At 62.6% G+C, this 51,732-nt stretch carries 29 protein-coding genes; 9 read left to right on the top strand and 20 right to left on the bottom strand.

Annotation, left to right across the window (positions count from 1 at the left end):
- On the top strand, window positions 1-1,105 hold a 1,105-nt coding region (locus tag LLH00_03220; GenBank protein ID MCE5270273.1), incomplete at its 5' end, for a hypothetical protein.
- A gap of 216 nt (window positions 1,106-1,321) precedes the next feature.
- On the opposite strand, the gene LLH00_03215 is transcribed toward LLH00_03220, so the two are convergent.
- Entirely contained in the window at window positions 1,322-1,654 is a 333-nt protein-coding gene (locus LLH00_03215; GenBank protein ID MCE5270272.1) for a penicillin-insensitive murein endopeptidase, read from the bottom strand.
- 214 nt (window positions 1,655-1,868) lie between these two features.
- Between LLH00_03215 and LLH00_03210 the strand changes: the two genes are divergently transcribed.
- A complete protein-coding gene (locus LLH00_03210; GenBank protein ID MCE5270271.1) occupies window positions 1,869-2,978 on the top strand; it encodes a DUF5009 domain-containing protein in 1,110 nt (369 codons plus the stop codon).
- Between the two features lie 149 nt (window positions 2,979-3,127).
- On the opposite strand, the gene LLH00_03205 is transcribed toward LLH00_03210, so the two are convergent.
- The 7 genes from LLH00_03205 to LLH00_03175 all read right to left on the bottom strand — a co-directional run bounded on the left by LLH00_03205 (window position 3,128) and on the right by LLH00_03175 (window position 13,271).
- The gene (locus LLH00_03205) at window positions 3,128-5,188 is read right to left on the bottom strand and encodes a hypothetical protein (GenBank protein MCE5270270.1); all 2,061 of its coding nucleotides are present in this window, start codon (window positions 5,186-5,188) and stop codon (window positions 3,128-3,130) included.
- A 750-nt stretch (window positions 5,189-5,938) separates the two neighbouring features.
- On the bottom strand, window positions 5,939-8,056 hold the full coding sequence (locus LLH00_03200; GenBank protein ID MCE5270269.1) for a hypothetical protein: 2,118 nt from the start codon (window positions 8,054-8,056) through the stop codon (window positions 5,939-5,941).
- A gap of 53 nt (window positions 8,057-8,109) precedes the next feature.
- The gene (locus LLH00_03195; GenBank protein ID MCE5270268.1) at window positions 8,110-9,516 is read right to left on the bottom strand and encodes a DUF6298 domain-containing protein; all 1,407 of its coding nucleotides are present in this window, start codon (window positions 9,514-9,516) and stop codon (window positions 8,110-8,112) included.
- A 22-nt stretch (window positions 9,517-9,538) separates the two neighbouring features.
- Entirely contained in the window at window positions 9,539-10,003 is a 465-nt protein-coding gene (locus tag LLH00_03190; GenBank protein MCE5270267.1) for a DsrE family protein, read from the bottom strand.
- A gap of 130 nt (window positions 10,004-10,133) precedes the next feature.
- A complete protein-coding gene (locus LLH00_03185) occupies window positions 10,134-11,609 on the bottom strand; it encodes an EamA family transporter (protein MCE5270266.1) in 1,476 nt (491 codons plus the stop codon).
- Between the two features lie 266 nt (window positions 11,610-11,875).
- Window positions 11,876-12,955, bottom strand: coding sequence for a hypothetical protein (locus LLH00_03180; GenBank protein ID MCE5270265.1), 1,080 nt, complete (start codon window positions 12,953-12,955; stop codon window positions 11,876-11,878).
- A 97-nt stretch (window positions 12,956-13,052) separates the two neighbouring features.
- Entirely contained in the window at window positions 13,053-13,271 is a 219-nt protein-coding gene (locus LLH00_03175) for a zinc ribbon domain-containing protein (GenBank protein ID MCE5270264.1), read from the bottom strand.
- A 417-nt stretch (window positions 13,272-13,688) separates the two neighbouring features.
- Between LLH00_03175 and LLH00_03170 the strand changes: the two genes are divergently transcribed.
- Window positions 13,689-17,420 carry a PAS domain S-box protein gene (locus LLH00_03170; protein ID MCE5270263.1) on the top strand — a complete coding sequence of 1,244 codons (3,732 nt, stop codon included), beginning with the start codon at window positions 13,689-13,691 and terminating at the stop codon, window positions 17,418-17,420.
- Between the two features lie 69 nt (window positions 17,421-17,489).
- Here the strand turns inward: LLH00_03170 and LLH00_03165 are convergent, their stop codons facing one another.
- Both LLH00_03165 and LLH00_03160 read right to left on the bottom strand, forming a co-directional pair.
- The gene (locus tag LLH00_03165; GenBank protein ID MCE5270262.1) at window positions 17,490-19,451 is read right to left on the bottom strand and encodes a tetratricopeptide repeat protein; all 1,962 of its coding nucleotides are present in this window, start codon (window positions 19,449-19,451) and stop codon (window positions 17,490-17,492) included.
- Between the two features lie 41 nt (window positions 19,452-19,492).
- Complete coding sequence (locus LLH00_03160; GenBank protein MCE5270261.1) at window positions 19,493-22,741, bottom strand: fused MFS/spermidine synthase; 3,249 nt, start codon at window positions 22,739-22,741, stop codon at window positions 19,493-19,495.
- A gap of 930 nt (window positions 22,742-23,671) precedes the next feature.
- Here LLH00_03160 and LLH00_03155 point away from each other — a divergent pair.
- From LLH00_03155 to LLH00_03145, 3 genes are all read left to right on the top strand, one after another.
- Window positions 23,672-26,812 (top strand): TonB-dependent receptor, encoded by a 3,141-nt coding sequence (locus LLH00_03155; GenBank protein ID MCE5270260.1) that lies wholly within the window; start codon window positions 23,672-23,674, stop codon window positions 26,810-26,812.
- A gap of 60 nt (window positions 26,813-26,872) precedes the next feature.
- Window positions 26,873-30,199 carry a hypothetical protein gene (locus tag LLH00_03150; protein MCE5270259.1) on the top strand — a complete coding sequence of 1,109 codons (3,327 nt, stop codon included), beginning with the start codon at window positions 26,873-26,875 and terminating at the stop codon, window positions 30,197-30,199.
- A 67-nt stretch (window positions 30,200-30,266) separates the two neighbouring features.
- Window positions 30,267-31,475 carry a PorV/PorQ family protein gene (locus LLH00_03145; protein MCE5270258.1) on the top strand — a complete coding sequence of 403 codons (1,209 nt, stop codon included), beginning with the start codon at window positions 30,267-30,269 and terminating at the stop codon, window positions 31,473-31,475.
- Window positions 31,476-31,915: 440 nt separating this feature from the next.
- On the opposite strand, the gene LLH00_03140 is transcribed toward LLH00_03145, so the two are convergent.
- From LLH00_03140 to LLH00_03130, 3 genes are all read right to left on the bottom strand, one after another.
- Window positions 31,916-35,299: a T9SS type A sorting domain-containing protein gene (locus LLH00_03140; GenBank protein MCE5270257.1), complete on the bottom strand. Its 3,384-nt coding sequence runs from the start codon at window positions 35,297-35,299 to the stop codon at window positions 31,916-31,918.
- 186 nt (window positions 35,300-35,485) lie between these two features.
- Window positions 35,486-38,314: a TonB-dependent receptor gene (locus LLH00_03135; GenBank protein MCE5270256.1), complete on the bottom strand. Its 2,829-nt coding sequence runs from the start codon at window positions 38,312-38,314 to the stop codon at window positions 35,486-35,488.
- Window positions 38,315-38,620: 306 nt separating this feature from the next.
- Window positions 38,621-39,307 carry a response regulator transcription factor gene (locus tag LLH00_03130; GenBank protein ID MCE5270255.1) on the bottom strand — a complete coding sequence of 229 codons (687 nt, stop codon included), beginning with the start codon at window positions 39,305-39,307 and terminating at the stop codon, window positions 38,621-38,623.
- A 312-nt stretch (window positions 39,308-39,619) separates the two neighbouring features.
- On the opposite strand from LLH00_03130, the gene LLH00_03125 reads away from it, so the two are divergent.
- Together LLH00_03125 and LLH00_03120 are read left to right on the top strand one after the other, a co-directional pair.
- Complete coding sequence (locus LLH00_03125; protein ID MCE5270254.1) at window positions 39,620-41,029, top strand: polysaccharide biosynthesis C-terminal domain-containing protein; 1,410 nt, start codon at window positions 39,620-39,622, stop codon at window positions 41,027-41,029.
- On the top strand, window positions 41,026-41,808 hold the full coding sequence (locus tag LLH00_03120; GenBank protein MCE5270253.1) for a class I SAM-dependent methyltransferase: 783 nt from the start codon (window positions 41,026-41,028) through the stop codon (window positions 41,806-41,808). The genes LLH00_03125 and LLH00_03120 overlap by 4 nt, the downstream gene beginning before the upstream one ends.
- Before the next feature lie 3 nt (window positions 41,809-41,811).
- Here LLH00_03120 and LLH00_03115 read toward each other — a convergent pair whose 3' ends face one another.
- From LLH00_03115 to LLH00_03085, 7 genes are all read right to left on the bottom strand, one after another.
- Window positions 41,812-42,018, bottom strand: a complete 207-nt coding sequence (locus tag LLH00_03115) for a hypothetical protein (GenBank protein ID MCE5270252.1) — start codon at window positions 42,016-42,018, stop codon at window positions 41,812-41,814.
- Window positions 42,019-42,027: 9 nt separating this feature from the next.
- Complete coding sequence (locus tag LLH00_03110; GenBank protein ID MCE5270251.1) at window positions 42,028-42,405, bottom strand: hypothetical protein; 378 nt, start codon at window positions 42,403-42,405, stop codon at window positions 42,028-42,030.
- A 256-nt stretch (window positions 42,406-42,661) separates the two neighbouring features.
- On the bottom strand, window positions 42,662-46,261 hold the full coding sequence (locus LLH00_03105) for a carboxypeptidase regulatory-like domain-containing protein (GenBank protein ID MCE5270250.1): 3,600 nt from the start codon (window positions 46,259-46,261) through the stop codon (window positions 42,662-42,664).
- A 179-nt stretch (window positions 46,262-46,440) separates the two neighbouring features.
- Window positions 46,441-46,992 carry a hypothetical protein gene (locus LLH00_03100; protein ID MCE5270249.1) on the bottom strand — a complete coding sequence of 184 codons (552 nt, stop codon included), beginning with the start codon at window positions 46,990-46,992 and terminating at the stop codon, window positions 46,441-46,443.
- Window positions 46,993-47,199: 207 nt separating this feature from the next.
- Window positions 47,200-48,321, bottom strand: a complete 1,122-nt coding sequence (locus tag LLH00_03095) for a hypothetical protein (protein ID MCE5270248.1) — start codon at window positions 48,319-48,321, stop codon at window positions 47,200-47,202.
- Complete coding sequence (locus LLH00_03090) at window positions 48,318-49,436, bottom strand: hypothetical protein (GenBank protein MCE5270247.1); 1,119 nt, start codon at window positions 49,434-49,436, stop codon at window positions 48,318-48,320. Before LLH00_03090 ends, LLH00_03095 begins: the two co-directional genes overlap by 4 nt.
- Before the next feature lie 346 nt (window positions 49,437-49,782).
- On the bottom strand, window positions 49,783-50,058 hold the full coding sequence (locus LLH00_03085; protein ID MCE5270246.1) for an Lrp/AsnC ligand binding domain-containing protein: 276 nt from the start codon (window positions 50,056-50,058) through the stop codon (window positions 49,783-49,785).
- Between the two features lie 255 nt (window positions 50,059-50,313).
- Between LLH00_03085 and LLH00_03080 the strand changes: the two genes are divergently transcribed.
- Window positions 50,314-51,732 (top strand): hypothetical protein (locus tag LLH00_03080; GenBank protein MCE5270245.1); only part of this gene is annotated, 1,419 nt, incomplete at its 3' end.

Raw genomic sequence — 51,732 nt, 5'->3', positions numbered from 1 at the left:
CAAGCTGCCGCCATCGTTCTTCCCCACGCTGCCGTCGAATATAAAATCCTATCTGACACAGCGCGGGATAATGATCCCGCAGTGCTGGACCCGCAAGCGTGCCCACAACGTGATCCGCGGGCAGTTCACCGCTCCGGGCTGCCGCGACTGGGCCGCGCTCTGCCTGATGAACGACTCGATTTTTACCTTGGTGTTCCCGCAGGGTGATACGGTTAAGCCTTTTAAATTGGCGAAGGAGAAAGTTAATAAGTGGGAAAGTGGTTTTCTCTCTGGAAACTTATCTTATAATTGCGTGATAACTGTCCTTGAAAAAGAATCAATTAGAAAAAGATACGAATTCACAAAGAACAATATTTATGGCTATGATGATTTAATTGTACGTGACGATTACGACCTTGAAGACATTTCGGAAATAGACCACCAGGGGATTTACGACGAATATATAGGCTTGGCAGCAAGTGTTCATTTTATAAGAAACACACGTAATTACATATGGCAAATTGATTGCTCCAAATTGGGTTATGATGAAACGTCTTTGAAAAAACTAGTATCGACGATTGACAAGGTTTTTGGCCCCGGACATAATAAGACGTTGGAGCTATTCGTCCCGAGGATGGATAGCTTGCTGCTTCCTCCGAAATTTTTCAGGCACTTGCCTCCCCAAATAGCTTCTGTTCTTGATCGATGGAAAATCCTTATTCCGCAGGATTCAGAAGGAGGTTGTGCAAGAAACTATATATGTGGAGAACTAAAACAAAAAGGACAAAAAGACTGGGCAGTATTATGCTATAAGGACGGCCTTATTTATATCACAATCTTCTGGAACGGCTCCAGTTCAGATACATCCTTAATCAATATTAAACCCGCAGAGAGTTCTGCTTATTTTCCGTCCACAAACAAAGAAGCAACCTTTGACAGATCCATTGAAATAACATCCGAGAATGAAATCAGAGAACTAATTCCCCAATTCAATCAAAACAAAAACAGCATCGGACTTAGTCCAATCCACCAAGGCATAACCGATTGGGATTCTGATGACGCCGGATACGTTTTTTATTACTTTAAAGGCATATGGCTTGTTCCCGCAGTACTTGGAAACGACTGATATTTATCAATCAATAAATCCCTCAACACTATATCGTCTATGCTTGTTCTGGTGTACAAGACTGCAATGCCAGTGTTTTTTTCCATCAAGACCGTGAAAATCTACATTTCCATCTCCAAATACACGGATAATCAACCTCTCGATCGTGAGCCTTTCCTCTCGTAGTGCAGGCTCTTGCAACTCATTCTTTATTTGAAAATTTTCTCTCAGATGTTTTCAGCTTATATCTACATCCTCTCCCCACATGTGAGTCTTATGATCTCCATCCAACTTGTTAAAAGTCTTGAACATCCCTCCGGTCGGAAGGCTCATGTCGTTAACCCATATTTTATGGTCGGGATAGATTTTCTGGAACTCCTCCGCCAGTTGGAGAAGTTTCGCATTAAGCTCCGGTTTGCCGTAATGGCTCTTGTCAGAAGGATGATACGGCTCTTCCCCCGAGCCCTGGTAGGGTTCCAGGGCCGCGTGGTCAGTCAGCTTTACCAAGCCGCCGAACCGGACATCGATGAAGAAAGTCCGCTTTTCGGTCTTGTTCAGGGTGCAGTCCACCCGCATGGTTCCGCAGAAATTGGTGGGCTTGTATGTCCCTGGCGGCCCGACCCGGACAGGACAGCTCCGTCCTATTTTGAGTGTAAGGTGGTTCTTTTCCGCAACCCATGTTTTACCTTGCCGCGCGCGGCCGGACAGATTATTCTTTCCGTTTCGGCCGCAGGCTGGCCTTGGGCGGGAGTTCTTTCAACAATCGTGCAGAGGGAGGATCGGCATGAGCGAGAAAGCGGTTGCGGCGGGCTCGGGACGGGTGGTCTCGATCGATGCGCTCAGAGGGTTCGACATGTTCTGGATCACCGGCGGCGGCGGGATTGTGGTGGCCCTGCTCAGCCTGTTCCACGGCCCGCTGGCCGAAACCCTCCTCCGCCAGACCGAGCACTCGGTCTGGAACGGGTTCACCTACTGGGACCTGATCTTCCCCATGTTCATGTTCATCGTGGGGGTGAGCCTGCCCTTTGCGATCAGCCGCCGCCTGGAGCGCGGCGAGGACCGCGCCGGGCTGTACAAGCACATAGTCCGCCGCTTTCTCACCCTGATGATTCTTGGATTTGTCTACAACGGCCTGCTGGATTTCAACATGGCGCAGATGCGCTGGGCCGGCGTGCTGCAGCGTATCTCCCTGGGCTACCTGTTCGCCGCGCTGATCCTGATGAACACCCGCGTGCGCGGCCAGGTGATCTGGGCCGCCGCGATCCTTCTGGTCTACTGGGTGCTGATGACTCTTGTTCCGGTGCCAGGCCACGGCGCGGGCGTGCTGACTCCGGAGGGAAACCTCGCCGCCTGGTTGGACAACCTGTTCCTGCCCGGACAGTTCTGTAACGGCATCTTCGACAATGAGGGGATTCTCAGCACCCTGCCCTCGATCTCCACCGTACTGATGGGAGTGCTGGCCGGACATTGGCTGCGCGGCACGGCCACGCCGGGGGTGAAAGCCGTGCGCCTGGCCCTGGCCGGGGTGGCGAGCCTGGTGCTGGCCCTGATCTGGAACCCGTTCTTCCCGATCAATAAGCTGATCTGGACGAGCAGCTACGTGCTGTTCGCCGGCGGGTGGAGCCTTCTGCTCCTGGCGCTGTTCTACTGGGTGATCGACGTGAAGGGCTGGAAGAGGTGGGCTTTCCCGTTCGTGGTGATCGGACTCAACCCGATAACGATCTACGTGGCCGGGGCCCTGTTCGATTTCGGCAGCATAGTCAATATCTTCGTGCACGGGTTCATCGACTCGCTCGGAGCAATCAAGCCCTTGTTCTGGGCACTGTGCGTATTCGGGGTCAAGTGGCTGTTCCTGTATTTCCTGTACACGCGCAAGATATTCCTCAAGGCCTGAGGCGGGATGGTTGTTCCAGCGGTAACGAGTATCCGGCGGGTTGAACGCATTCCCGGGATAAAAAAAGCAGGGGCACGGCGCGCGCCGTGCCCCTGCATCGTTTCCATCCTCTACCTCACCGACCGATCCGGACTGGACCAAAACTATCCTCAAGTTTCCTGGTTGACCTCTATAGCCTCCTCGATCTTCCCCAGCCGCTCCTCGAACTCCACGGTCAGGCGGCCGAGCGCATCGCGCAGGGCGCCCTCCTGCTCGCGCAGGCCGGCCTCGGAGTCCAGGTTTTCCCGGATACGCTCGCGCTCGGCTTTCAGGTCGGCGGCCTGGCCGATCATGCCGACGGCCTTGCGGAGCTGCTCCAGGAAGGCCTTGACCTGATCGAACTGGCCCTTGATCCGCTCCTGGCTGGCGATCACCCGCACGCGTAGCTCGCTGATCTGGCGCGACAGGCCCTCCGCGTCGCCCTCGAAAGAGCGCCCCTCTGCGGCGCCGAACGCCTCGGCCAGGTGACGGAAACGCTCGGGCAGGTCACCGTTGCCGCCGGCCTTGGTGCGGTTGACCAGGTCGAGGGCCTGGACCAGCCATTCGCTCAGGGTTTTCTTGCGCTCGACCTGGGCCTCGAAACTGGCCCGCAGCTTTTCGAGCATGCCCCGCAGCTCGGCGGCTTTCTCCTCCAGCCGCGGCTTGATCCGCTCCAGCACATCCAGCTTTTCGGCGCAGCCCTCGGCTTTGAGCTCCTTTTTCAGCAACTCGGCCACCAGGCTGAAAGCCTCGCCAATGACCAGTGAGCAGTCGGAGTCGATCTGCCGAATGCGCTCCTGCTGCTCGATCTGGCGGGCGATCGGGTTGCCGTGGAGTTCGGTGAACTGACGCAGTTCCCATTCCTGCTTGGCGATTTTCTCCTCGTAGGGGGCGGCGGCCCGCTTGCGCAGGGCCTCGAGCTGATGGCCGAGGCAGTCGGTCAGCAGCTTGGTCATACGGGTGGGGAACATGCTCAGGCGTATCTTGCGCTCCTGGATGTCGCTGAAAACCCGCCGCAGGGCCAGGGCCCGGGTGGTGGTGTTGCTCCAGAGTTCCGGCTCCACCGGGTCCTCCACCGCGGCGGGTGGGTAGAGGAAGCGGCAGAAACCCTTGCAGCCGAGGTCGTTCTCCTCGCGCATCAGGTCCTGGACGAACAGCTCGGCCGTGTCGGCCCGGCTGGCGGTGGAGGGCAGGTTTTTCAGGGTGTAGGAGAAGAAAAAGCCGAACACGTTCTCCTTGATCGACTGGATGTTGATCTCATCCTCGAGCGTGAAGCCCTCGCTCAGGGAATAGGGGTTCTTGCGGTAGAGCTCGGCGATCTTGTCCTTACCGGCCTGAAGGCTGCTCAACATGATATGGCGCGCGGCGGCGGTGTCCTTGACCTTGTCGAAACGCGAGTGGTCCAGGTGGAAACGGTTCTCCCCGGCCACGATCAGCACGGCGTTCTTGATCCGGAAATCCAGCTTGAGCGGCGGGCTGGCATTGTCGCTGCGGAAAGGTTTCTTGGGGTCTTTCAGCAATAACTGGGCGGGCGAGGAATAGCGGTTGAAAAAGATCTGCGGGACATCACAGTCCTCGGCCATGGCGAACGCTGTGTTGGGCAGGTTCCAGCCGGCGCGCTCGCGCAGCTTGGAGTAGACGCGACGGGCCTCGCTCAGCGGATCGCGGATCATCCGCCCCAGGCGGTTTATGTAGTTGAGCAGGTCGGTCTCGGCCCGGTGCAGGTCGGCGCGCACATAGGAGCCGGAGTTGGACTGGTAGATCATGTTGATCTTGTCCAGCATGCCGCAAACCTTGCGTGCCAGCACGAACTTGACACTGTCGCTGCCGGTCTCGCTGTTGGCCAGGATACGCTTGCCCTCGCTGTACTGGCCCACCGCATCCCGGCTCGGGCAATAGGCCTGGGCGATGTCGCGGCAGAGCATTATCTCGCGCAGCTTGACTTTGTGCTGCTGGCGCGAGACTTTCTGGCTCTTGGATTCGTATAGGCAGACCTGATCGATGAACTCGCGCTCATCCGGCTCCATGGAGTCGAGTTTCTCGCGGTCGGAGCTCGACAGGACACTTCGCCGCGCCTCCTCGCGAATCTCCTCGAAGGTTTTCTTGAGCGCTTTCCCGTCCTGCCCGGCCAGTTCAGCCTGGGAGGAGTCCTCTCCGCTTTCGCCGGGAGTTGTCACCGCTGTATCGACCATCGCGCATACTCCGCGTCTTTGACGAATATATTTCATTTAAATATGATTATTTCGAGGCGAAGCCTAAGGGGATTGTATCATAAAGCGGGTCTTAAATCAATAACTCCGGCAGGCGCAGCCGTATTCGAAGGTATAAGAAAGGCCCGAGGCAGGTATGCCTGAGGCCTTTTCAGAGAACAACAGCCCTTTTACGACACTCGTATCAAGGGCGTCAGATCAAGGGAAGAATCAATTTTTACGATTCTATTTTTTCAGCCGGATTTTGAGCTTGCAGCGCGGACAGACAGTCACATCGGTATCCTTGAACAGGACCACCGAGCCGCAATTCGGGCAGCGCTCAAAACGGACATCTTTGGTGACAGTACGCATCGTAAAGCTCCCGTGAAAATAAATTCGCTTCAAATAATGCAACGAAAATTCTACCATACAATGGAGTCTTTTGTCAATAAAATAATTATATTGATTATACCGGACAGAAAAGGCAGAAAATGAGATAAAAACCTCATTTTCCCCAACACCCGAACAGTAATGTTTACAACCTGAATGGGGACGGCGACCTGAACCTGGTAGGAATCTTCCGGGACAGCTACCGGGAACTGCACCAGTGGCGCAATGACGGGATAAATAGCGTGAGGCCCGGGCCACGGGGCGGCCGCGCCGGGCGCCAAAGGCGCCGCGTGCGCGCGCGCCCGCCGTTTCACGGCGGCGGCGCGGCCGCCCCGCACCGGGATTCATCCTCTCCTTACAGCCTCAGCCCTCGTACTTGAAACGCAGGCCCGCCTCCAGCACCAGGGCCACGATCCAGCTCGGGTTCCAGTAGTGGTAGCCGCCGCGCCAGTACTCGGGCGTGATCCCGTAATTGGTCTGGTAAAACTGCTCACCCTGCTCGCCGGGTGTCTGGTGCTCCCAGTCGCCGGGGTAGCGGCAGATACCGTGGCTCCAGGCGTCGAACACCATCCGCCCCAGCTCGGCGTACATCCGGTTGCCGGTGGCCAGGCCGAACTCATGCAGCTCCCAGGCCGGGAAATAGACATCCAGGTGGTGATTCTGCACGCTCACACCCGGCCAGCCGGTGCTAACGAAGCCTTTTTTCCCGCAGTAGCTTTCCGGCCTGAACCCGGTGTTCCAGAAGAAGACATAGGTCAGGATCCAGTCCGCCGAGGCCTCGGCCCAGGCGCGGTAGCGGCTGTCGCCGGTCTGGGCGAACATCTCGCTGGCGGCCAGGAAAAAGTACAGCCCGGCTTCCTTGTCCTCACAACGGGCATCCAGGGTCGAGCGGGCGAACGGGCGATCGAAACGGTCGCCGTTGAGACTCCAGTAGCGCTCCAGGTCGCGCTGGGCAGCCTTAAGGTACAGGCTGTCGCCGCAGACCCGCCAGGCCTCCAATAGAGCGCGCACACAGGGGATGCCGGCCGCGGACTCAAAATCCGACTCCGGCGTGCCATCCTCGTTCCAGAACACCGGGTAGATGCCGCCCGGCAGACGGGAACTGTCGCGCAGAAGGAAATCCGCCCCCTGGCGCAGGAAATCGGTCCACTGCTGCGGCACCGGCTGGCCCGCCTCCCGGTACAAACGGATAATGTGCCCCAGGTTGGTCAGGTATTCACCCGTGGCGCGGCTGGAGACTATCTTGCGGCCCTCATCCTCATCCCCCTCCCAGGCCCCGGTGTCGAGCATGTAATAGTTCCAGTGCAGGCCGGGGGTTTTCGTGGCGCTTTTGCGGATGAAAAAGTCCACCGCGCGGTTGCAGCGGCCGACCAGCTCCGGGGCACCGGTCTCCAGGCCCAGCTTGGCGCTGCACCAGGCCAGGCGAAGGTTCTGGCCGCTCCAGCCGCAGAGGAAATAGGGCGGACGCTTGAAATAGTTGCCCGGCAGCACGGCCAGGAACCCGGCCGAGCGGCTGTCCTCGTGCCAGCGGTGGGCCAGGGCGTTGGCCTTGAGCGCCACCACGCTGTCCAGGCCCAGGCAGGGGCTGGAGTGGGGCTGGAAAATGCTCCAGGCCGCCGGGACAATCGCGCGGAAACCCTGCCCCTCGCAAAGCGGCTGCCCCAACTGGATGAAAGCGGTCTTGGCCAGGCTCATCCCCGGTGCGAAACTCGCGTAGCCCACCTCGAGCGGCAGGCTGCGGCACTGCCCCCCGTAGGTGGCGTCTTTCACCCCGTTCAGGGCCAGCACGCCCGAGGCGCACAGGATGCGCAGCCCGGCCCGCGAGCGGTCGACCCCCAGGCTCCAGCCAGCGGCGCTGTCCGGGAGCGAGAACAGGCTCAGTTCGCGGGCGTGGGACGGTGTTTGCCATTCGAGGTTCACACAGGGGATCGGGAAACGGGTTTCCTCGCAGACCAGGCAGGCGGTGCTCTCCGGCCCGAACCGCGGCACCAGGCGCTCCGGCGCGGAGGAGGGGTTGCCGTTGTACAGGATATGCGGCAGGGTGAGACGCTCCCCGGCGGGCGGCTGGTCGAAACTCAGTGCCAGGGCCACGGCCAGGTCGGTCAGAGTGTCCGGGGACTGGTTGCGCCAGACCGCCTTGACCCGCACCAGGCTGTCGGCCAGGCTGAAACGCAGGCTGGTTTCGAGCTTATCACCCGTGCCGCTGACCAGGAGCGTGTCTCCCAGCATGCGGCAGCTCACGCGGCTGAACCGTTGCGGTCGCAGGTCCCAGGGGTGCACTGTCGAGACCGGGGCCAGCTCGCTGAGGCGGAAAGCCAGCGTGTCCTCTCCCCCACGCGATACCAGCTCCAGGGCCACATCCTGGCCTGCCGGCGTCGCGCTGAGGCGCAGCCCGCAGGAGCTGTTGTCCAGCACATAGCGCCCGCCGCCGCAGCCGGACAGCGAGACCACAAGCACTGCCACCAGTAGAACTCTTTTCATCCAGTAACCCCGAATCGGAATGCCCTGTACCTTTATAACTGCTCTCGTCTCGATTATTCAGCTTTTATCCCCAGCGCAATGTCGGTCCCGTAGGCGGGCGAGCCGAGCACCGCCGTGCCGCCGTGGTGCTCCACGTGCCCGCTGGCCGTGACAAGTCCGGTCTTCGTATCCAGCCACTCGAAAGAATACTTGCCCGCCGGAAGGTTCAACTGGAGGCTGGGGGCCGAGTTGCCGCCGTGGATGTACAGGGCGTACTGCTTGCCCGGCTCGGACAGCACCCGCACCGTGGCGCCCTCGGGCAGGCCGCCCGCCACTACCGTGCTGTCCGGGGCCATGTGCACGAAATCGAACGAGCGCATGAACCGCGCCAGGATGCCCAGTTGCTTTCTCAGCTCCGGGCTGCCGCCGCCCGGCGAGATATAGCCGCTCAAGGTTCCATCCGGGTGGCTCGCGCTGAACGAGTAGTCCAGGTTGTTGTACAGAGCGCCGCCGGCCAGGATGAAATCCCAGCCCTCGACACGGTAGGTCGAGTCGGCGCTGCCGAGAAAACCTGTTTCGTTGTCACCGATCACCCGGCCCAGGTCCCAGTTCAGGCGCACCGCGTCCGGCGGACGGCAGTAGTGGAAATTGAAGATCGAGACCGCCGGGTGCGGATCGGCGACCCGCTCGCTGCCGTTGGCGATGTTCATCGAGATCAGGTGGCGCTGCGGGAAATCCTTCTCGGCGTCGGCGATGATGTCCGCTATCCGGTGCTGCCATTCAAGGGTAACCCCGCCCCAGTAGGGCTCGTTGCAGACCTCGTAGAACAGGTTGTCGCAGTCTTTCAGCTCGGCCACTATCTTGCGCACCACCGCCTCCTGCACGGCCAGAAGGTCGGGGTGCTTGAGTGTGTAGGGCTCGGTGGCCGGGCAGTCGCCCACGGAGTTGACATTGTTGGCCTTGTTCATCGGGTTGGCCAGCCAGAGGCTGTCGTTGTAGTTGGGGCAGAACAGGTTCAGCTCCACCACCACGCCGCGCGCCGAGGCCTGGGCCATGAAATCTTTCAGCCGAGTGAAATAAGCCTCGTCCCAGCGGTTCAGGTCGAACCGGTTCCCCCCGTCGAAATTGCCCGGCTCCCCGCTGCGCGCCCAGGGGCAGATGAACCGTCCGCTTACCGGGGCCAGGGTGTTCTCGGTGATCCCGAACGAGGTGGGTATCTCGCGGTAGGCGCCGGCCCAGGTGCGGGTGAGGTTCAGGCTGTCGGCGGCCAGGGCGTCCAGGTAGCGGTTGTAGTCGAAATCCAGGTTGAGCACAGCGCCGTAGTGCTCGCCCGAGGTGACGAGCAGGGTTGGCTTCCCGCGGAACAGAAAACAGTGCGGGTTGCCAGGGTGCAGCGCCAGGGGCGGGTACGGCTTGACTTCGCTCTGCCGCGGCGCGCAGGCGACCAGCAGCAGGATCAGGGTGGCCAGGATCGTTCTCATGTGCACCGTGCCTCTCCGCGGATCAATAGTCCAGGGTCAGGATACGTCCCTCGGTGAAATCGAAGAAAGCCTCTTTCTCGGCGATCTTCACCCCGGCCATCACGTCCGCCTCGCCCTTGCCCGCGGCCTTCAGGCAGCCCGGGCAGACATACAGCTCCACGCCCTTTTCCAGCAAAGCCTTTAGCTGGGCCTGACAGGCGGGGAAATCGCCGAAAGTGATGTCCGGGGTTTCATTCAGCACCACCTGCACTCCGGTGATGTCGAAATAGACCAGCACATCCTTGTCCTCGCACATCTTCCCGGCCATGCTCAGGGCCATGAGCACCCGCTGCGGGGCCTCAGCCCCGTGCGAGACATGGATGAACACACCGTCGCGGTGCTTTTCCTGGGCGGTCTGTCTGGAATTGTCCACCACGCAGCACAACGCGGTGATCAGGCCGAGGATCAAAAGGCCCGGAACGGTTCTGGAAAATCGGGCTTTGGACATGTGGCGCCTCCCGTGATAGACAGGACTTCATGAGAAGCAACAGGGATGAGACAGGCTTGCAGGTGGGACGGGGTGATTATACACGATCAGGCCGGAGACTGCAAGAAAGAGTTGGCTTAGCGGCCTGGTTTCACTGGTTCGAACGGGAGGCCCCCCAGGCGCGGGCGCGGCCGCGCAACTCGTCCACGAGAGCCCGCTTGCGTTCGCCGTATTCGACCAGACGGTCCACGCCGGAGCGGATGATTTCGAGTTTCAGCGCGCCGTAACGCGCCGCCTCCTCCGGGTGGGCGCGCAGGTAGTCACGCAGAAGAACGTTGCGCAGCCAGTTGTCGCTGCCCGGCAGCACGAAATGCGCGTTGAACGCCGTATCCGCTCCAGCACGCCGGCGGAAATAGACCCGCCCCGGCACCCCGGCCGCGCCCAGGCACTCGTAGCCCAGGCTGCGCATGGCCGCAAGCGCGGGCTGCGGAAGGTCGAGGCTCGCCACCCCCACCAGCAGGTCCACGAACGGCTTGGCAGCCAGCCCCGGAACAGCGGTGCTGCCCACGTGCTCCAGGCCCAGGACCAGGCTCCCCAGGGCGCCGGTCAGGCGCTCCCTCTCGGCGCGGAACCGTTCGGGCCAGCACGGGTCGTAATCGACCACCCGGATCGGCTCGTCGATGCCGGGAAAGCTTTGCCCCGTCCCGTCCAGGGAGGGCTTCACCACCCGGCTGTGACGGGCCAGGCGGTTTACCACCACCACCCCGGACAGGGCCAGCGCCCCACCCAGCAGTGAGACCAGGTGCGGAATCTCACCCAGCCAGATCCAGGCGATGGCCAGCGCCGCCACTGGGGTGAAAAACAGGAAACTACTCGCCCGGCTGGCATTCATCTTACTGAAAATCCAGCCATAGCAGAAATAGGCCAGCGCCGCGGGCACCACTCCCAGATAAACCACGGTCAGTGTGTGGCCGAGCGGCGCGGTGGCGATCCGCGCGGGCAGGCCCCAGACGAACGGCAGCAGCACCGCGGTGCCGGTCCAGATCGCCCAGCTCACGCACTCCAGGCTGGTGTAGCGTTCGAGCAGCGGTTTCTGCAGCACCAGGTAGATCGCCGAGCAGAACGCGGCCACGAGGATCACCAGGGCGCGCGGCTCCAGGCTGAGCCGTCCCCCCTCGCCCAGGGCGATCAGGGTCACTCCGGCGAAACTGATCAGCATGCCCAGCCAGCCCACCCGGTCGATCCGCTCGCCCAGGAAAATGATGGACAGCACGGTGGTCAGGATGGGCAGGGTGTTGACCAGCAGGCTGGCCGAGCCGGCCGAGACCACCTGCTCGCCCCAGTTGAGCAGACAGTTGTAGATGCCGATGCCGAACAGTCCGGTCAGGAAAAGACGGGGGAAATCGGCGGCGCTGGGGATGCGCACGCCGCGGAACAGGGCCAGCACAGCCATCACGACCGAGGCCACGCCGTAGCGCAGCAGGGCCAGGTGCCAGGGCGAGTAGCTCTGGATAGCGTCCCGGATGCCCACGAACGCCGAGCCCCAGGTGAGCACGACAAACGCCACCGCCGTGCCCACGGCCAGACGGGAGGCGCCGACGAGGCTGTGTGAGGATGGATTTTCCATCCATAAAATTTAGCCTCGACAGGGGGTTCTGTAAATAGACAGGGCGAGGTGAGCGGCCCGGCGGGAAGATACGGTGGATCTGTCCAAGCTGTACCCAGCCTATTCCCATCTCGTAGTGGCGAACCTTGTGTTCGCCCGGCAGTTTATCTCTGCTTTCGTTTCGGCGTAAGCAGAAAAGCCAGCGGACAGGCAGGGTAAAGCCGATTGAGTTTGAAATCATTTCGGAGGGGCACGGCGCGCCGTGCCCCCACACTATATCAGCCGGCCTACTTGAGCGGCTGCAGCGCGTACCTGACCCAGCCCTGCCGGCTGCCGCCCGGCGGGACCACGAGCAGGCCGCTCTCGGCCTCGAACCCGCGGGCGTACAGGTTATGCGCATCGGGTGAGCTGGTGAGGTTCTCCACGCAGAAAAAGGGGTTCTCTGGCTGGTCGTAGACAATCAGGTGTCCGAACTCGGGCGAGGTTTCGAGAGTCAAGGCCAGTCCGGCCCGGCTGAACTGTATCCGCGCCGGGAACTCGGGCCGCATCCCGGTGAACACGTCATCCATGCGCAGGCCAGCCACCTCCACCGGCTGACGGATGTCCCAGGCGGCGCCCTCCACCGGCATTATTTTGCCAGTGGGCACCAGGTTTTCAAGCTCCATGCGCCCAGCCACCGGAGCGCTCAGCCGGATACCCTCCCGCCCGCCCGCGTAGTTCCAGTAGGGGTGCAGGCCGAAACCGAACGGCAGCGGGCGGTTGTCGTGGTTGTCCACGCTGAACGCCAGCTTGAGCCCGGAGGGGTCGAGGCTGTAGGTGAGGTCCAGACGGTGCTCGAAGGGGAACTTGCGGTAGAGCTCCGAGCCGGGCTTGAACTCGATCCAAGTGTGGAGCACCGCGGCGCCGTCCTCCACCCGCGGCGGCTCATACTCCCAGACTGCGTCCCGCACCAGCCCGTGGATATGGGTGTCATCGCGGTTGAGACCGAAATCGAACCGCTCGCCCCGGAAAGTGAACTTTCCGCCCGGGATACGGCAGGGCGTGGGATAGAGCACCGGGATGCCCCAGGTGGAGCCGTCGAACCTGTGCAGCGTGTCCGGGCGGTAGAGCAGCTCCACCCCGTCCCAGCTCAGGCTGAACATGTTCGCCCCAGCCGCGGGCGCAATCCGCGCCTCGATCACCCGCGGGGTGTCGACCCGCAGGACAACCACGTCGAGGCCCAGTTTCTGGTTGCTCTCCACCCAGGCCCGCACCCGCTCGCTCCGCCCGGCGCCGCCCGCCGCGCCGCAGGCGCACTGCACGACCAGCCCGGCGGCGCAGAACACCGCAGCCAGGCGTCCGCCCCAAGTTCCCTGCCTTCGAGTCATACCGCTCCTCCCGTTGAGAGAAGTATCCTGTCAAGAATCGACCGGATGAATTCTAACACGTTCGGGAGCGGGTGAGTCAAGAAAATAATCCGGGCTGTCAGCTGAACGGGCAGGAGCCGCCCGAGCAGCCGCCGCCGGCGCAGGAGGAGGGCCCGGACGGCGTGCCGTGGCCCACCTCCACGCCGAAAGCCGAAAAGATGCGCTCCATGGGCTGCGAGCCGCAACCCGGGCAGGCGTGCGGCTGCGCCTCGGCCCGGGTCTCCAGAAACTCCGACACATTACCGCAGCCGGTGCATCTGTACTCGTAGAGAGGCATGCTGTCCAACTCCTTTCCAGAGGGTTGTACCGTTCCGGATAAACATCTCTGCGCATGACAAGCTTAGCCAAAGCAATCTTCGGGCCGGGCAGCGGACACAAAGCCCCCTTTCAGCAATACAATTAATTACAACAACTTACAGCCCAGTCCAAGTTCCAGACACAACCGGCTTGTACTGTCAACGCGTTAACCATTAACATCAGGGGTTAAAAATTAACATGCGTTAACCGCCCCATCCCCTGACATTTCGGCCCCCTGTCAGCTCCGGACGGACAGGGTGGCATGCTTGATGCTTCTATGAGTGGTATCAGAGTATTGAAAAGGAGGCGGCAGTGCTGCGCCGCCCATCAGGGTCGCGTGGATCAGGCTTGCGAGGAGAAATGTCCGGTTCAGGTCGATGGAGTGGAGGCAGGCGCGATGATTAAAAACAAGCACCACTTGTCGAAAACAGACAATTCCCCCAACAGTGGTGGAGAATTGCCGTCCGGGAAAGGACAGAAAACCCACGCCGCAAAAGGTCACTCCGGCCGGCAAAAACCAGCGCCGGGCGAAACTGGAGTTCAGGCCGGCGGCAATGAACGGGTCCCGGAAGCGGAATGCCTGTCGATCATTCAGACCATCCCCGATATCGTCTACCGCCTGGATGCGGACGGCCGCTTCACCTTTATCTCGCGGGCGGTGAACCGCTACGGCTGGAACCCCCAGGAACTGCTCGGACATCATTTTCTGGAGCTGGTCCATCCGGAAGACCGGCAGAAAGCCTCCCACCGCCTGGATGAGCGCCGCACCGGAGAGCGCAGCACCCGCGCTTTCGAGATCCGTCTGCTCAACCGCAACGCCTCGGGCGGGCAGCCCCTGCCCGCCTTCCTTCTGGACGCCGAGGGACTGTACCTGAACGAGATACCGGCCGCGGACGCGTTTATCGGCTCGCAGGGAGTGGTCCGGGAAATCGACGTCTCCAGAAGCGGCGGTCCGCCTTCTTTGCGCCAGCGGGACTACACCTTTTCACTGGTGCGCTCCTCGCCGGCCCTGTACGTGGCCCTGGACTCGCAACTGCGCGTCCTGAACATGAACCCGGCCATGCTCGCCGCCCTGGGTTACACCCTGGAGGAGGTGCTGGAAGCCTACTACCCGGCGATGTTCGTCCCGCCTGAGGAACGCGACATGCTGATCGCCGCCCTGGAGAAAACAGTCCGCAACGAGACCGGGACCTGTATCCGCAGCACCGTTCTGACCCGGGAAGGCCGGAGGCGGCTGGTTGACTGGTTCGGCCGGACCCTGTTCGCCGAGGACGGTTCCCTGGATTACATTTTCAGCTTCGGTATCGATGTCACCGAACTGGAACGCGCCGAGGCGCTGCTGAAACGGCGCAGCGAGTTCGAATCGCTGGTGGCCTCGATCGCCACCGGCTTCATCAACATCCTGCCCGAAAAGACCGACTGGGAGATCAGCCGCTCGCTCGAAAAGATCGGTCTGCTCCTGGACCTTGATTGCTGCCTGCTCTACCGTCTCAACGAAAACAATACGGGCCTGGACCTGACCCATTCTTGGCATGCCAGCCAGTACTGCAACCAGGAGAAATTCCCCTCTCACCGGAACTTCCCCCCTTCGTCCTGGCTCCTGCAGCAACTCGAAAAATTCGAGACCATCGCTGCCCTGAAACTGGAGGAGCTTCCGGCGGAAGCCGCCGGGATAAAGGAACTGCTCGACGCGGCCGGGGTCCGCTCCGCAGTGATAGTCCCGCTGCTCTTCGCCGGGCGCCTGACCGGACTGATAGGCTTTTTCTGCACGCGCGAAATCACGGTCATGGACAAAGAGGATGTCGCCCTGCTCGAGACCACCAGCCACATCATCTCCAACGCCTTACAACACATGCAGGAGCATCATGTCATGGGAGAATACCGGGCCGCCGTTGAAAGCGCCGAGGACATGATCGCTGTGGTGGATGAAAACTACACCTACCGCCTGGCCAACTGGAGCTACCTGGAATTCGTGGGCCGCGGCCGCGAGCAGGTGGTGGGGCGCCACATGGAGGAAGTGCTGGGCAAAGAGATGTTCCGTTTCGAGATCAAGCCGCTGGTCGACCGGGCCCTGGCCGGAGAGGGCTTGGGGTTCGAGTCGGTGCGCCAGCACAACTCGATGGGAGAAAGGATCCTGCGCGTACATTACAGCCCGATGGAGGAACGTGACGGCACGCGGGCGCTGGTGGCGGTGATGAAGGATATCACGATCAAGAAACACGCCCTGGAGGCCCTGAAACGCTCGGAATCGAAATACCGCCACCTGGTGGAAAACGTGAACGACGTGTTCGTGGCCGTGGACCGGGAGGGACGGTTCAGCTATGTCAGTCCGACAGTCAAGCCCCTGACCGGTTATTCGCCGGATGACATGCTCGGGCGGAAATTTATGGATTTCATCTATCTGGAGGACAGGGACATCGTGCAGCAGCATTTCCAGAATGTGCTGACCGGTAAATTCGACCCCTTCGAGTACCGTCTTGTCACCCGCGACAGAGGGGTGCGCTGGGTCCATTCCTCCAGCCGCCAGATGATCGAGAACGGCAAGCCGGCCGGAATCCAGGGGGTTTTCTCCGATGTCACCGAGCGCAAGCTGGCCGAACATCTGCTGCGTGAAAGCGAGGAAAAGTACCGTCTCCTGATCGAAAATTCCGGAGTGGTCGTGGCCTTGATCGACCGCGAAGGTGTTTTCCACCTGGTAAACAGCACGGCCAAGAAATACCTGGGAGAAGAATCCCTGGCCAAAGACCAGAAAACAATGTGGGACTTTTTCCCGGAGGACGTGGCGGCGCAGCGGATGAAGGAAGTCCGCGGGGTGATCGACAGCGGCAAGGAGCTGAGCGTGGAAATCGAGGTGCCCCTGAAAAACGGCGCCCGGCGCTGTTTCCGCGCCAACCTTCAGCCCTGCTTCATCCCCATGCTCGACATTCCGGTCGTGCAACTGATCGCACACGACGTCACCGAGCTGAAAAAACTGGAGCAGGAGCGTATCAAAGCCGGCAAGCTCGAATCGATCGGCCTGCTGGCCGGCGGGATCGCCCACGATTTCAACAACGTCCTCACCACGATCCTGGGTAATATCACCCTGGCGCGGCTCTCGCCGGATGTGGGGGAGGAACTGGGCCGGACCCTGGCCGCGGCCGAGCAGGCCAGCATGCGCGCCAGGGACCTGACCCGCCAGTTGCTGACTTTCAGTCGCGGCGGAGCCCCGGTGCGCCGGCTCGTAAACCCGGCCGAACTGCTGCGCGAGGCGGTCGCCACCAGCCTGCGCGGCACGCCGGTCAAGGGCAGCTACGACATCGCGCCCGACCTTCTGCCAGCCAGTCTGGATGAAAGCCAGATCCGCCAGGTGATCGCCAATCTGGCGCAGAACGCGGTGCAGGCCATGTCCGAAGGCGGCACGCTGACCCTGAGCGCTGCCAATATCTGCCTGGAGAAAGAGAACGAATGCTCCCTGCCCTGGGGGACCTATCTCCAGATAACGCTCCGGGACACGGGCGAGGGCATTCCGCCCGAAAACATGCCCAAGATTTTCGACCCCTATTTCTCCACCCGTCCCGGCGGAGTCGGGCTGGGACTTGCCACCTGCTATTCGATCGTGAAGCGCCACGGCGGCTGCCTCCGGGTGGAATCCGAACCCGGCCGGGGCTCCTCGTTCCACGTCATCCTGCCGGCGATGGCGGAGCCGGAGCCGCCCGCCCCCCGGAAAGCGGAGCCGCCAGTCAAGGACGAGCGATGGCAACCCGCGGCCCGCATCCTGCTGCTGGATGACGAGCCGCAGGTGCGGCAGGTCATCTCGGCCATGCTCGGCCGTCTGGGGCACAAGGTCACGGGCACCGGGGACGGGAAGGACACGCTGAGGGAATACGAGCGGGCCCTGCGCGAGGGCAGGCCCTACGACCTGGTGATCATGGACCTGACCATTCCCTCGGGCATGGGAGGCAAGGAGACGATAGCCGAGTTGCGCAAACTCGACCCGAAGGTTAAAGCGGTGGTGGCAAGCGGGTACTCGCAGGACCCGATCCTGAGCGACCACTCCAGTTTCGGTTTCTGCGGCGTGGTGAACAAGCCTTTCCGCATGGACGACCTCATCCGGACCATCGCCCAGGCGCTACGCCAGCCGTCGGACTGACCCGCCCGAAACGGGAGCGGTCGTCCGACGGCTCTTTTTTTCTCTCTCTCTCGGCGTTAAAACCCTTTCTCAGTTGCCCTTGGGCGCGGCCTGGGCCTCAGCCTGGGCCTGGGCCTGGGCCGCCTGACGGTAGGCCTCCTGGGCCTCATCGGCGTGCCCCATGGATTCCAGTATCGCCGCTTTCATCGTAAACGCCTCGGCCACCGGGTTGACCGCCGCGGCCAGACGGACATAGCGCAGGGCATTCTCGGGGTCGTTCCGGTCCTTCCAGTAGATGTAGGCCAGGCTCAGGGCCGCGGCGGATATCTGGTGTACGCCCTCGCGGATCGTTTCCTTGTAGTAGGTCATAGCCTCGTCGCCTTTGCCCATCTTGAGCAAGTCGCCGGCCAGGCGGGCGTAGAGCTTGCCCATATCCTCACCGCTGGCGTGAAGGCTGCCCTTGAGCAGGGAGGTGGCCTCATCCAGGCGCCCCTGACGGTAGAGCAGGCTCTCGAGGGCCAGGACGATACGGATGTCGGAGGGTCGATAGCTCAGGCCGCGACGGTAGAGCGCCTCGGCCTCCTGGGCCCGCTCCCGGCCCTCGTACAACTGCCCCAGGAAAACGTAGCTCTCGATATCCACCGGATCGAGCTGGATCGCCCGCTCGTAGGCCTCGACCGCGCGGTCGTACTGGTTCAGGTGCATGCAGCTCCAGCCGAGGTTGATCCAGAGGTAGGGATAGGTGCTGTCCGCAACCAGGCCCCGCTCCAGGACAGCCCGGGCGGCGATGTAGTTCTGGTGCTTGTTCAGGCTGGCGCCCAGCTGGTTGAGGTGGAAACTGTCCTCGGGCTTAGGCGGATCGGGCATCTCGGAGACCAGGCGCTCCACCCCGGTTTCCGTGGTCTCGTTCTGCAGGGTGTCCCCGATCCGGCTGAAATCGGCATAGCGCCGGGCCCGGGTGGAATAGCCCAGAAAAACCACCACGCTGGCCAGCAGAAGAGCCACCGCCGCGGCACGCAACCGCCAGGGGCAGCTCAGGCGGCTGTCGAACGGCGGCAGGCCGGAGCCGTACACCACCAGCACCAGCAGCGGCGCCAGGAGCATGCTCCAGGCGCCCACCATAAAGCCGTAGGCCAGGCAGGAGGCAGTGCAGAACGCCGCGGCCCAGAGCGGACGGATGAACAGCACGACAGTGATGAACGGCACCAGGCTTATCAGCAGGTAGGGGTCGCGCACCTTGCCCAGGTGCGCGGCCAGAAGGGTCAGCAGGAACCCGCCCAGAGCGATGAAGACGGCCTGGCGCACTCCGGGCAGGGCCTTGCCACGCTCAGAAGGCTCCAGCCGTGTGGAGACCAGAGGCCCGCCCACGGCCACGCCCAGAAACAGGGCGCACAGCATCAACCAGTGCCAGAGCTCGGCCGGGTTGAGCGGCAGCCAGGTGGCGTCGATGTTGCTCACTTTCACGTGCAGCCACATGTGCAGCGGGAACAGCAGTGGCAGCAGCCAGCGCCAGCGGCTCTTGAAACCGCCGTAATAGAGGATCAGGAACACGCCCAGGAAATCCACACCGGTCGAAATCCAGGCGATCACCCCGGCGAACGGGACATCCGAATAGAACTGGTTACGCACCGGGATGGTCCAGACCCACCACTTGACCGCGGCGGCCGTGGCCTCCACCGCGTAGGCCACTGTCCCCATCATCAGGGCGGACAGGCCGGCCAGACGGAACAGCGGCACCTTCTCACCGTCACTCCCCCGGGTCAGCAGCCACTCCACGGTGGACCAGCACAGGTAGAGGGCGAAAATCCAGCCGATGCACTCCTGCAGCGAGGCCTGCCAGACCTTTACCACCGGACGGACCATCAGGTAGGGCAGCGTGGTGCCGCCCAGCAGGTTGGTGATTATCTGGTAGATCGTGTTGCCGCGCAGCACGCCGAAAGCGAAGCAACCGATGAAGAATATCAGCGTCGCGCGCCGTCCGCGGTAATGCCAGGAGTGTAACAGCAGCAGCAGTAACAGCAGCGAGGATGGAATCATCAGCAGAAGGTGCATAATCCCGTGTCCCTGAAGATTGTAAACGTCAGGCGCACGGCTCAGCGCGAGCCGCCGCCGCTGCCTCCGGAGCGTTGTCCGCCGCCGCCCTGGCTCAGGCTTTCGGCCACGAGACGGTAGCGCTCGGCCTCCTCGGGACGGCCCATTTTCTCGTAGGTCAAAGCCAGGTTCAGGTAGGCGGGAGTCAGGCCGGGCTGCAGGCTGATCGTCCGTTGATAGCATTCCACGGCCTCGTCCAGTTGGCCGCGGTTGGTGAGCTGCGCGCCGAGATTGAGCCAGGCCTCGGCCTTGAACGGGTCGCGCCGGGCCGCCTCGCGGTAGAGCGACTCCGCCGTGGCCCTGTCGCTGCGGCGCAGGGCCAGGTTGCCCAGGTTGAACATCGCGTTCGCGTCCTCCGGCGAGACCCGCAGGGCGCGCCGGAAATACTTCTCCGCCCGCGTGTAGTCCCCGGCGCGGTAGCGGATCAGCCCCAGGTTGACCAGGGTCTGCGGGCTGGCCGGGTTGACCGCCAGGGCGCGCTCGAAAGCCCGCTCCGAGGCGGAGGCGTTGCCGGCGTCCCCCTCGGCCAGGCCGAGCTGGAACCAGGCGTCCGCCTGCTGCGGGCGGATGGCCAGCACCTCGCGGTACCAGCGGCGGGCCTCATCCAGTTTGCCAAGTCCATAATAGTGGTTGGCCAGCTCGAAGCGGGCGATGAAATCGCCGTGATCCGCCGCGGCCAACCGGACCAGGGAATCCGGGTCAGGCGCGGGCGCCTCCATGAAATGACGGATATACCCGTCCTGGTCGTTCATTATCAGGGCCCGCCGGTAGAGCTCGTGGGCCACGGCGTGCTCCTCGAACACCCAACTGGCGAACTTGCCGCGGTAGAGGGTCTTGCGCGCCTCGAACCAGTAGTTCAGCTCGCGGTTCAGCGCGGCCAGACTGTCCGCCCCGCCGGGTGCGTTCCAGGTCAGGTGCGGGCCGATCGGCTCCAGGTTGTCCACCAGCCAGTGGTAGGTGTCCAGCGGCACCACCGGGGCCATCACGTGGGAGAACTCGACGATGGGATGGCTGTCCTCGTTGAGCGGCGCGCCCTCGAGCAGCCCGGCCAGCCGCTCCTGGCCCATCATGAACAGCGACAGGAACGACAGCGGCTGCGACAGGCTGATCTCGCCCAGGTCGCGCGCGATGGCCGGGTCCTGGAGACGGCGCCGCAGCTCGGGGTAATCCGGCTTGAACGGCTCGCGCGTACCCAGCAGGATCAGGTTCGAGGGGTTGCAGTACCAGAGCGTGCTGTGCGGGAAAACGTCCATGAAACTCTTGAGCAGCGAGCGAAACTCGGCCAGGCTCAGGCCGTTGGTGGGCAGCCAGGCGCAGACCGTGCCGCCGGGGGCCAGGGCGCGGTCGCATAGACGGTAGAAATCGTGGGTGTACAGGGCCGGGCTGAGCTTGGGATGGATCGCGTTGAACGAGATGATGTCGTATTTGGCCTCGGAGGTGAGGATCGTGTTCCGCCCGTCGTTGAAAATCATCCGCACCCTGGAGCTGTCCATCACGCCGTGGTTCTCGGGCGCGAAATAGGGGGCGGTCAGGACCTCGTCCGGCACCAGCTCCACGCAGGCCGCGTCCTCCAGCCCGTAGCGGGTGGCGGTGTAGATCGTGTTGCCCAGGCCGAAACCCACCACCAGGATGTTCCTCGGGTGTGTGTGGAACAGGATCGGCAGATGGGCCAGCAGCTTGTGGATCACCATGTCCTCGAACCCGGTGTAGGCCGTGCTCTCGCCGTTGATGTTCAGCTCGCGGTCGCCGCTGTTGTTGCGCAGCACGGCCACGCTGGCCGCCGCGCCCTCCTTGACGAACAGGACCTGCTTGCCCGAGTCCTCCAGGTCGTGCTGCACCACCGGGACCAGGCTGCCGCCCGCCACCAGTCCGAGCACGGCCAGGACAGCCAGGGCCGGCGAGCCGACCAGACCGGCTTTGCGCACCACGGCGCTCCCCGGGTCGTCCTCCAAGGCGAAAGCCGCCACGCAGAGCGCGGTGTTGAGCAGGGCCACAGCCAGGATCGAGCCGGTGATCCCGGTCAGCGGCAACAGCACGAGGCCGGCGCAGAGCGAGCCGAGGATCGTGCCCACGGTGTTGGCGGCGTACAGAAGGCCCACCCCGCGACCGGAGCCGGCCCCGGCGCGCACGTAAATCCGGTTGACCAGCGGGAACGAGGCCCCCATGGCCAGGGTCGGCACGCCCAGCACCAGCAGGCAGAGGATGAAGCGGGCGAACATGGTCTCCCACCAGGAGATGGCCCCCAGCAGAAGGTTAAGCTTCTGATAGAGCACCGGCAACTGGCCGATCAGCGGGATACTGGCCAGGGCCGCCAGCGAGATCACGGCCTGCAGCAGGCCGAAAGCCAGCAGGGGACGCAGGCTGCGGTCGGCCCAACGACCCACGGCCAGGCTGCCCAGGGCGATCCCGGCCAGGAAGCAGATCAGGATCATGGTGAAAGCGTGGACCGACAGGCCGACAAAATAGATCAGCGCGCGGGTCCAGAGAACTTCATAAGCCAGGGCGGTGAAACCGGCGGCCGCGTACAGCCAGGGGATCCAGCGCCGGATGCCCTCAGGGTACTCGCGCACCGGCTTTGCGTTGCGCGCCTGACGCGGCTCGGGCGCGGCCGGTGCGGGCTGCGTTCCACTAAGGCGCGCGGTCAGCATGAAAGCCACTCCCGCGGCGGCCAGGTTCCCGGCCACGGCGGCCAGGTTGGTGGCGCTCTCGCCGTAGCTTCCGATCAGCCAGAACCCCGCGGCGAAACTACCGCACACCGCCCCCAGGGTGTTGATCCCGTAGAGCCGCCCCACGCGCAGCCCCACCTCGGCGCCGGAGCGGACCAGGAAACGGCTCATCACCGGCAGGGTCGCCCCCATCAGGGCGGTGGGCACGAGCAGGATGGCCGCTGAGAGGCAGAAACGCACAGCGAACAGGCCGAGGCCCGCGCTGAGGCCCATGCGGCTCAAGGCGACATAGGCCCCGTCCAGCACCGGCAGCAGAAGGAACATCACCGCCGCGCCGGCGGCGCCGATCCCGGCCTCGACCCAGGCATAGAGGGTCAGCGGACTGCGATGGCGCTCGGCCAGGCGGCCGAACAGCCAGCTTCCCAGAGCCAGCCCGCCCATATAAACCGCCAGGACCGTGCTCACCGCCTGGACCGTGCTGCCGAAAGCCAGCCCGAGCTTGCGCATCCAGATCAGTTCGTAGACCAGCCCGCTCATCCCGGACAGGAAAAAGCAGATGTAAATCCAGACCGTCGCCACCGGCATGCGTCTGCCTCACCCCTAATAGTACCCTGGCTTGGAATAGGGCCGGAATATCAGCACACTGTTTTTCCGGCATGCAATAAGGCCTAAAATATACATCAAGGTCCCAATCGCGCCAGAAATAACAGGCTCGACGTCGGACGGATGCCCCGGCGGGCCGGCTGGACCGGGGACTCGATGCCGGACGGAGTTTGTTCGTGACGAGACCCTAATTTTTTTGTTGACACTTCAAAAAAAATATCGTATACACTTACCTGTTCCGCAGATGCCGTTGTGCCATGTCCCTTTTCACCCTTATTAACTCATTAAAGCGCAACATTTTACAACATGCAATCGCGATAAATAATCCGCCGGATTAAGTCGTACGTTTTGGGACGACTTTATTGTTTTTCCACCCGGACAGAGCAGATTTCGAGGTCTGTTCCCAGCCGGCGAAGCTGAAAGAGAACCCGAAAGGCCTGCCCCGCCCTTGTCCGGCGGTGGCACAGGCAAGACGAACAGTAAATATCTCCATATCTTGCTTCTTATACGCGGATCCGGTATACGCGCTTCGCCCGGCACGGCGCTCATCGCAGCGTGCATTCTCCGGGCGCCCGGGCCTTGGGACCATAACCCTATGCAGGCCAATGCTTCTGATATTTTTGCGACGTTTCGGTAGACGTACTTTTTCGTACGACTATATCTGTTTATCCGATGTTTATACGGTCACGAACCGGTTCTCCGGTTATTTCCCCACCGGCCCGGCGCGGTTTCTGTCCGGGCGGCCAAATCACTGAAAAATCCAAGCGCGAAAGGAGGAGCCAGACAGTCCGCAGCGATCGCCGGACGCCCCGGCGGAACGCGACAGTCATTGTCTCGAAAGGAGGAAGCGATACGGCCTTGATATCTTGTCCAAGTCAGGATTCCACAGAAATGAATCTTTCAGGGGGATCTATGTCCATTATTCGTAAATTGTTTTCCTCATCCACCATCCTGGCCCTGAGCACGACCCTGCTTCTGGCTGCGTCGAGCGTGTTCGCCCAGCTCAACACGGCCAAGGTCGAGGGTACGGTCAGGGACAAGGAAACAGGTCAGGCCCTGGCCGGAGTCCAGGTCGTTGTCGACGGCACCCGTTTGGGCAACGTGACCAACTCCGACGGGTATTATTTCATTCTGAACGTTCCGGCCGGACGCAAGAACGTGACCTTCACGTTCACCGGCTATCAGAAAACCACGATTTCCAATGTCATGCTGCTGGCCGGCCAGACCACCACGGTGGATGCCAACCTGAGCAGCACGGTGGTCGAGATGGAAGGGATCACGGTCGAGGGCGCCGCCGAAGTGCTGGTCCCGCGCGACAACACCGTGACCAAGCAGCGTCTGACCGCCGAGAAGCTGGATGAAACCCCGACCACCAAGCTCGAGGACCTGATGGTCCTGGAAGCCGGCGTGCAGAGCGGTGGTGAGGGCGGACGTTCCCGCGGCCTGCGTATCCGCGGCGGCCGCGTGGGTGAGGAAGCCATGGTGGTCGACGGCGTCACGGTGCGTAACTTCACCGCCAACCCGTTCCGCGAAGGCGCATTCTGGATCTGGAACCAGGAACAGGGCGCCCAGGGGGAGGACACCACCCCGCTGGAATTCTCCACCAACGCGGTCGAGGAAGTCGACATCCTGACCGGTGGGTTCCAGGCCGAGTACGGCCAGGCCCAGAGCGGTATCATCAACATCGTGACCAAGGAAGGCGGCCCGGACTACAAGGGCAGCTTGCGGTTCATCAGCGACGGGCTCAACCCCCGCACCTCCGATTACGGCTACAACCAGGTCCAGGCCAGCATCGGCGGCCCGGTCCCGCTGGTCAAGGACCTGTTCTTCCAGGGTTCGGCCGAAATCCAGGGTTTCACTGACCGTTTCCCCACGCATGCCGATGAGGGTTTCCGCGGCGTCAACCAGGACTTCGTGGACCACCTGAACACCGCGGTCAGCAACGACCCGGTCTTCGGCGCCCAGAGCCCGGCCTACAGCCTCGACATGCTGCGCACCGGTCGCGAGAGTTTCAAGACCCGCATGCTGGCCGACTACCCCGACCTGGTGGTGGACCCGGCCTACAGCATGGACCAGGGCTTGTACTCCCCGGCCAACCCCGCCCGTCAGCCCCGCAACTGGCAGGACCGCACCACGGCCTCGGGCAAGCTGACCTATTCGCCGTTCTCCGGCCTGAAACTGATGGGCAGCGCGCAGTTCTCGCGCGACCAGAACACCTGGCCAAACCTGACCAGCGACGCCGGTGACGACACGTATTTCAACAACGGCTTCGTCACCAGCGACATGTGGCCGCAGCGCCGCTGGGACGCCAGCCGCGGCGACCATCTGGTCACGCAGTCCGACGGCTCCGACTACTGGTGGGCGATCATCCCCCAGAACACCGCGCGCCGCACCCGCACCACCAACGTGATCGCCGGCGCCAACTGGGACTTCTACAAGACCGCCACCCGCAACGCCTCGTTGCAGTTCCGTTACACGAACTTCCGGGTGCAGGACATCAACAACTCGAACATCAAGGACAACTACGAGCGCGATACGTTCCTGTCCTGGACCCCGCACGATGTGCCGTTCGAGGTCGAGACTTTCCCGAACCGGGAAGGCGCGAAATCGCCGGCCGACGCAGCTTACTACTATCCGGACGGATACAGCGAATGGAACCGCGACGGCCAGTGGGCCACCCCATTCGGTTACAATTCCCAGACCCAGTTGTACTACATGACTTACCGCTATACCCGTGAAATGCAGAACAACTACAAGGCGGATATCGATTTCCAGATCGACCGCCACAACCGGGCCAAGTTCGGCACCCAGGTCACCCTGTTCGACAACCAGCAGTTCACCATCTCTCCAGGCTCGTTCGGGATGATCCGCCAGTTGGACAACGAGTTCAAGTACCGTCCGCGCATGTACGCTTTCTATGCCCAGAACCGTACCGACCTCGGTGATTTCGTGTTCGATTACGGCCTGCGCTACGACAGCTTCCAGCCGCGGGACAACTGGGGCTTCCGTAACGGCGATTACTGGGCCGAGCGCTACTATCCCGAGAACTTCCACGAGTTCTCGCCGCGCTTTGACGTGGCTTTCCCGGTGACCGACAAGGCTCAGCTGCGTTTCAGCTACGGCGTGTTCACCCAGTTGCCCACCATGAACGCCCTGTTCAGCGGCTCCAACCCAGGCGGCCTGGGCTTCTCCCGCACGGATGCTTTCGAGAGCGGGATGAGCTACCTGCTGAGCGACGACGTGGTGGTGGACATGGTCGGCTTCTACCGCGATGTGGACGGCAACCTGTCGCGCGGCGATTTCTTCCGCGACTACTACGAGTGGCACACCGGCCGTCACGTGCGCGGCCTGGAAAACGGCTACACCAACTGGGACAAGGGCAACATCAAGGGCATGGACCTCACCCTGAAGAAGCGCTTCTCTCAGAATTATTCGGTCAACGTGATGTACACCATGCAGTTCTCGCGCACCACCGGCTCCAGCTACCTGGCCAGCACCAATGACGAACTGGTGCCGATAGAAGGCGACCGGACCCACAAGTTCACCACCTACCTGAACTACGTGGTGCCCAAGAACGTGGTCTCCAACGAGATCGCCAACATGCTGCTGCAGGACCTGAGCGCCTATTCGATCTTCACCTTCTCCAGCGGCCAGCCCTCGGGCGCGCCCGGCGACCTCAGCCGCCGTCGCGGCCGTTGGGACTACAACGTGGACCTGCGCCTGAGCAAGCCTATTTTCCTGGGCAAGACCCGGCGCCTGTCGGTCATGTGTGACCTGACCAACCTTACCAACCGGAAGCTCCCGCGGCCCTATCCCTCCGGCTACACCTACCAGGGCAACCGTTATGTCACCGGCGGGGTGGACCTGAAGTGGGAAGACGCCAATTTCGACAAGAAATGGCTGTTCCAGGCCGATTTCAACGGCGACGGCGTTCTGTCGGTCGAGGAAGCTGCCAAGGGCGCTATCGCCAGTTCTGTAATGTCCAACCTTTCCAACCTGACCGGCTGGGGTATCGCCCGTCAGATCAGGCTGGGACTGGATTACAGCTTCTGACCCACAGCACCCGTGTAATCGACTGGCAAGGTTTATCCTGATTCAAACAGGAGATTGGATATGCACAATATGAAGCCTCACTTTTTTAAACTGGCCCTCGTTGCCCTGACCCTGGGTTTCACCTGCCAGGCGCTGGCACTGCAGTCCCAGGTGCGGAGGTCTCAAGGCAACAACCTGGGCTTGCAGTTCGCCCTGAGCTCGAATGTACTGTGTGAAGAGTACGGCAGCTACCACGAGTATCCCCGTGGCTCCGGCAACAAATTCATGTTCTATGAAGGCGGCTGGGGGCATTTCCTCACAGTAGCGCGTGATATCAACGGTGACGGCATCGCGGAAGACACCGCTTACGGCACCGGCACCCGCGGCCGTACTATCGGCGGCGGGCGCGGCACCCTCGAAGCCCACGACCTTCTGCAACAGGGCTTCAACGCCGGCGAGCGCATGTCCCAGTGGTGCAGCCGCATCGAGGTCAACGAGGTCTGGTCCTCGCTCGACCCCGACAACCTGAACCGCTGGCCGGCCGAGTTCCGCGAGGGACGCACCATGAGCGGCGCGCCGATCCTGCACGGCAAGGAAACCATCTGCGCCATGCACACCGACGTGTTCAACAAGACCTACGCCGGTGGCCTTCCGCCGTTGGGAGCCGATTTCGAGTACTCTTTCTATTTCCTGGATTACGGCGAAAGCAACGACATCGCCTACGGCAACCTGTTCATCCGCAACATGTCCGAGTACCTGCAGTGGAACGAGAACCCGGATTTCGTCGCCCAGACCGCTAACACCCCGCAGGGGCAGAACTGGAACGAGTTCTACCTGTGTTACGTGACGAACTACTACTCCTCCGGCGGCGCGGATGACCTCCACGGCGACGAGGGCTGGGTCCTGCACCCGGAAAAGGAAATCATCGGTCTGACCGACTACGACGGCATTGAGGCCGGGTTCACCAACGGCGGCTATGTCCCGGTCCTCGCCTACAAGACCCTGCGCAACGCCTCCTGGGACGGCGAGACGATGCACCTGTCCAACGTCAGCAACACCCGTTTCGGCGGCGGCGAGTTCGGTCTGACCGGCTCGCCGGACATCGCCACCAAGGCGCCCGGCCAGATGCACCTCTGGGCCAAGGGCGTGATGGAGGACGGCACCGAAGCGAATCCGGTCGACGATTTCAAGGGCCAGCTCAGCCCCTGGACCGGCCGCCTGGCTATCGGCACCCCCGGCGCGCTGAAGCCCACCGACAGTCGCTACAACCAGTGGCTCTGGGGCCGTCAGGCCAGAATCAACTACGCCTCGTTCGGTCCGCTGCACAATTTCGGGCCGCGTGACAGCACCAGCACGACTTTCGCCATCATGTTCGCCTATCCGGCCAACCCGCCGTTCGTGCTCAAGCCGTCCTCGCTCGAATACATCGACGATCCGAACGTGCAGACGCAGCTCAAGCCGATGGAGCACATGGGCGACGTTGTGAAGCTGGTGTACGAGGGCGGCTACATCCTGCCCGAGACCCCGGTCCCGCCGGCGCTGACCATCATCCCCGGCGACCGTAAAGTCACGATCACCTGGAGCAACGTCAACCTCAACACGCCGGACGCCTACTACGGCTTCATCCAGCAGCATCCGGAAGTCGACCCCAACGGCTACTATCGCGAGTACGACTTCGAGGGCTTCAAGCTGTTCCGCAACTACACCGGCCCGCAGGATGCGCATTCCGAGATGATCTATCAGTGCAGCCTGACCGACAACAACATCAAGTTCTTCTATGTCGACACCCAGGACAAGGACCTCAGCTACAGCCGTCTGCGTAACGGCCTGAAGATCTGGTACGCCCTGGTGCCCTACGACAAGAACTACGATGTGAAGACCGGTGCGGAGTTCAGCCTGCCGGCGCCGGGCACCTCCATGACCTGGAACCGCCCGTTCCCCGAGGGTTACCACACCGTGCGCGGCCGTTCGGACGCCAGCAACTTCAAGATGGCCGAAATCGACGGGACTGTTCAATTCGTCGCGGCTGACGGCTCCGAGACCGAAGACCTGCTGAAAACTACGCTCGCCGGTCCGGGAGATGGCAGCCTGACCGATCCTCCGGTCGCCCTGACCCCGCTGCCTTTCAACGATCTGGTTTTCATCCCGGTCAACAACGAGCGCCTTACCGCAGCCAAGACCATTTACCTCGTGGTCGATGACCGTATCGCCTATGACGCCGGCTGCGCCGGCCAGCGCCAGAATGTCGAAAACACGCTGAAACTGGTCGATGGCACTTACACCAGTTCCATCCTTTCACTGTCCGGCGGCGGCTCCGAGAATCCCAAGCTGTCGTTCCAGGGCCCGGTGGATAACGCCGGCGTCAACTACGGCTTCGATTTCACCTTCGCGGGCATGGACGTGTCCGGTTCCTACGGCGGCGTCTACCTGCATGTCAACACCGGCAGCTACAGCGGCGCGACAGTCCAGGTGGTCGATTCCCGCTGGTGCGGACCGACTGTCTCCCCCGGCACGGCGCCCAGCAACCTCTACACCACCAAGGCCGGCCGTTTCCAGGTGACCTGGAAAGATGCCGGCGGCGGCAACCTGACGGTCGAGGTGAAAGACCTGACCCGTAGCGCCGACCTCAGCCACGTGGACTTCCCGGATGAGTACGGCTGGGGCTTCCAGACCGCCGAGGGTTACGGCGGCGACATGGGCGGCGGCGGCTCCCGTGGTACGTACTACGACGAGGCCTTCACCAACCACCTGCCGAAGAACCAGCGCACGGCGAAGATGGCGACCACGATGCCCGCTGACAACACGGCCAAGTTCGGCCTGTTCGTCAATGGCATCCTCTGGGTCTTCCACAAGGACCTGGGCGACGGCATCACGATGCCGGCTGCCGGCACCACGCTGGTGATCGACAACGCCTACGGCTACTGGAACGGCGACATGACCAAGTTCACCCAGGTCCCCGACATGGCTCATCCGGGCGACAAGTGGGAGATCAAGATCAAGCCGTCCTCGATGCTCGATTCCGACATCGACCTGAGCAAGATCAAGGTCGTGCCCAATCCCTACATCGCCAGCTCGGTGCTCGACGAGTCCAGCAGCTCCCGCAGGATCGATTTCGTCAACCTGCCGGACAAGTGCACGATCCGCATCTATTCTCTGGGCGGCAACCTGGTCAACGTCCTCAACCACATCGGCTCCAGCCGCACCGGCTGGGGTAACTACACGGATGTGGACGCCATCCAGGCTGATAACTCTCCGTTCGTGTTCGAGGGTTACGACAACCACAGCGGCACCGAACCCTGGAACATGAAGAACCGTTTCGGGCAGACAGTGGCCAGCGGACTCTACTTCTATCACGTGTCGGACGCCAGAGGGAAGACGCATACCGGTAAGTTCTACATCATCAACTAAGGGGATGGACCCGATGATTGAAACTTACCCTTTACGCGATTCCCGGACGCATGTACGGAGGCTTCATATGTTGAAAAAAATGGCTTATGCCATCTTCACCGCCGTAGTGGCCCTGGCGTTCGTTGCGCTTCCGCTGTTCGCGCAGGGCATCGAGCGCAAGGAATACACCGGCTTGGACAAGTATCCCAGCCAGGGTCGTCCAAGCGGCTCCTCATTCGTCGGCATCCGCGCCGCCGAATTTCTGACCATCCCGGTCGGGGCCCGCGCCATCGGTATGGGCGGCGCCTATTCCGCAGTGGCGGATGATATCACCTCGATCTGGTGGAACCCGGCCGGTCTGGGATTCATGCAGAATCGGGAAGTCATGTTCAACGTGGTCGATTACACTCTCGACCTGACTTACAACTACGCCGCCGCCGCAGTGCCGGTCATGGACAACCGGATGACAGTGGGTTTCTTCTTCGGCTATCTGGATATCCCGGATGAGGAAATCACCACCATCACCAGTCCGAACGGCACGGGCAGCTTCTACAACGCCTATGATTTCCAGATGGGCGGCGCGCTGGCCTACAACCTTTCCGACCGTTTCACCGCCGGCGTCAACCTGAAGTATATCCACCAGGATTTCTTTCAGGACATCTCCGGCAACGCGTTCGGCATCGATGCAGGCGCGATTTACCACACCGAGCTGATGGACCGCGAGATCCGCTTCTCGTTCGCCATCCAGAACCTCGGCACCAACATCACCATGCGCGGCGACAAGCTGCGCGCCTCACTGCCGCCGCAGAGCATGACCGGCGGCATTCCCGATGGCTATGGGGACTATTCGACCGACCCGTTCGCCATGGTGAACCGCTCCACCCGTGATGCCTATTTCCTGACCCACACCTACCGCCTGCCGACCGTGGTCAAGATCGCGCTGGCCTACAACATCTACACGAGCGAGAAGGCCAACTGGCTGGCCGCCGGCGAAATCTGGCGTAACAGCAACATCCCGATCAGCTACACTGCCGGCACCGAGCTGAACTACAACTTCACCCCCTTCCTGAGCGGCGCTCTGCGCATGGGTTGGGAAGTGAAGACCGACGAACTGACCGACAAGACCGACGAGATGGGCCTCGCCTACTACGGCGACGATCCCACCATGCGCGGGTTCAGCTTCGGCGGCGGGTTCAAGCAGACTTTCGGCGGCCGGAACATCGGATTCAACTACGCTTACAAGAACAAAGGCCGCCTTACCGCGGACAACTTCTTCACCATCAGCGTAGGCTTCTGATCCGGGCCTGACACAGAAGGCCCTCCCCCATGAGGGGGAGGGCCTTTTTTTCCCTTGGCTCTCCACGCTGTTTTCAGCCAGTCACTCCCGTCGACCGCCCAGCCCGCAGGAACCATCCTCCACAACATGCCGCCCCGGTGGCTGTTCCCGCCCCCCCCAGCGCCTAATCCCCGGGGGGTTAGCAAGGGGCCCCTCCTCCCGGCGCCAGTCCACGGGCATGGCCGGCCGCGCGCCGCCTGGATCTGTAACCGTGGAGAGGCCGCCACACCGTACAAAGCCGTCCCCCCGCCCATCCACACCCTCGCCCCCTGCCAGCCGTCTGACCGAGGAACCTGCACCACCCCCATAAAAACCGGTCCCCGCCTGCGAGCGCGGGGACCGGTCCGGGGTGATCCGTGAAACCAGTATTTTACTGCGGATGGAGGAGAGCTCTGCGTGCCCTATCTCAGGAGAACCATCTTTCTGGTCATCACGAAATCACCGGCCTGCATGCGATAGAAGTAGACACCGCTGGCCACGGCCTGGCCGCGGTTGTCGTTGCCGTCCCAGAAAACCTGGTAGGCGCCCGGGGTGCGCACCTCATCGATCAGGGTGCGCACTGTGCTGCCGCGCAGGTCGTACACTTTCAGGCTCACCTTGCCGTTGGAGCCCTCGGGCACCGCGAACGAGATCGTGGTGGAGGGGTTGAACGGGTTGGGCGAGTTCTGGGCCAGGGAGAAAGCCTTGGGCAGCGAGGCCGGAGCGCCGGCGCCGTACATGGCCACGTGGAACTCGGCTTCCTGCTCCTCGGTCAGGCCCATGACCTGTATCTGGGTTTCGAGGAACCTGACCTCGTCCTCGCTCAGCCTGGGCGCGGACACAGCCGAAGCGCCGGCGATCATGCCGCCGTCGACCGAGGCCAGCAGTACAGTGGAACCGGAGCAGTTGCCGTTGCGTATATCGAGCAGCAGGTCCACGGCGTCGTTGATCATGTAGTGGCCGTCATGGTTCCAGTCCAGGCGCGAGTCGGTGGGATTGCTGCGGCTGAGCAGCAGCATGAAGATCACGTCCGACACGTCGTTCTTGCTGTCCAGGTTGAAATCGCAGTTCTTCTTGCCTGTGGTGTCCTGATGCGTGGTATCCTGGTAGACCGTGTGGCTCAGGAAACCGGCCTTGTCCAGGAAAGTCCAGCCCAGGGCCCAGTCATCGGTGGCGTTGAACGCACCCTTGTAGGTGACCTGCGTATAGAACCCGTCGCTCGGGACTGCGGCGCCGACGCTCAGGGCCGGGCTGCCGAACTCCACGCGCGGGTCCAGCTTGCCGTCGTTGGTGCGGCTGATCCCGCGCAGCTTGGGATTGACGATGTCGTTGTGATTGGCGGCATCGCTCATATAGGTCACGACATAGGCGCTGGTCGTGGCCCCGTTCAGCACCAGGTCGGTCCAGGTGCTGCCCGCGCCGTAACCGTAGAATAGGTTGTTGGTCAGGGTCAGGTCGCCGACTTCCAGGCGGTGACGGCTGTCCTCGCCGCTGGTCAGGTCCTCGACGTCGATCGCCTTGTTGTTGAAATCCGTGAACACGCTGTTCATGTAGCGGCCACCGGCGTTGTCACGGAAGATGAAGGTCAGGTCGTTCTCGACATTGGCCGTGCCCACTCCGGCGCCAATGTAGGTGGAATTGTAGTGCACCGGGATCGACAGCGGAAGCCCGTCCTCCGGAACCGTGCCGCCGTCATGCTCGCCGCCGCGGTTGCCGATGCCGTTCTGGTCGCTCTGGATCGCGAACCAGAACTGGCTCTTGCCGTTGAAGCCTTCATCCGTGTCAAAGCTGTCGTCGCCGTTGAAAGCGCTGATCAGGTACTTGGTGTTCACCGTGCCGCCGAACCATTCGTAACCGTCATCGGCGTTGTTGAACACCTCGATGTGGTCGATCGTGGTGCCGTCGCCCACCGCGCCGAAAGTCAGTCCGTTGATCTCGTTGCCCGCGCCGATGTCCGTGCCGCCGTAGCGCAGCGAGCAGTACTGCATGATACCGCTGTTGTCATGGTCATCCGTGCCGCCGTAAGCGCCGCGCGGCTCAGTGTCGGGGATACCCTCGATGTTGCCGGTGCCCTTGGCCGTGTTGATGCGGGCCTTGCCCAGCAGGATCACGCCGCCCCAGAGGCCACGGGCGTCCAGCGGAAGGTCGTCGACCTCATCCACATTGTCCGACTCGGCGGTGAAGATGATCGGCTTGACCGCCGTGCCCTGAGCGTAAATTTTGCCGCCGCGGGCCACGATCAGAGCGCTGGCGTTCACACCCTGACCGGGCTTGCCCTTGATCACCGTGCCGGGCTGGATGGTCAGGACCTCGCCGTCCTCGACGAACACGAAGCCGTTCAGTGCATAAATCGTGTCAGCATAGAAAGTGGTGTTCCTGGTGATGTCCTTGTCCGCCACGACCTTGACCGGCTTGCCGGACTCGACCGGGGTGGCCAGGTAACCGGCCTGATCCAGGAACGTCCAGCCCCGCAGCCAGTTGTCACCGGCATCCGGACCGAACGCACCCTTGTAGCTCACCTGGGTGTAGAACCCGTCGCTCGGGACCGTGGCGCCGGCTGTCAACGCCGGGCTGCCCGACTTGGGCCGCGGGTCGAGCATGCCGTTGCTGGTGCGGCTGATCCCATGAAGCATCGGATCGCTGATGCTGTTGTGGTTGGCCGCGTCGCTCAGGTAGGTCACGACATAGGCGTTCGTCGTGGTCCCGTTGTGCACCAGCTTGTCCCAGGTGCTGCCCGCGCCGTAACCGTAGAATAGATTGTTGGTCAGGGTAAGGTCGCCCAGTTCCAGGCGGTGACGGCTGTCCTCGCCGCTGGTCAGGTCCTCGACATCTATCGCTTCATTGTTGAAATCCGTGAATACGCTGTTCATGTAGCGGCCGCCGGCGTTGTCACGGAAGATGAAGGTCAGGTCGTTCTCGACATTGGCCGTGCCCACTCCGGCGCCGATGTAGGTGCAGTTGTAGTGCACCGGGATCGACAGCGGAAGCCCGTCCTCCGGAACCGTGCCGCCGTCATGCTCGCCGCCGCGGTTGCCGATGCCGTTCTGGTCGCTCTGGATCGCGAACCAGAACTGGCTCTTGCCGTTGAAGCCCTCGTCCGTGTCAAAGCTGTCGTCGCCGTTGAAAGCGCTGACCAGGTACTTGGTGTTCACCGTGCCGCCGAACCACTCGTAGCCGTCATCGGCGTTGTTGAACACCTCGATGTGGTCGACCACGGTGCTGTCGCCCACCGCGCCGAAAGTCAGGCCGTTGATCTCGTTGCCCGCGCCGATGTCAGTGCCGCCGTAGCGCAGGGAGAGGTACTGGTACACACCGCTGTTGTCATGGTCGTTGCTGCCGCCGTAGGCGCCGCGGGGCTCGGTGTCGGGAATACCCTCGATGTTGCCGGTGCCCTTGGCCGTGTTGATACGGGCCTTGCCCAGCAGGATCAGGCCGCCCCAGAGGCCGCGGCTGTCGCTTGGTAAATCGTTCGGGTTATCCACATCGTCGGATTCAGCGGTGAAAATGATCGGCTGGCTGGAGGAGCCGCGGGCGTAGATCCTGCCGCCGCGGGCCACGATCAGAGCGCTGGCGTTCACGCCCTGGCCGGGCTTGCCCTTGATCACCGTTCCGGCCTGTATGTTCAGGACCTCGCCGTCCTCGACGAACACGAAGCCGTTGAGCACGTAAACCGTATCCTTGGACCAGGTCGTGTTGCCAACTATGTCGGCATCGGTGATCTGTCTGACCGGCCGGCTGCCCTGGGCGAACACCGTGAGCGGCGCCAGCGCCATAAAGAGCATGAGTAACAGACTTTTTCTCAACATGAATCCATCCTGTCTAATGGTTAAAGCCTTGCTGTTACCCTTCCGGGAAGGATAACCTCGTTAAGGAACAGACACGGACGTTCCCTACATGCAGCGCCCTCCTCGATTTCTGCCGGCGGGGCCGGACCCTCCGGTCCCACCGGTCTTTGGGGTGACACTCAACAACGGATTGAAGTCCCGATCTGTCTATTTCAGGCTGTAATTGACTCCAAGGGAGAACACACGTCCCAGGCGGTATTCCTGTTCCACGTAGTCTTTCGACTTGAAGTGCTGCACCTTGCGTATCCGGGAATCCAGAAGGTTGTGCGCTCCGAACTTGAGGCTGTAGCCGTGCCAGACTTTCTGGGTCAGGGTGAAATCGAGCATGGAGGCGGGCTGCTCGAAGACATTTGGGGTGCCGCCCAGGCTCACCTCGCTCATCCGCTCGCCGATGACATTGTAAGTAAGCGAGGCCAGGGAGCCGCGCTCCGGGTTGTCGTAGCTCAGGTCCAGGTTCAGCACGTAGGGCGGCTGGCCCTGGAGCTGGCGCTTGCCGGAGGCGTATGGGTTGAGCGAGCGGATGACCTCCAGCTCATCCGGGGCGATATTGACCGCGGAGTGAGTGAAAGTCAGGTTGGCGCCGACACTGTAGCGGCCGAGCAGCTCGTTGAGGCGCATCAGGCGCAGGCGGCCCTCCAGCTCCAGGCCGTAGACCCTGGCGCGATCCACGTTCTGGTACTGCACCTCGCCGTTGATCGTCTTGATCACGCGCTCGATGGGGTTGCTGAAATCCTTGTAGAAGCCGCTGACCGCCAGGACCTCACCCGATCCGTAGAACCACTCCCAGCGCAGGTCGTAGTTGTCGATCAGGGTGCGCTCGAGATTCTGGTTGCCGATGAAGAAGACATCGCCCACGAAATCGAACGAGGCGTAAGGCGCCATTTCGCGGAAATTCGGCCGGGCCAGGGTGCGGCCATAGGCGGCGCGGAAATTGACGTCATCGCGCAGCAGGTAGATCATGTTGATCGAGGGCAGCAGGTCATCCTTGTCGATCCGGCCGCGGGCCAGGGTGCTGTCGTGGCTGATCACGTCCATGCGGGTGGCCTCCATGCGCGCCCCGCCGATCAGTTGCCAGCGCTTGGACAGCGGCAGCTCGACCATGGCGAACCCGGCGTAGATGTCCTGTTTGCCGTCATAATTGCCCCGATCCTCCGAGGCGTCCTGGATGTACTGGCCGAAACGGTAGCGGCCGTTGACCGAGTCGACTATTCCGAGGTACTGCGGCTGGTAGAACGACAGCGGGTCGCCGTCGTACTGGGCGTACGAGGTCTGGGCGTACTCGAAGCGGCGCTCGCGGAAATCGCGGTCGGTGGTGTTCCAGGCCCCGCCGAACTTGAAGCGGCTCGCCAGCCCTTCCCACTGCTTGAACGGCAGGCTGAACTGCAAGTCCAGGTTATTGTTGTCCTCGTTCAGGTCACGATAATAACGGGTCGGATAGGGGTAGATCGACTTACGGATGCTGTAGACCGTGTCCACGACGCCGGAACGCTCGCGCATGGTGTAGTTGTCGGTGAAGAACCGCAGGTCCGGCTCCTGCTGATAGGTGGTGTTGCGCGCGGCGGTCCACTCGAAATGAAGGTTATGCAGGGGCTCGAAATCGTGCTCGCCGCGCAGCTGCATGGAATTGAGCGAGCGCTCGGTGTAGCCCAGGGAACGGGTCTCGTACACCGCATCCCCGGTCAGGTCGCGCGGCAGGCTGCCGTACTGGTAGCGGGCGATGCTCTCGCCGCTGTGGTTGTACATCAGGTTGAAACCGATCACGTTGTTTTCGTCGAGCTTATAGGACAGATTGGCCAGCCCGCCCCAGAGCACCTTGTCCGAGGCCCGCGTGTCCTGGAGAAGGTAGTCGTTGTTCAGGTCGTCGGTCTGGTCCACGTTGCCGGTGAGCTGCCAGCGCCCGACCTGCCCTTTGTCGTAGAACGAGGCGCTGCGGCTGTAGGTCAGCGTGCCCAGCAGGCCCAGCTCGCGCCCGCCCAGCATCACCTTGTCGCCGGAGGACATCGACCAGTTGTAGTTCATCGGGCCGGTCCCGGTGGTCGGGGCCATAATCGGGCTGAAAGAGCGGGTCAGGGCGTCCAGCTCGTGGGCCTTGGCCTGATCGGAATAGGTGGAGCCGATGTCCGGCATTTTGAAAGTCGGGTCGGAGAAAGCCGCGGGCAGCGCCCGGGAGCCGTCATCGATTCCCAGCCAGTCGGTCTTGCCACCCTTGTAGGTGAGGAAACCGCTCTTGCCGGTCACCTGGGGGTTGTACGAGGAGGAGGCGCTGTAGTTGAAAGTGAATTCCTGCGGGAAGCGCTTGGTCCAGATGTCCACGCTGCCGCCGGAGAAATTACCCGGACGGTCGGGGGTGAAGGTTTTCACCGTGACGATGCGGTCGAGCAGGTTGGAGGGGAACAGGTCCATCTGGACCGCCCGGCGGTAGGGGTCCGGGCTGGGCAACTCGGAGCCGTTGAGCTGGGTGGTGCTGTAGCGCTCGCCCAGGCCGCGCACGTACACGTACTTGCCGTCAACAACCGAGGCGCCGGTCATCTTGCTCACCGCGTCCGCCGCATTTGAGCTGCCGGTGCGGGAAATTGTCTCGCTGCCGATCCCATCCTGAATGGCCACGGCGCTGCGGCGCTGGGCCAGGATCTGATCCTCCTGTTTCTCGGCCTCGGCCACACCCTCCACCACGAAGCCCTCCATCTGGATGACCTCGGGCTGGAGTTTCAGCTCGACCGTGCTCTCGCGACCCGCCGCGACAGTGAGCGGCTGCTCGAGCTGCGAGTAGCCGACCAGGGTCACGGTCAGGGTGTAGCTGCCGGGCTCGAGAACGGTGAACGAGAATTCGCCGCGGGTGTTGGTCAGCCCGCCCCACCGGGTGCCCTTGAGGTAGACCGAGGCCGCCACCACGGGCTTGCCGCTCTCGACATCCATGACCGTGCCGCGGACTTTTACTGTCTTGGCCTGGGCCAGCTCGGCGCTTTGCGCCGACAAGGGAGCCACAGTTCCGTAAACAGCCACAAGTAAACAAATAAGCGCCAGGCGCAGTGTTCTCACAATCCTTCCATCCATCGGTACGGCTCTCCTTTTTGGTGCGGGTTGACAGCACGCAGAGAAAGTCAGGGTACGCAGATAACTGTCAATTTAAGCCGGTGCGGATAGATGGAAATTTGCTGAAAATGAGATTTGCGTTAGCGGGGTCGGCAGCGCGAGGGCCAGGCGGAACTCAAGCGCAAGAAATAAATTACCGGCGGAAGAATTGCTCTCCCGCCGGTAAGGTCTATCGGGATTCAAGCGGAATCAGTCCTTGAAACGGTATCCCACCCCGCGCACGGTGCGGATATACTTGCCCGCGGGCCCCAGTTTCTTGCGTAGCGAGGCGATCTGGAAATCGATCGAACGCTCGGTCACGGGGTAGTCGTAGCCGTGCACGCCCTCGACGATCTGGTTGCGGGTGAAGACCCAGCCCGGGCGGCGGGCCAGGAAATGCAGGACCCGGAACTCGGTCGAGGTCAGCTCCACCTGCGAGTTCTCGGCCAGCACCTCGTGACGGCCGGGATTGATCACCAGGTCGTGTAGCTGGATCGTGGAGGTCTCGTCGGTCTGCTCCTTGGATTTGCGGCGCAGCACCGCGCGCACCCGGGCGATCAGCACCCGCGGGCTGAACGGCTTGGTGATGTAGTCATCCGCGCCCAGCTCCAGCCCGGCCACGATGTCGCTGTCCTCGCTCTTGGCGGTCAGCATCACAATCGGGATGTGCGAGGTCTTGGGGTCGCGCTTGATCATCTTGCAGACCTCCATCCCGTCCAGGCCCGGCAGCATCAGGTCCAGGATCACCAGGTCGGGTAGCTTGGTCACGATCAGGCGCAGCGCCTCCTCGCCCGTGACCGCCCCATCCACCGTGTAGCCCTCCTCGCTCAGGTTGTAGCGCAGGAGTTCCAGGATGTCCTCATCGTCTTCGACCAGCAGAACGTGTTTTCTCGCCATAGTTGTCCGCCATTGTTGATGGTTTGATCTACGGCTCAAAAAATAACTCCGGTTTGTTAGCGTTGTGTTAGAAAATCGGTAGAGATACGGCAGAATGGGCCCGCTGCCGGCCTTTTTGTTCATGTTTCTCTAACATTATGCTAACATTTCGGCCCGCGCGGTACAGGCCGGTCCCGGGATGCAGGACTGTGAGCGAGATTGACTTTCCCCCCGCGCGGAGTTTAATTATGACCGCATGAGACCTGCCACCGGAGAGCCGATGTTCGCCCCGCGGAAAAGCCACCTCGCGCTGATCCTCGGCCAGGGCTGGCCTTGCGACGCCGAGAGGCTTTCAAGCCGGAGCGACTGGAGGATAGAGCGACGAACGCATTTCTGGAGGAATCCCTGCGCCGCCTGCGCGGATCCGGGACCGGGGCGCTGCTGGCGCGCGGCTCGCTGGCCGCGTTCACGGTCAAATCGGCCGGGATAGGGCTGGCGCTGCTGCCGCAACTGATCCTGACCCGCCTGATGGGCGCCTCGCGCTACGGAGTGTATGTGGTGGCGCTCAACTGGGTCTGGGTGCTGGTGGTGTTCGGCAAGCTCGGCCAGGACACGAGCCGGGTGCGGTTTTTGTCCTCCTGCCAGTCCCTGGGCGACTGGGGCGCTTTCCGCGGGCTGCTGCGCTGGAGCGCGGCCACGGTGCTGGCGGTGAGCTGCCTGCTCGGCCTCGGACTGGCGCTCACTGTCCAGATCGCCGGGGCGCGTATCCCGGAGGAACTGGGCCGGGCGCTGCTGGCTGGGGGCGCGCTCCTGCCGGTGCTGACCCTGACCGCCCTGAACGCCTCGGCCCTGCAGGCGGTTAAAAAAGTGGCGGCCTCGGACACTCCCCGCCTGGCCGGGCACGGGGCCCTGGCCCTGCTGGCCGCCGGGGCGATATTCGCACCGGGGTTCGATTTCTCACCGGCCGCGGTTATGGGCCTCACTTTCGCGTCCAATTTTCTGGCTCTGGGACTGGGACTGGTGCTGCTGCGGCGCAGTCTGCCGTCACAGGCGCTGAGCGCCGCCCCGGTCTACCATCCCCACGCCTGGCTCGGCCTGGGGCTGGCCATGCTGGCGGTAAACGGCCAGTTCCTGATCCTCAACCGTATCGATATCCTGATGCTCAAGTTCTTCGTGCCGGACGCCACGGTGGGGGTGTACGGGATCGCGGTGCGCCTGGCCGCGGCGGTGCCGTTCGGGCTGGATGCGATCAGCATGATCGCGGCTCCGCTGGTGGCTCAGCTCTATGCCGAAAAACGCACGGTGGAGCTTAGACGGGTGGTGCACCTGGCGGTGAGCTGGTCGGCCCTGCTGTCGTCCGCGATCTTTCTGGCTCTTGTAATCGGAGGAAAAATCTGGCTGGGGGTGTTCGGGCCCGAGTTCCCGGGCGGGTATGTTCCTCTGGTCATACTCTGCACCGGGCAACTGTTCAACGCCCTGACCGGACCCTCCGGGCTCCTGCTGACCATGACCGGACTCGAGCGCAAGCTGGCCGTGCTTATCGGGCTGGCCCTGCCGGCCAATGCGCTGCTCAACTGGCTGCTCATCCCGCCGCTGGGCGCGGCAGGGGCCGCTCTCGCCACCTGCACGGTCACAGTGGGCTGGAACACGGTGGCGGTTATCCTTATCCGGCGCAAACTGCGTTTGTGGTGCGTGTTCGGCCTGAGCGGCAGAACGCCGCGGGAAGCGGAGAACGGAATATGAGCCTGGACAAGCAGTCCCTGGCCGCACCCCGGTTCTGGGAGAACCTCTGGGAGCAGGCCCCGGTCCGCTCCCTGCCGTTCAATCCGCAAAGGGGGGCCTTCGGACAAATCCACGCCCGGCTGCAAAAGTATCTACCTCGAGATGCGGAGATGTCCCTGCTGGAGGTGGGCTGCTATCCGGGGCGTTTCATGTGGTATTTCAACCGCTATTTCGGCTACCGGGTGGAAGGGATCGAGTATATCGGCTGGTGCTGCGACAAAACCAGAGAGCTGCTGATAAGCACCGGAGTGGAGGCCACAGTGCGCCAGTGTGATTTGCTGGCCTGGGAGCCGACAGAACAGGAACGCTGGGACGTGGTGGCGAGCATCGGCTTCGTGGAGCACTTCGAGGACTGCACCACGGTCGTGGCCCGCCACGCCCACCTTTTGAAGCCCGGTGGGTTCCTGGTGCTCGAGATCCCGAACCACACCGGCTTGTATGGAAAGCTCCTCCACTGGATGGCTCCCGCGGCTTGGAGCGTGCATAATCGCATGGGGCTGGAACAGCTCGAGGCGGCGGTTCGCTCGGTGGGAGGCCTGGAGATACTGACCGCAACCAGTTGTGGGAAATTCAGCCTCGGACATGTGGGCTTTCTCGAACGCAGCCGTCGCGCCGGCCGTCCGATCCATCTGGCGGCCCGTGTGCTGAAACGGGCCTTGGAGCTCTTGCTGCGGGTCGTCCCGGAAAAGCTCAGCCTGAACTCCTATTTCCTGGTGGTCGCGCGTAAAACCCGGGATTGAGCCTCAAAGACGCTGGAACGGGCTGGGCAGACGCAGGGCCAACTCGAGGACAGCCAGGGCCAGCACCACGCCGACTATGGCGGTCAGGGCGCTGTCCCCGAACCCCGGCTCCCCGTCCGCACCGAGGGCCGCCCCGGCCAGCGCGCCGATCAGGGCCGCCACGAGCCGGATCAGACGTCCGGACCAGACCCCCACCTTCACTTTTTGCATCGGTTCACCTCATCGAACATTGATTTGCACCCGGCACCAGGCGCAATCTCCATCCGGGGAGGGAGCGACCTCCAGCCAATACTGGCCGCTCTCAAGTTCCAGCAGTTCGCCCTGCACGTCAAAAGTGCAATTGCAGCGGCAGGGCTGATTAACGTGGGGGGTCTCGACTACGCGCAGAATAGAGCCGTACTTGCACAACTGGAGCGAAACGCTGTCCAGGCAGCAGTTGAACAAAGCGCCCCGGTGGGTGAACCGGACCTTTCCCTCCTGAACGCTCACCGACAGCTCGTCCTCACGTCCCTCCGCCGCCAGGTCCGTCACCTCGCGACGGCACTCGCTCAGTCCGCTCAGGGCCACGCTGGACTTGCTGCCGCTGTCCAAAGGCAAAGTGGTTTCGCTGTCCTTACAGCCATAAACAAGGAGAGTCAGGAAAAGCAACGCACCTAAAAGGAATACCCTCGGAATGTGCATCCGTTCCTCTATAATTCAGTTTATCGATGCCAGAAGATTTTAATCTCGGGGGGCGGACCGGCAAGCTGGGCAGCGGGGGCGGAAAAATCATTGCGGCCGCCCGGGGCGTGGCCGACGCCCCGGGGCAGCCGCTAAAGCCGGGATCCCCCCTCGTCTCCCGGGCTTTATTCCTTTATTTCAGCAGCACCATCTTGCGGGTGCGGTTGAACGAAGCGGTTTCCATGCGGTAGAAATAGACTCCCGAGCTGAGCGCGCGTCCCGAATCCTCACGCCCGTTCCACTGCACCGTATGGCTGCCCGCGGTCTCCTCACGGTTGACCAGCGTGGCCACCACCCGGCCGCGGATGTCGAACACCTTGATCTGCACATGTCCGGCCTGGGGGAGGTCGTACTGGATCGTGGTGGACGGGTTGAACGGATTGGGGTAGTTCTGCGACATCTCGAAAGCCTTGGGCAGAGCCGGGCCGGTGGTCTCGGAGTCATCCAGCAGGCCCTCGCCCAGACGGAAATTGAGCGCCCTGTCCGCGGTGATATCCATATCCGGGATCACCTGCAGCTCGTTGCCGTCCTCCACCTTGTCGATCACCACCTCGTAGCGGCCGGAGGGCAGCATGAACTCGTAACGTCCATCCGTGTTGGTCCAGGTGCTGGCGTTGAGGCCGGTAGTTGGATCGTAGGCGCTGACCAGCACACTGTCGGCCGGGTGGCCGTCCGGGTACTCGACACTGCCGGAGACCTTGATCTCGGCCAGGTCGAACACCAGCTCCAGCTTGGTGTCGCTGGTCATGTCGACGCCCGCGAGGAACAGGCTGGCGTACTCGTAGCTGGGCCAGGCGTACAGGTCGTACACTCCCGGCTTGACCGTCATCTCCCAGTAGCCGTTCTCATCAGTGTTGGCATAGTACGGATCGACTCTGTAGATCGGCATGATCAGCGGATCATCGCCCTGCGTGGTGTCGGCGGAAATAATGTCCGCCGTGTCTTCCTCACCGGCCAACCTGGTCTCGTAGGGCATGGGCAGGATATGATAGAGCGTGTCGGCATCGTCGGAGCCCACCGGGATGGCGTGGATCGTCACCTTCGGCACGGGCTTTCCGTCGCGGTCGAGCGCCCGTCCACCCACCCAGATACCGCGGCTGAGAGTCAGGTCGAAGCTGCAGTCTGTGTCCACCATCAGGCTGTAGACACTGCTGTCCGGGAAATACCCGGCCACCGGCTCGACATTGATCCCGTAAGGTCCGGGCATCAACCGCACGGCGTAGTTGCCGTCGATGTCGGTCCAGGTAGAGGCGCCCTCGGCGCGGATACCCTTGCTGTAGAAGCTGATATAGCAGCTCTCCAGCCCCTTGCCTCCGGGCGAGGTGATCCGGCCGCTCACCAGATAACCGCTCTGCAGTGTGAAAGTCATCTCACGGTCGGTCGAGAGGTCCACACTCCCGACCGTCTGGCTCGGATAGCCCTCCCTATCCGCGCGACCCTGAAACTGGATGCTGTAAGCGGCCGGCATCACCTGCACATTGAAAGACCCGTCTTCCTCGGTGTAAACCCAGTAGCTGTAATAAGGCTGCGGCTCATCCGGCTTGATCGGGTTGCCGTACTCGTCGTAGATCGTTTCGCCGCCGGAATACATGTAGAACCCGTCATAACTGAGTGGAGTGCCGTTGTCCAGGACCACCCGGCCCTTGAACGTCACGCCGTAGTCCATCACCACCGCGGGAACTTCCACCTGGTCGCCGGCGGCTACGGTGTAGCTGCCGCCCTTGAGGTACTGGGAGGGGAAATTCCAGGGGGCGACGAACTCGATCACCCAGGTGCCGGCGGTGACCGCTATCTGCCAGCGCCCGTCCTCACCGGTGTACACGTTCCGGCTGGTGACGGCCGGCATCTCACGTTTTTCCGGATCGGTCCTTTCTCTCAGGATCGCGGTGTCGCCGTCTTCATACTTGAAGACCTCGCCGCTGCTGTTGCTCCAGGAATCGTACCAGACGTTGACCTGGGCGTTGGGCACGGGATTGCCGCGGTTGTCGCGCACAATGCCGCTCAGCACCGCACCGGCCTGCAGGGTGAAATCCTTCACCTGGTCGGCGTTCACCGTGAAATCGGGCAAGCCCTGCGGCGGGACCGGGGAATCGATGGAAGGGGTGATGACAACCGTGTAATCGCCGTCGACCAGGGCCGTGGAATAGGCGCCGGTCTCATCGGTCACGACACAGCGGCTGACATTGTAGCCCTGGAAATTGAGCTGGGCGTAAGCCATGCCAGCGCCGTTCGGATCCAGGACCCGGCCGCTGATCCGGTTGCCGGTGTCGATGATGATATCGTAGCGCAGGTCGCTCTGGACGGACAGGCCCTGGGTGACCGGCTGATCCGGATACTCCCAACTGGTGTAGACATACAGGTTGAACATGCCGGGGAACACCGCCACCGAGAACTCGCCGTTGGAATCGGCGCTGGCCCAGCGGTACTGTCCGCCACTATCGTCGCTCAGGCTGAAACTGCCCCAAGGCACGGGCCCGCCGCGGTCCTCGACCATGCGGCCGGAGAAAATCACACCGCTCTTCAGGCTCACATCGACCTTGGCCCCGGATGGGCCGACTGTCAAGCTCTGGCTGATCTGGTCCGCGGGATAGCGGCTGCCAGCCGGACTCTCGACCGAAACCGAGTAGTCGCCCTCGGGCAGGTTGAGCGCGAACGACCCGTCCGCTCCGCTCTCCACGCGACTGCCGTTGTAGTAGTCGTTCGACCAGAACGCGAGGTTGGCCCCGGCCACCGCCTGGCCGGTGTCATCGGTAAGCTGGCCGCTGACCGGGCGCACGGACAGGGTCTTCAGGGTCACGCGGTAGCCGACCGGCTGCGTGGCGTCCACCAGCGCGGACTCCTGTTTGACGTCATCCAGACGGTAGTAAAAGATGTGCCCGGGATGGGTGAGGATCACCACGTGGTAGGTGCCGCTCAGATCCAGGCTCTTGCCGATCAAGTTGCCGCCGCCCCAGTACGGGGGCATGAAGCGGCTGTCCGAACTCACGGAGTTTCTTTCCAGGTAATACAGGCCGTTGGTGACCTGGTTGCTGTCGGGGTCGAACAGCATCATGGTGACCCAGCCGTTCTCCCCGGTGGGATTGGCTTCCAGGCGGATATAATCGCCGGCCTGGGCCTCGAAGCTGAACACGTCCACATCCGTTTCCGGCACCCCGTCGCCCTCCAGGGCGTTGCCGTAGCCGATGGCCTGGGCCGAGGTCCATTCATCGTTGGGCTCGGCCTCGTGAACCGGGGTGAAATCCCCCGGGTCCTCGTTCTGCAGGCGCACCGCGGCCAGGCTCGTGCCGGAGCTTGGGGCGCTCAGACGGTTGAGGGTCTGCAACAGCGGCAGATCCCGGCTGTCCGGGCTCACCCCGGAGGTCATCAGATGACGGGCCAGGCTTGTGGCCAGCGCCTGGCGGGTGGCGGCGTCCGGAGCTACGAACACCTGTTTGGGCTCCGCCTTTTCCTTCCCTTCGGTCCCGGCCTGTAATTTGGCCTTGACCCGCTGGTCCGCCGCTTTCTTGGCCGCAGCCAAACCGCTCGACGGCGCCGCGTACCTGATCTGCGGGGCGGACTGTCCGAGCTTTCCCTGCCGGGCCAGACGCAGCAGATTCAGATGCGCGGGCGAGGCGGTAGGATTGGCTTTCGCTGCACCCTCAGCGGCAAGCGGCTGCGCAGACCAGCTCAGCGTCAGTATCAGCAGCGCCGATACTATCGCTGTAACCGGCAGCTTCACAACGTCCCTTCTCATCTGCCACTTCTCCTTTCGGTCCTTCCACAAAAATGTGGTGGTTGGGATTGCCAAAGAGGGGGTATTGGACTGGTTTGAAGTTGATGATAAGGCCAAGCATCTCTGTCTCCAGGTCATTCCGGTTTCTCACAGGTGTTGTCAGTGGCACTTCCGGAGTTGTTCCGCTATCCGCAGGCCGTCTATCGGCCAAGCCGTAGCTCGCGTCCGAGGTCCTCGCCGTTCGGGTCGAGCAGACTGGCGTCCTGCGGTTCACGCCACATCGAGCCATCCAGCAGCTCGGTGGCCACCAGCGGCAGGCCGCCGTTCTCGATCGTGCGCAGACGGGAAATCATTCCGGAAATCTCGTTCTCCAGATTGTAGACCGCCAGGAAGTACTCCTGCGAGTTCGTGGTCATGTAGTTGTTCCCGCCCTCGCGGACCTGGTACGGGGGCGGGTTGTCCATCAGGTTCTTCAGCTCGGTGTTCCGGCTCTGGATCTGCCCGCGCAGGCTTTCGGCGCGCTGCGTGTCGCCGCTGACCGTCTCAACCCGGCCGTAGAGATGGTTGTCGAACAGGTCGATCTCGGCAATGAACTCCCCCATCGAACGGGTCAGCCCATTCCGGCTGTCGGCTTGCGCCGGACGGCTTTCCCGCGCCGCGGCGGCTGCCGGTGCGGGTTCAGCCCCGCGCAGGCTCACCGCCAGACCGACCAGCAGCAGGAGCACTCCCAGCAGATAGTTTCTGATTGTCATAAACATGGCACCCTCCGTTGACCCGAGGAAAAGGCAAATTGCATTCCAGAGTGGGCCGACGTGTGGCATTTCGCTGTATTTGATTATTTTTCAAAATGTTTCGACACATCACAACCGGATCGTACGCGCGGGCCGGGGCCGCGGGAGGGCCGCGCTGCGGAGTGAAACCTCAGTTTTCTGAGAGGAACGCTTGAAAAACTGAAAACCTCAGAAGCGCCAGGTGAGGGCGCAGTCCATGAGGTTCTTGCGGAAATCCAGATCACGCAGGCTGGACTGGTTGCGGTACAGGCTCCAGGTGAGGGAGGCCTCGAGCACGCGGCCCAGGGGCCGTGAAAGCTTGATCACCGCGCCGTTGTTGTCGTTCTCCTCGGTGATCACCTCGGTCAGGATCGGCAGGCTGGTGCGGTCGGAGTAGCGGCGCAGCTCGAAGAACAGGTAGGCGTTCAGGTAGGCCTCGCCGGGCAGGCGGCGGCCGAGCAGGAAACTGAACCGGTTGTTCCAGTAGGAGAAGCCGAAATTGTTGGAGTCGTTGCGCTGCAGGGTGTAGGTGCCGTTGACCAGCCAGGCGCTTCCATAGGAGAGGGTCAGGTCGAGTTGGTGCAGGTTGTCACGCTGCTTGAAGTCCAGCACCTCCAGGCCGCCATCCTCGCCGGGACGGGAGACCGGGCGTTCGCAGAGGCGGCGCGTGTAGCCGTATTCCAGGGCCCCGGCCAGGCGCGGCCCCAGGCGGCGGGTCAGGCGCAGGCGCGGGCCGAACGAGTTGTAGTCGAAAGTCTTGAACGACTCGAAGTTGAAGAACGACTGCCGCCAGTACACCGAAAGCTGGCCCAGAGAGCCGGCCCGGCGCCGCAGGTAGAGCTGACCCTGGCCCCGGACATAGCCCTCCTCGCTCAGCAGGTCGAGCTGGTTCTTGCGGTATACGTTGCGCAGCTTGAGCTCGCCCGAGGCCCCCAGCACCGAGCTGCCGGCGCGGCGTTCGGTCTCGGCGGCGAAACGCTGCACCAGGACATCCCCGGCGGTCAGGCTGTCGGAGCTGCTCAAACGGTGGTGTGCCTTGTATCCGAGTTGAAGGTCGAAACGGGAGGCCGAGACGGCCGAATTGATACGGGCGGAGGAAAAGAGGCTGAGCGTACCGGCCCCCCCGGCGGTGCGGCCCGACGGGTCCTCGAGCACGTTGTCATCGTACTCCCAGCCCGTGGTCAGGCGGCTTTCCAGGGAAGCGGCCGAAACCTGCGAGAAGCCATACAGAATTATTATCGTTGCACAGCAGAATGCATGAGCACATCGCCGGCAAACGGTTGAGGGGGTGGTCTCTATGACTAAAGTCACTTCCGGCCGGCTCCCTCCCTGTCTGCACCCAGTTTTCCGGCCTGGCTGCGCAGGCTCTTCTCGAGCTGCTGCAGGCGGCCCAGCTCACGCTCCAGCGAATCACGACGCGTGCTCAGGCGGGTCAGCACGGCCTCGATCTGATCGGGGGAAAGAGATTCGAGGTCGAGGTTCAGCAGGTGTTCACGATCCGGATCGAACAGCTCACGGTCCAGCACGGACGCACCGGCGGTCTCGGAAGTTATGGACCCCGGGCTGGTGGAAATTTCACCTCTCATCCCGAAATCGCCGTCACCATAACCCGATTCACCCCGGTCCGGCCCCACGGCGTTGGCGTCCACTGTTTTCCCGTCGTCCGGGGGGACATCCGCCGCAGCCACGCCGCCGCGCGCGTCCGTGCGCCTCAGGGTGAGGCCCTCGTCGAACAGGGCCATCTCCTGGGCGAACTCGCCGGTGCGGCGCCGCACCGCGTTTTCGTCCTTCACCCGCTCCATCTCCGTGCGCAGGATATCCAAGCCGCGCCTGACACGGGCCGCCAGATCGGCGGCGAAATCGGCCTTGTCGCGCACCTGGTCCGGGCTGTCATCCGGCTCCACGCGCAACGCGGCGCTCAGGTCGGGAAGAGGGTTGTCGGCGCGGACAGCACCTGTCCCGGCGGCCAGGGACTCGCGCTCACGGCGCAGGATCACTATCTGGCCGCGGCTGTCCGGCTGACGGCCCAGGCTTTCGATCCGCTCGCCGAGGCCCCGCCGGAGCGCCTCGCGGGCCGTCCCGGTCCGACGTTCCAATGCGCTCAGTCTCACATTCAGACGGTCCAGGCTGTCGGCCAGGGACTTGCCCGCACGCAGGCTCTCGCCCAGACGGTACTGCTCCACCGGCGAGAACATGTCCTGCGCCACACCCTGTTTCAGGCGCGCCACCTCGGCCGAGACCCGCTCCAGCCGCGCCGAAAGCGAATCGCGGCGGGCGCGCTGAGCGGCCAGGCTGTCTGCAGCCGCGGAATAGCCGCGACGCAGGGCCTCCAGATCGGAGCCGCCGCCGGCGGCGCTCAACGGGGCAATCTGCACGCCGAGAACAGCCAGCAGGACCGTCAGACCGTATGTTGCACCCAGTTTCATCGTCGCTCCGGTTCGATTCCAAGTCCTTCGGAATGCTCCGAATTTACATTTGGCAAAACACGTGCCCGCTTTTCCGTCCCCGCCGCCCTTAACGCAGGAGCACTCCCTGCAATGAGTTACAACCAGTGGCCCGGTTTTGCTCTCCACGCAAGCCACGCTTGCGTTGCCCTGAGGCTTTCGCGGCCCTCAGAAATTCGAGGGTTCTCTCACCCGCGCTCACCCCACCCGCTGGCATCCGCCGCTCGGGCTTGACAAATTCCGCCTCCGCCGGTTAAGGTTCTTCAGAACACTTCGCCAAGCAGCCGAATACCGCCGGCAGCCGCGAAACCGTCAACCCGGAGGGATCTCACATGCCTATGGAAAACATGCGCTCCAGGTCGTGTCGCGAGTACACCTTGAACGCGATCATGGTTTCCGAGTGCAGAATTCCATCCACCTTGAGCATCTTGTCGGTCACGATATCGGCCAACTGCTCGTTGTCCCGGGCCCGGATTATCGCCACCAGGTCGTAGTGCCCTCCGACCGAGAACACCTCGGTGATGCCCTCGATCTGGGTGACTTTCTCGGCCGCCGCGTTTATTTTATCGCGCTCCAGGTTCATAAGGACTATTCCGGTGACCATTGTCCCGCCTCCCGCAACAGGTTTAGACAGCCTCCGGGTTGCGGGGGTCCGCTGCCCGGCGCTCTTGCTCAGTTGCCAGGATGATAATAAGCTCTTATCCGGCCAGGCGCAAGCCGATAAACGCTCTCCTGGCCCTTGCCAGGGGCGGCGGTCGCCGCTAACTTGTCAAGCCGGTCGGCAAAGGCCGTAAACAGATCACGAAAACCAAACGCCATTCATTCAGTGGCCGCCATTCTGCAGCGAAAGGAACACCCGATGCGCATCGCCGAAGGCAAGTACGGCTATTTCGACGAACAGGCCCGCGAGTACGTCATCACCCGGCCCGACACGCCCCAGCCCTGGTACAACTACCTGATCAACGACCAGGACTACTGCGCCCTGATCAGCCACACCGGGGGCGGCCCCAGCTACCACCGCAGCGCCAAGTTCAGACGCCTCTTGCGCTACCGCTTCAACGGCGTCCCCGCCGACCGTCCGGGACGCTACCTCTACCTGCGCGACATGGAGGACGGCGACTACTGGTCGGCCACCTGGGCCCCGGTGCTCAAGCCCCTGGAGAGTTTCAGCTACCGCTGCCGGGTGGGACTGAACGTCCAGACTATAGAGAGCGAATACCACGGGATCGCATCGAGCATCACCTATTTCGTGCCGCCGCAGCATCCGGCCGAGGTCTGGCTGGTCGAGCTGGAGAACCGTGGCGCCGCGCCGCGACGGATCAACACCTACTCCTACGCCGAGTTCAATTTCTGGGGCGCGATGCGCGACCTGCTCAACCTGGACAACTGCCCCAAGTGCGCCCGCTATTACCATAAGGACGGCGTGATAGTGCACGACAGCTACAACGACGTGGGCACGGGGCTGGATGACATGCACTGGGTCAAGCATTTCGCCGGGTTCACCTCCAGCGAAAAGCCGGTGGGGTTCAACACCGAGCGCCAGCAGTTCCTGGGCGGGATCTACCGCAGCGAGGCCAACCCGCTGGTGGTCGAGACCGGGCAGGACACCAACTTCGAAGGCGTGGGCGACTACCCGATCTGCGGGCTGACCCACGCCTGGAACCTCGCGCCGGGCCGGAAAGTGAAATTCGCGTTCGTGCTGGCCATGGGTGACAGCCTGGAGGAGATGTACTCGCACCTGGAACTGGCCCACAGCCTGGAGACTATCGAGCACGCCCTGGCCGGGGTGCGCTCCGCCTGGAACGGCCGTCTGGGCGCCCTGCACGCGGTCACCCCAGCGGTGCAGGATTTCGATCCCTGCGTGAACACCTGGAACCAGTACAACAGCTACATGACCGCCCAGCTTTCGCGCTCGATATCGAGCTATGAGTGGGGCGCGGGACGCGGGCTGGGGTTCCGCGACACCCTGCAGGACACGATGGGCGCGGCGCACATCGACCCGCGACTGGCCCGCACGCGCCTGCTCCAGATGGCGAACTGCGTGTACAGCGACGGGATCGCGCTGCATAACTATTTCCCGCTCACTCGTTCGGGGGACGGGAAAGATTTCTACGACGACCACCTCTGGCTGCCCTATGCCGTGTGCCACTACATCAAGGAGACAGGGGATTTACAGATCCTTAAGGAACAGGTCGCGTTCTGGGACACCGGTGAGAAGCAGAGCCTGCTGGAACGTCTGGCCCTCTGCCTGGACACCACCTGGCGTCTGCGCGGCGAG

This window comes from bacterium (assembly GCA_021372515.1).
In the GTDB taxonomy this organism is placed as follows: Bacteria; Gemmatimonadota; Glassbacteria; order GWA2-58-10; family GWA2-58-10; genus JAJFUG01.
This window is presented reverse-complemented; position numbering and strand designations above follow the sequence as displayed.

Bases quoted from the DNA above. Each gene is read 5' to 3' on its own strand.
- LLH00_03085 (MCE5270246.1), bottom strand. From the start codon at position 50,058: ATGGTCACCGGAATAGTCCTTATGAACCTGGAGCGCGATAAAATAAAC.
- LLH00_03205 (MCE5270270.1), bottom strand. From the start codon at position 5,188: ATGGTCGATACAGCGGTGACAACTCCCGGCGAAAGCGGAGAGGACTCC.
- LLH00_03185 (MCE5270266.1), bottom strand. From the start codon at position 11,609: ATGGAAAATCCATCCTCACACAGCCTCGTCGGCGCCTCCCGTCTGGCC.
- LLH00_03195 (MCE5270268.1), bottom strand. From the start codon at position 9,516: ATGAGAACGATCCTGGCCACCCTGATCCTGCTGCTGGTCGCCTGCGCG.
- LLH00_03100 (MCE5270249.1), bottom strand. From the start codon at position 46,992: ATGACAATCAGAAACTATCTGCTGGGAGTGCTCCTGCTGCTGGTCGGT.
- LLH00_03170 (MCE5270263.1), top strand. From the start codon at position 13,689: ATGATTAAAAACAAGCACCACTTGTCGAAAACAGACAATTCCCCCAAC.
- LLH00_03155 (MCE5270260.1), top strand. From the start codon at position 23,672: ATGTCCATTATTCGTAAATTGTTTTCCTCATCCACCATCCTGGCCCTG.
- LLH00_03145 (MCE5270258.1), top strand. From the start codon at position 30,267: ATGTTGAAAAAAATGGCTTATGCCATCTTCACCGCCGTAGTGGCCCTG.
- LLH00_03210 (MCE5270271.1), top strand. From the start codon at position 1,869: ATGAGCGAGAAAGCGGTTGCGGCGGGCTCGGGACGGGTGGTCTCGATC.
- LLH00_03180 (MCE5270265.1), bottom strand. From the start codon at position 12,955: ATGACTCGAAGGCAGGGAACTTGGGGCGGACGCCTGGCTGCGGTGTTC.
- LLH00_03200 (MCE5270269.1), bottom strand. From the start codon at position 8,056: ATGAAAAGAGTTCTACTGGTGGCAGTGCTTGTGGTCTCGCTGTCCGGC.
- LLH00_03190 (MCE5270267.1), bottom strand. From the start codon at position 10,003: ATGTCCAAAGCCCGATTTTCCAGAACCGTTCCGGGCCTTTTGATCCTC.
- LLH00_03130 (MCE5270255.1), bottom strand. From the start codon at position 39,307: ATGGCGAGAAAACACGTTCTGCTGGTCGAAGACGATGAGGACATCCTG.
- LLH00_03115 (MCE5270252.1), bottom strand. From the start codon at position 42,018: ATGCAAAAAGTGAAGGTGGGGGTCTGGTCCGGACGTCTGATCCGGCTC.
- LLH00_03140 (MCE5270257.1), bottom strand. From the start codon at position 35,299: ATGTTGAGAAAAAGTCTGTTACTCATGCTCTTTATGGCGCTGGCGCCG.
- LLH00_03120 (MCE5270253.1), top strand. From the start codon at position 41,026: ATGAGCCTGGACAAGCAGTCCCTGGCCGCACCCCGGTTCTGGGAGAAC.
- LLH00_03175 (MCE5270264.1), bottom strand. From the start codon at position 13,271: ATGCCTCTCTACGAGTACAGATGCACCGGCTGCGGTAATGTGTCGGAG.
- LLH00_03150 (MCE5270259.1), top strand. From the start codon at position 26,873: ATGCACAATATGAAGCCTCACTTTTTTAAACTGGCCCTCGTTGCCCTG.
- LLH00_03160 (MCE5270261.1), bottom strand. From the start codon at position 22,741: ATGCCGGTGGCGACGGTCTGGATTTACATCTGCTTTTTCCTGTCCGGG.
- LLH00_03105 (MCE5270250.1), bottom strand. From the start codon at position 46,261: ATGAGAAGGGACGTTGTGAAGCTGCCGGTTACAGCGATAGTATCGGCG.
- LLH00_03165 (MCE5270262.1), bottom strand. From the start codon at position 19,451: ATGCACCTTCTGCTGATGATTCCATCCTCGCTGCTGTTACTGCTGCTG.
- LLH00_03090 (MCE5270247.1), bottom strand. From the start codon at position 49,436: ATGAAACTGGGTGCAACATACGGTCTGACGGTCCTGCTGGCTGTTCTC.